This window comes from Pseudomonas sp. 28 E 9, from assembly GCF_900004785.1.
Classification (GTDB): domain Bacteria; phylum Pseudomonadota; class Gammaproteobacteria; order Pseudomonadales; family Pseudomonadaceae; genus Aquipseudomonas; species Aquipseudomonas orientalis_A.
In genome coordinates this window covers 1-54,188 of sequence record NZ_CVTK01000029.1, presented here as the reverse complement: position 1 = coordinate 54,188, position 54,188 = coordinate 1, and the positions used below count along the sequence as shown (strand labels likewise).

The 54,188-nt window shown below is 60.4% G+C and carries 58 protein-coding genes and 2 pseudogenes (1 of these 60 running past the window's edge); 44 read left to right on the top strand and 16 right to left on the bottom strand.

Going from position 1 to position 54,188, the window contains the following annotated elements:
- The 27 genes from BFQ00_RS06060 to BFQ00_RS05930 all read left to right on the top strand — a co-directional run.
- Nucleotides 1-641: the 3' portion of a terminase large subunit domain-containing protein gene (locus BFQ00_RS06060; RefSeq protein ID WP_065932913.1), read on the top strand. 640 nt of this gene lie to the left of the window's left edge; 641 of the gene's 1,281 nt are visible here — the last part of the coding sequence; the start codon falls outside the window, past its left edge; its stop codon occupies nucleotides 639-641.
- The gene (locus tag BFQ00_RS06055) at nucleotides 638-2,443 is read left to right on the top strand and encodes an anti-CBASS protein Acb1 family protein (RefSeq protein WP_065932912.1); all 1,806 of its coding nucleotides are present in this window, start codon (nucleotides 638-640) and stop codon (nucleotides 2,441-2,443) included. The genes BFQ00_RS06060 and BFQ00_RS06055 overlap by 4 nt, the downstream gene beginning before the upstream one ends.
- Complete coding sequence (locus BFQ00_RS06050; RefSeq protein ID WP_065932911.1) at nucleotides 2,440-3,567, top strand: DUF2213 domain-containing protein; 1,128 nt, start codon at nucleotides 2,440-2,442, stop codon at nucleotides 3,565-3,567. The genes BFQ00_RS06055 and BFQ00_RS06050 overlap by 4 nt, the downstream gene beginning before the upstream one ends.
- A 9-nt stretch (nucleotides 3,568-3,576) precedes the next feature.
- Nucleotides 3,577-4,056 carry a structural cement protein Gp24 gene (locus BFQ00_RS06045; protein WP_065932910.1) on the top strand — a complete coding sequence of 160 codons (480 nt, stop codon included), beginning with the start codon at nucleotides 3,577-3,579 and terminating at the stop codon, nucleotides 4,054-4,056.
- Nucleotide 4,057: 1 nt separating this feature from the next.
- Nucleotides 4,058-5,017, top strand: coding sequence for a DUF2184 domain-containing protein (locus BFQ00_RS06040; protein WP_065932909.1), 960 nt, complete (start codon nucleotides 4,058-4,060; stop codon nucleotides 5,015-5,017).
- Between the two features lie 10 nt (nucleotides 5,018-5,027).
- Nucleotides 5,028-5,417, top strand: a complete 390-nt coding sequence (locus BFQ00_RS06035; RefSeq protein WP_065932908.1) for a hypothetical protein — start codon at nucleotides 5,028-5,030, stop codon at nucleotides 5,415-5,417.
- Between the two features lie 50 nt (nucleotides 5,418-5,467).
- Nucleotides 5,468-5,989 carry a DnaT-like ssDNA-binding protein gene (locus tag BFQ00_RS06030; RefSeq protein ID WP_065932907.1) on the top strand — a complete coding sequence of 174 codons (522 nt, stop codon included), beginning with the start codon at nucleotides 5,468-5,470 and terminating at the stop codon, nucleotides 5,987-5,989.
- Nucleotides 5,986-7,041: a hypothetical protein gene (locus BFQ00_RS06025; protein WP_065932906.1), complete on the top strand. Its 1,056-nt coding sequence runs from the start codon at nucleotides 5,986-5,988 to the stop codon at nucleotides 7,039-7,041. Before BFQ00_RS06030 ends, BFQ00_RS06025 begins: the two co-directional genes overlap by 4 nt.
- Nucleotides 7,041-7,427 (top strand): hypothetical protein, encoded by a 387-nt coding sequence (locus BFQ00_RS06020; protein ID WP_065932905.1) that lies wholly within the window; start codon nucleotides 7,041-7,043, stop codon nucleotides 7,425-7,427. The genes BFQ00_RS06025 and BFQ00_RS06020 overlap by 1 nt, the downstream gene beginning before the upstream one ends.
- Nucleotides 7,428-7,438: 11 nt before the next feature.
- Nucleotides 7,439-7,864, top strand: coding sequence for an HK97 gp10 family phage protein (locus tag BFQ00_RS06015; RefSeq protein ID WP_065932977.1), 426 nt, complete (start codon nucleotides 7,439-7,441; stop codon nucleotides 7,862-7,864).
- A complete protein-coding gene (locus BFQ00_RS06010) occupies nucleotides 7,861-8,277 on the top strand; it encodes a phage tail terminator-like protein (protein WP_065932904.1) in 417 nt (138 codons plus the stop codon). The genes BFQ00_RS06015 and BFQ00_RS06010 overlap by 4 nt, the downstream gene beginning before the upstream one ends.
- A 70-nt stretch (nucleotides 8,278-8,347) precedes the next feature.
- Complete coding sequence (locus tag BFQ00_RS06005; protein WP_065932903.1) at nucleotides 8,348-9,004, top strand: phage tail protein; 657 nt, start codon at nucleotides 8,348-8,350, stop codon at nucleotides 9,002-9,004.
- A gap of 3 nt (nucleotides 9,005-9,007) precedes the next feature.
- The gene (locus tag BFQ00_RS06000; RefSeq protein WP_065932902.1) at nucleotides 9,008-9,391 is read left to right on the top strand and encodes a phage tail assembly chaperone; all 384 of its coding nucleotides are present in this window, start codon (nucleotides 9,008-9,010) and stop codon (nucleotides 9,389-9,391) included.
- Between the two features lie 62 nt (nucleotides 9,392-9,453).
- Nucleotides 9,454-9,702, top strand: a complete 249-nt coding sequence (locus BFQ00_RS05995) for a DUF1799 domain-containing protein (RefSeq protein WP_065932901.1) — start codon at nucleotides 9,454-9,456, stop codon at nucleotides 9,700-9,702.
- A gap of 76 nt (nucleotides 9,703-9,778) precedes the next feature.
- Nucleotides 9,779-10,198 carry a superinfection immunity protein gene (locus tag BFQ00_RS05990; protein WP_065932900.1) on the top strand — a complete coding sequence of 140 codons (420 nt, stop codon included), beginning with the start codon at nucleotides 9,779-9,781 and terminating at the stop codon, nucleotides 10,196-10,198.
- 55 nt (nucleotides 10,199-10,253) lie between these two features.
- The gene (locus BFQ00_RS05985; RefSeq protein WP_065932899.1) at nucleotides 10,254-13,400 is read left to right on the top strand and encodes a phage tail tape measure protein; all 3,147 of its coding nucleotides are present in this window, start codon (nucleotides 10,254-10,256) and stop codon (nucleotides 13,398-13,400) included.
- 2 nt (nucleotides 13,401-13,402) lie between these two features.
- Nucleotides 13,403-13,741: a phage tail protein gene (locus BFQ00_RS05980; protein ID WP_065932898.1), complete on the top strand. Its 339-nt coding sequence runs from the start codon at nucleotides 13,403-13,405 to the stop codon at nucleotides 13,739-13,741.
- A gap of 10 nt (nucleotides 13,742-13,751) precedes the next feature.
- Nucleotides 13,752-14,501: a phage minor tail protein L gene (locus tag BFQ00_RS05975; RefSeq protein WP_065932897.1), complete on the top strand. Its 750-nt coding sequence runs from the start codon at nucleotides 13,752-13,754 to the stop codon at nucleotides 14,499-14,501.
- Nucleotides 14,502-14,503: 2 nt separating this feature from the next.
- On the top strand, nucleotides 14,504-15,259 hold the full coding sequence (locus tag BFQ00_RS05970) for a C40 family peptidase (RefSeq protein ID WP_065932896.1): 756 nt from the start codon (nucleotides 14,504-14,506) through the stop codon (nucleotides 15,257-15,259).
- On the top strand, nucleotides 15,256-15,834 hold the full coding sequence (locus BFQ00_RS05965) for a tail assembly protein (protein ID WP_065932895.1): 579 nt from the start codon (nucleotides 15,256-15,258) through the stop codon (nucleotides 15,832-15,834). The genes BFQ00_RS05970 and BFQ00_RS05965 overlap by 4 nt, the downstream gene beginning before the upstream one ends.
- A 57-nt stretch (nucleotides 15,835-15,891) precedes the next feature.
- Complete coding sequence (locus BFQ00_RS05960; RefSeq protein WP_065932894.1) at nucleotides 15,892-19,713, top strand: TipJ family phage tail tip protein; 3,822 nt, start codon at nucleotides 15,892-15,894, stop codon at nucleotides 19,711-19,713.
- A gap of 329 nt (nucleotides 19,714-20,042) precedes the next feature.
- Nucleotides 20,043-20,741, top strand: coding sequence for a hypothetical protein (locus BFQ00_RS05955; protein WP_065932893.1), 699 nt, complete (start codon nucleotides 20,043-20,045; stop codon nucleotides 20,739-20,741).
- An 11-nt stretch (nucleotides 20,742-20,752) separates the two neighbouring features.
- Entirely contained in the window at nucleotides 20,753-21,259 is a 507-nt protein-coding gene (locus tag BFQ00_RS05950) for a hypothetical protein (RefSeq protein WP_065932892.1), read from the top strand.
- Nucleotides 21,260-21,261: 2 nt separating this feature from the next.
- Nucleotides 21,262-21,630: a hypothetical protein gene (locus tag BFQ00_RS05945; RefSeq protein ID WP_065932891.1), complete on the top strand. Its 369-nt coding sequence runs from the start codon at nucleotides 21,262-21,264 to the stop codon at nucleotides 21,628-21,630.
- A 58-nt stretch (nucleotides 21,631-21,688) separates the two neighbouring features.
- Nucleotides 21,689-22,222: a glycoside hydrolase family 19 protein gene (locus BFQ00_RS05940; protein WP_065932890.1), complete on the top strand. Its 534-nt coding sequence runs from the start codon at nucleotides 21,689-21,691 to the stop codon at nucleotides 22,220-22,222.
- Nucleotides 22,219-22,539, top strand: coding sequence for a DUF6527 family protein (locus BFQ00_RS29910; RefSeq protein WP_065932889.1), 321 nt, complete (start codon nucleotides 22,219-22,221; stop codon nucleotides 22,537-22,539). The genes BFQ00_RS05940 and BFQ00_RS29910 overlap by 4 nt, the downstream gene beginning before the upstream one ends.
- On the top strand, nucleotides 22,536-23,066 hold the full coding sequence (locus BFQ00_RS05930) for a lysis system i-spanin subunit Rz (RefSeq protein WP_065932976.1): 531 nt from the start codon (nucleotides 22,536-22,538) through the stop codon (nucleotides 23,064-23,066). Before BFQ00_RS29910 ends, BFQ00_RS05930 begins: the two co-directional genes overlap by 4 nt.
- On the opposite strand, the gene BFQ00_RS05925 is transcribed toward BFQ00_RS05930, so the two are convergent.
- The 3 genes from BFQ00_RS05925 to BFQ00_RS05915 form a co-directional block, all read right to left on the bottom strand.
- Nucleotides 23,047-23,400, bottom strand: coding sequence for a hypothetical protein (locus BFQ00_RS05925; RefSeq protein WP_065932888.1), 354 nt, complete (start codon nucleotides 23,398-23,400; stop codon nucleotides 23,047-23,049). The two genes, BFQ00_RS05930 and BFQ00_RS05925, sit on opposite strands and share 20 nt — an antisense overlap.
- 78 nt (nucleotides 23,401-23,478) lie before the next feature.
- Nucleotides 23,479-24,663 (bottom strand): tyrosine-type recombinase/integrase, encoded by a 1,185-nt coding sequence (locus tag BFQ00_RS05920; RefSeq protein WP_065932887.1) that lies wholly within the window; start codon nucleotides 24,661-24,663, stop codon nucleotides 23,479-23,481.
- A gap of 258 nt (nucleotides 24,664-24,921) precedes the next feature.
- Nucleotides 24,922-26,001: a patatin-like phospholipase family protein gene (locus tag BFQ00_RS05915; RefSeq protein WP_065932886.1), complete on the bottom strand. Its 1,080-nt coding sequence runs from the start codon at nucleotides 25,999-26,001 to the stop codon at nucleotides 24,922-24,924.
- Between the two features lie 138 nt (nucleotides 26,002-26,139).
- Between BFQ00_RS05915 and BFQ00_RS05910 the strand changes: the two genes are divergently transcribed.
- Genes BFQ00_RS05910 through BFQ00_RS05895 form a run of 4 tightly spaced genes read left to right on the top strand, consistent with a single transcriptional unit; the run spans nucleotide 26,140 to nucleotide 28,731 of the window.
- Nucleotides 26,140-26,442 (top strand): PepSY domain-containing protein, encoded by a 303-nt coding sequence (locus BFQ00_RS05910; RefSeq protein WP_065884042.1) that lies wholly within the window; start codon nucleotides 26,140-26,142, stop codon nucleotides 26,440-26,442.
- Nucleotides 26,442-26,753: a PepSY domain-containing protein gene (locus BFQ00_RS05905; RefSeq protein ID WP_065932885.1), complete on the top strand. Its 312-nt coding sequence runs from the start codon at nucleotides 26,442-26,444 to the stop codon at nucleotides 26,751-26,753. Before BFQ00_RS05910 ends, BFQ00_RS05905 begins: the two co-directional genes overlap by 1 nt.
- Nucleotides 26,753-27,421, top strand: a complete 669-nt coding sequence (locus BFQ00_RS05900) for a response regulator transcription factor (RefSeq protein ID WP_065884046.1) — start codon at nucleotides 26,753-26,755, stop codon at nucleotides 27,419-27,421. Before BFQ00_RS05905 ends, BFQ00_RS05900 begins: the two co-directional genes overlap by 1 nt.
- Nucleotides 27,418-28,731: a sensor histidine kinase gene (locus BFQ00_RS05895; RefSeq protein WP_065884048.1), complete on the top strand. Its 1,314-nt coding sequence runs from the start codon at nucleotides 27,418-27,420 to the stop codon at nucleotides 28,729-28,731. Before BFQ00_RS05900 ends, BFQ00_RS05895 begins: the two co-directional genes overlap by 4 nt.
- A 485-nt stretch (nucleotides 28,732-29,216) precedes the next feature.
- On the opposite strand, the gene BFQ00_RS30340 is transcribed toward BFQ00_RS05895, so the two are convergent.
- Together BFQ00_RS30340 and BFQ00_RS30335 are read right to left on the bottom strand one after the other, a co-directional pair.
- On the bottom strand, nucleotides 29,217-29,972 hold the full coding sequence (locus BFQ00_RS30340; RefSeq protein ID WP_370671198.1) for a methyl-accepting chemotaxis protein: 756 nt from the start codon (nucleotides 29,970-29,972) through the stop codon (nucleotides 29,217-29,219).
- 102 nt (nucleotides 29,973-30,074) lie between these two features.
- Nucleotides 30,075-30,221 (bottom strand): annotated as a pseudogene (locus tag BFQ00_RS30335) (HAMP domain-containing protein); the annotation flags it as partial.
- 1,384 nt (nucleotides 30,222-31,605) lie between these two features.
- On the opposite strand from BFQ00_RS30335, the gene BFQ00_RS05885 reads away from it, so the two are divergent.
- The 3 genes and pseudogenes from BFQ00_RS05885 (at nucleotide 31,606) to BFQ00_RS30325 (ending at nucleotide 34,781) form a co-directional block, all read left to right on the top strand.
- On the top strand, nucleotides 31,606-32,925 hold the full coding sequence (locus BFQ00_RS05885; RefSeq protein ID WP_165386136.1) for a Na+/H+ antiporter family protein: 1,320 nt from the start codon (nucleotides 31,606-31,608) through the stop codon (nucleotides 32,923-32,925).
- 176 nt (nucleotides 32,926-33,101) lie between these two features.
- Nucleotides 33,102-33,923, top strand: a pseudogene (locus BFQ00_RS30330) (cache domain-containing protein); the annotation flags it as partial.
- Nucleotides 33,924-33,959: 36 nt separating this feature from the next.
- The gene (locus BFQ00_RS30325; protein ID WP_371914185.1) at nucleotides 33,960-34,781 is read left to right on the top strand and encodes a methyl-accepting chemotaxis protein; all 822 of its coding nucleotides are present in this window, start codon (nucleotides 33,960-33,962) and stop codon (nucleotides 34,779-34,781) included.
- A 66-nt stretch (nucleotides 34,782-34,847) separates the two neighbouring features.
- On the opposite strand, the gene flgE is transcribed toward BFQ00_RS30325, so the two are convergent.
- Entirely contained in the window at nucleotides 34,848-36,158 is a 1,311-nt protein-coding gene (gene flgE / locus BFQ00_RS05875; protein WP_065932881.1) for a flagellar hook protein FlgE, read from the bottom strand.
- A gap of 256 nt (nucleotides 36,159-36,414) precedes the next feature.
- Here flgE and BFQ00_RS05870 point away from each other — a divergent pair, with 256 nt between their 5' ends.
- Nucleotides 36,415-37,482 carry an AI-2E family transporter gene (locus BFQ00_RS05870; RefSeq protein ID WP_065891825.1) on the top strand — a complete coding sequence of 356 codons (1,068 nt, stop codon included), beginning with the start codon at nucleotides 36,415-36,417 and terminating at the stop codon, nucleotides 37,480-37,482.
- Here BFQ00_RS05870 and BFQ00_RS05865 read toward each other — a convergent pair.
- The 3 genes from BFQ00_RS05865 to BFQ00_RS05855 all read right to left on the bottom strand — a co-directional run bounded on the left by BFQ00_RS05865 (nucleotide 37,479) and on the right by BFQ00_RS05855 (nucleotide 38,535).
- A complete protein-coding gene (locus BFQ00_RS05865; protein ID WP_065884060.1) occupies nucleotides 37,479-37,661 on the bottom strand; it encodes a hypothetical protein in 183 nt (60 codons plus the stop codon). The two genes, BFQ00_RS05870 and BFQ00_RS05865, sit on opposite strands and share 4 nt — an antisense overlap.
- Before the next feature lie 91 nt (nucleotides 37,662-37,752).
- The gene (locus tag BFQ00_RS05860; RefSeq protein WP_033899765.1) at nucleotides 37,753-37,947 is read right to left on the bottom strand and encodes a hypothetical protein; all 195 of its coding nucleotides are present in this window, start codon (nucleotides 37,945-37,947) and stop codon (nucleotides 37,753-37,755) included.
- A gap of 234 nt (nucleotides 37,948-38,181) precedes the next feature.
- Entirely contained in the window at nucleotides 38,182-38,535 is a 354-nt protein-coding gene (locus BFQ00_RS05855; RefSeq protein ID WP_065884089.1) for a hypothetical protein, read from the bottom strand.
- A 165-nt stretch (nucleotides 38,536-38,700) separates the two neighbouring features.
- Between BFQ00_RS05855 and BFQ00_RS05850 the strand changes: the two genes are divergently transcribed.
- The gene (locus BFQ00_RS05850) at nucleotides 38,701-39,519 is read left to right on the top strand and encodes a shikimate 5-dehydrogenase (RefSeq protein ID WP_065932880.1); all 819 of its coding nucleotides are present in this window, start codon (nucleotides 38,701-38,703) and stop codon (nucleotides 39,517-39,519) included.
- A 154-nt stretch (nucleotides 39,520-39,673) separates the two neighbouring features.
- Here the strand turns inward: BFQ00_RS05850 and BFQ00_RS05845 are convergent, their stop codons facing one another.
- The gene (locus BFQ00_RS05845; protein ID WP_065884064.1) at nucleotides 39,674-40,324 is read right to left on the bottom strand and encodes a YceH family protein; all 651 of its coding nucleotides are present in this window, start codon (nucleotides 40,322-40,324) and stop codon (nucleotides 39,674-39,676) included.
- A 115-nt stretch (nucleotides 40,325-40,439) separates the two neighbouring features.
- On the opposite strand from BFQ00_RS05845, the gene BFQ00_RS05840 reads away from it, so the two are divergent.
- Complete coding sequence (locus BFQ00_RS05840) at nucleotides 40,440-40,949, top strand: DUF1993 domain-containing protein (RefSeq protein ID WP_057726249.1); 510 nt, start codon at nucleotides 40,440-40,442, stop codon at nucleotides 40,947-40,949.
- Nucleotides 40,950-41,014: 65 nt separating this feature from the next.
- On the opposite strand, the gene sstT is transcribed toward BFQ00_RS05840, so the two are convergent.
- Both sstT and nhaR read right to left on the bottom strand, forming a co-directional pair.
- Complete coding sequence (sstT, locus tag BFQ00_RS05835) at nucleotides 41,015-42,235, bottom strand: serine/threonine transporter SstT (RefSeq protein ID WP_065932879.1); 1,221 nt, start codon at nucleotides 42,233-42,235, stop codon at nucleotides 41,015-41,017.
- Nucleotides 42,236-42,394: 159 nt separating this feature from the next.
- On the bottom strand, nucleotides 42,395-43,297 hold the full coding sequence (gene nhaR, locus BFQ00_RS05830) for a transcriptional activator NhaR (protein ID WP_065884067.1): 903 nt from the start codon (nucleotides 43,295-43,297) through the stop codon (nucleotides 42,395-42,397).
- 134 nt (nucleotides 43,298-43,431) lie between these two features.
- Here nhaR and BFQ00_RS05825 point away from each other — a divergent pair, with 134 nt between their 5' ends.
- From BFQ00_RS05825 to mnmH, 4 genes are all read left to right on the top strand, one after another.
- The gene (locus BFQ00_RS05825) at nucleotides 43,432-43,683 is read left to right on the top strand and encodes a hypothetical protein (protein WP_065891830.1); all 252 of its coding nucleotides are present in this window, start codon (nucleotides 43,432-43,434) and stop codon (nucleotides 43,681-43,683) included.
- Between the two features lie 28 nt (nucleotides 43,684-43,711).
- On the top strand, nucleotides 43,712-44,461 hold the full coding sequence (locus tag BFQ00_RS05820) for a TerC family protein (RefSeq protein ID WP_065884069.1): 750 nt from the start codon (nucleotides 43,712-43,714) through the stop codon (nucleotides 44,459-44,461).
- Between the two features lie 93 nt (nucleotides 44,462-44,554).
- Complete coding sequence (selD, locus tag BFQ00_RS05815) at nucleotides 44,555-45,589, top strand: selenide, water dikinase SelD (RefSeq protein WP_065884071.1); 1,035 nt, start codon at nucleotides 44,555-44,557, stop codon at nucleotides 45,587-45,589.
- Complete coding sequence (mnmH, locus tag BFQ00_RS05810; RefSeq protein WP_065932878.1) at nucleotides 45,589-46,692, top strand: tRNA 2-selenouridine(34) synthase MnmH; 1,104 nt, start codon at nucleotides 45,589-45,591, stop codon at nucleotides 46,690-46,692. Before selD ends, mnmH begins: the two co-directional genes overlap by 1 nt.
- Nucleotides 46,693-47,069: 377 nt before the next feature.
- Here the strand turns inward: mnmH and BFQ00_RS05805 are convergent, their stop codons facing one another.
- Both BFQ00_RS05805 and BFQ00_RS05800 read right to left on the bottom strand, forming a co-directional pair.
- Nucleotides 47,070-48,125, bottom strand: coding sequence for a permease (locus BFQ00_RS05805; RefSeq protein ID WP_065932877.1), 1,056 nt, complete (start codon nucleotides 48,123-48,125; stop codon nucleotides 47,070-47,072).
- 58 nt (nucleotides 48,126-48,183) lie between these two features.
- Entirely contained in the window at nucleotides 48,184-48,885 is a 702-nt protein-coding gene (locus BFQ00_RS05800) for a histidine phosphatase family protein (RefSeq protein ID WP_065884075.1), read from the bottom strand.
- A 250-nt stretch (nucleotides 48,886-49,135) separates the two neighbouring features.
- On the opposite strand from BFQ00_RS05800, the gene BFQ00_RS05795 reads away from it, so the two are divergent.
- From BFQ00_RS05795 to hemB, 3 genes are all read left to right on the top strand, one after another.
- On the top strand, nucleotides 49,136-49,834 hold the full coding sequence (locus BFQ00_RS05795) for a glutathione S-transferase N-terminal domain-containing protein (protein ID WP_065932876.1): 699 nt from the start codon (nucleotides 49,136-49,138) through the stop codon (nucleotides 49,832-49,834).
- Nucleotides 49,835-49,836: 2 nt separating this feature from the next.
- Nucleotides 49,837-50,667: a PhzF family phenazine biosynthesis protein gene (locus BFQ00_RS05790; RefSeq protein WP_065932875.1), complete on the top strand. Its 831-nt coding sequence runs from the start codon at nucleotides 49,837-49,839 to the stop codon at nucleotides 50,665-50,667.
- Between the two features lie 117 nt (nucleotides 50,668-50,784).
- The gene (gene hemB / locus BFQ00_RS05785) at nucleotides 50,785-51,759 is read left to right on the top strand and encodes a porphobilinogen synthase (protein ID WP_065932874.1); all 975 of its coding nucleotides are present in this window, start codon (nucleotides 50,785-50,787) and stop codon (nucleotides 51,757-51,759) included.
- A gap of 91 nt (nucleotides 51,760-51,850) precedes the next feature.
- Here the strand turns inward: hemB and BFQ00_RS05780 are convergent, their stop codons facing one another.
- Both BFQ00_RS05780 and BFQ00_RS05775 read right to left on the bottom strand, forming a co-directional pair.
- Nucleotides 51,851-52,159 carry a contact-dependent growth inhibition system immunity protein gene (locus BFQ00_RS05780; protein ID WP_065932873.1) on the bottom strand — a complete coding sequence of 103 codons (309 nt, stop codon included), beginning with the start codon at nucleotides 52,157-52,159 and terminating at the stop codon, nucleotides 51,851-51,853.
- Nucleotides 52,156-54,188: RNase A-like domain-containing protein (locus BFQ00_RS05775; RefSeq protein ID WP_139114970.1), on the bottom strand; the 2,033-nt coding region annotated here is incomplete at its 5' end. The genes BFQ00_RS05775 and BFQ00_RS05780, both read right to left, overlap by 4 nt.

The window sequence follows — 54,188 nt, the reverse complement described above, 5'->3', positions numbered from 1 at the left end:
ACCCATCCAACTTGGTGGACGCCTACATCGATGGCCTGTTCGTCAACCTGACGTCTGGCAGCGTTTACCCGAGCTTCTGCCGCAAGCAGAACCACACCGACGCGACTATTCGCCCAGGCGAGCAGCTGCACGTCGGCATGGACTTCAACATCAACCGGATGGCCGCGACGATCCATGTCATCCGTGACGGACTGCCCATGCTGTTGGAAGAGGCCACAAGCCTGTTCGACACGCCGGCGATGATCGTCGAGCTGAAGCGCCGCTTCCCCGGGCACAGCATCACGGTCTATCCGGACGCCAGCGGCAAGAACCGCAAGAGCGTCAACGGCAGCGAGTCGGACCACAGCCTGCTCCGCGCCGCCGGCTTCATGGTGATGGTGAACCCATCCAACCCCATGGTGCGCGATCGGGTACTGGCAGTTAACGCCATGTTCCTGAATATCGACCGTAAGCGCCGCTACCTGGTGAACACCGACAATTGCCCAGTAACCACCCAGGTCCTGGAACAACAGGCATACACCGAAAACGGCGAACCCAACAAGGACGGCACTGAAGACCCGGTCGACGCACTCGGCTACTTCATTGTCCAGCGCTTCCCGATTGCGGGCAGCTACACACTCGCAAACGTGAGCAACTCATGAGCGCACTCAGCTACCTGAAAGACAGCCTGCAGAACCTGGTCGCAGGACTGGGTACTGCGCGCGACAAGGCATCCCACTCGCACTACGCCATCCCGGAGATGGACGACCAGCAGCTGCTGAACGCCTTCCGTGGCTCTTGGACTGCGCAGAAGGGCGTGACCATCCCAGCGGTGGACGCGTGCCGCAACTGGCGCAACTGGCAGGCCGACAAGGACCAGATTGAGCAGATCGAGGCCGAAGAGGATCGCCTAAACGTCAAGGGCAAGATCCTTGAGGCCCTACTGAAGGCCCGCCTCTTCGGCGGAGCTGCTGTGTTCATCGGCACCGGCGAGCGTGACACGGCATCCGAGCTGAACCCTGAGCGCGTCAAGCAGGGGGGCGTGAAGTACCTCACTGTCATGACCCGCCGGCAGCTGAGCGCAACCGAGATTGAGCAAGACCCGCAGAGCCCGCGCTTCGGTAAGCCCAAGGCGTACCGGCTGCCGGGCAGCGTGGTCGAGATCCACCCGTCGCGCTTGGTGATCTTCATCGGCGCCGCCCACCCCGACCCTGAGTTGGCGGTGGGCACCGGCTTCGGTTGGGGCGACTCGGTGTTGCTGGCTGCGATGCCCGCCGTGCGTCACTACGACGAGACGGTGGCCAACGTTGTGAGCCTGGTCTACGAGGCCAAGATCGACGTCATCAACATCCCCAACCTGATGTCGAGCATGCAGGACAAGAACTATGAGCGCTTGCTGCTGGAGCGCCTGCGTCTGGCTGCTACCGCCAAGGGTATCAACGGCACACTAATCCTCGACGGCGCCGAGACGCACAGCTCAAAGTCGGCCAGCTTCGGCAATTTGCCTGAGGTGATTGCCAAGACAGAGCAGGGTGTGTCCGGCGCGTTCGATATTCCCGGAACGCGCATGTTCGGCCAGTCCTCCACCGGCCTGGGCGCCAACGGCGAAGAGAACACCCGCAACTACTACGACAACGTCGCCTCGCGCCAGAAGCTGGAGATCAAGCCAGCCATGAGCGTGCTGGATGAGTGCCTGATCCGCTCAGCGCTGGGAAGCCGGCCCAAGGAGATCCACTACGCGTGGGCGCCACTGTGGCAGGCCACGGCCAAAGAGCGAGCCGACATCGGCAAGACCACTGCCGACACCATCAAGGCGCTGAAGGACTCCGGCCTGTTCCCTGATGATGCGCTCTCGGCTGCATCGGTGAACCTTCTGGTCGAGCTGAGCGTGATGCCGGGTTTGGAAGCGGCCATCGACCAGTTCGGCGCCGAGCTTCCGGACGAAGAGGGTGGAGCAGGTGATGACGATCTTCCGGTAAGTGAAGGGGATCTGGTAGCGGACAAGAAAGCCCTTTCAGATGCCGCGCCGCGCACGCTGTACGTGTCCCGCAAGGTCACCAACGGCGCCGACATCATCGCCTGGGCCAAGACGCAGGGCTTTGAATCAACCGTGCCCGCCAATGAGCTGCATGTCACCGTCGCCTACAGCCGCAACCTGGTCGATTGGATGAAGGTCGGCGAGTCATGGTCAGGCGATGGCAAGGGCGAGCTCAAGATAGCGCCGGGCGGGGCAAGGCTGATCGACAAGTTCGGCGAAGGCGCGGTGGTGCTGCTGTTCAACAGTTCCGAGCTGTCCTGGCGGCACGTAACCATTGTCGAAGCCGGTGCCTCATGGGATTGGCCGGACTATCAGCCGCACATCACCTTCACCTACGAACCCGGCAGCGTCGATATCGACAAGGTCGAGCCCTACCGCGGCGCGATCGAGCTGGGTCCTGAGATCTTCGAGGAACTCGACCCATGATCTTTACCGATTCCGTGCCAGTAACGGGAGTGCGGCGCACCGAGGACGGCTATCTAGTGGCCGAGGCCAGGGTCGCACGCACCGGTATCCAGGACTACCTGGGCACCGAGATTGACCCCGACAACGAACACGGCCTGCGCGATAAGCCAATCGTGCGCGTCTACCGGCCAGAAAGCGCGGTGTTCCACGCTGACGCGATGCACTCGTACGCATACCGCCCAATGACGAACGGGCACCCGGGCGGTGACGGCGTCAACTCCAAAAACTGGAAGGACGTCGCGATCGGCCAGACCGGTGGCGAAGTTGTCCGCGACGGGCAGTTCGTCAAGGTGCCGCTGGTACTGATGGATGCGAAGGCCATTGCTGACTACGAGTCAGGCAAGCGCGAGCTGTCCATGGGCTACGGCGCCGAAGTCGTTTTCCAGGATGGCGTAACCGGCGACGGCGAGCAGTACGACTGCTACCTCGGCCCCATGAAAATGAACCACCTCAGCCTTGAGCATCGCGCTCGGGGCGGCATCGATCTTCGCATCGGTGACCACAAACCAGACACCCCCAAAGGAGGCCATGACATGGCTGATGCACTGCGAAAACTCCTTGTCGATGGCATCTCCATTGATGTCACCGAGCAAGGCGCCCAGGCCATCGAGAAGCTGAACACCAAGCTTGCCGATGCTGCCGCCGCCACCAAGACCCTGACCGACGCGCACGCTAATGCGATCGCGCTGAAGGACGGCGAACTGGCGAAGAAAGACGCCGAGATCGACGCCCTCAAGGCCAAGCAGCTCAGCGATGCCGACATCGACAAGCGCGTGACTGCCCGTGCCGACCTGATCAGCAAGGCCAAAGCTATCGCCGATGCCGACTACACCGGCAAGACCGATGCCGATATCCGCAAGGCGGTGGTCATCGCCAAGCTGGGTGATGCGGCCGTGGCCGGTAAGGCGGACGCCTACATCGACGCGCGCTTCGAGATCCTGGTGGAAGACGCCGCGAAAGACCCGGCCGGCGACCCCTTCCGCAAGCACATGATTCAGCAGGACGGCAAGCCAGGCGAAAACCCCGCTGATGTTGCCCGCGCCAAGATGCTGGCCGACTTCAACTCCACTCAGCCAGCCAAGTAAGGAGCCATCATGGCCGCTTATCAAACGATTTACTCTGATCGTCCAGCCAAGGGCCTGCATGGCGCCTCGGCGAACGAAGAGATCAAGAACGACATCAGCCGTACCATCGAAAACGCTGCCGGCGTTCGCTTCGGCGAGCCAGTGATGCGAGGTGCTGGCGACCATGGCGTGATTCCATTTGCTGCCGGCGGCAAGTTTGTCGGTATTGCCAAACTCAACCCGGCTGTTCCAGCCGTGGCGGCTGGCTCGACTCTGGTCGACGGCTACCCGCAGTACTTCACCGCTGCCATCCGTGAGCGCGGCCAGATGTACGTGCAGGTCGGTGCGCCAGTTGTCGACGGCGATCCCGTTTACTACATCACCGCCACCAACAAATACACCAACGCCGCCGGCACCGGCATCGTTGGCCCATTCGCCAATGTTTTCTTCGACACCACTGGTGCTGCTGACGACATCGTCGAAATTTCCATCAAAAACCGGAGCGCATAACATGCCGCAAGCATTCGCGGACGCTCAAGCAGCGTTGCCATTCGTTGTGGCTCAGGGCCGCAACATCGAAACCGCCATCTACGAGGCCCGTTACCCGGAGTACTCGTACCGCGACCTGATGCCTGTCGTCACTGAAGGCAGCCAGTGGGCGATCGGCACCCAGTTCTACAGCATGCAGCTCGCGGGCGAAGCCAAGTTCCTGTCCGGCGCCGCGAACGACATGCCGTTCAACCAGGTTTCCTTCGGTGAAGGCTCGCACGACTACGCCATGATCGGCTCCGGCTGGGAGTGGAACCTGGAAGAAGTCAATCAGGCCGCCCTGTATGGTCGCAACCTGAATGACCTCAAGGCCATGTCCGCAAGCCGCTCCACCGAGCGCCTGCTCTACGACATCGCCACCACCGGTAGCACCGAGAAAAACTGGCGTGGTTTTGTCAACCAGTCGAACGTCCAGACCATCACTGCCGCACCTACTGGCGCCGGCAGTTCCACGCTGTTTGCGGACAAAACCCCGCAACAGATCCTGATCGACCTGAATGGCCTGCTCAAGCTGGTGCCACAGGCTTCGAACAACGTCGAATTGGCCGACACTCTGGCCCTTCCGTTGGAGGTGATGGATTACATTGCCACCGTCTTCGTTGGCACCGAGGCGAACAGCCCAACCATTTTGGAGCGCTTCCGTACCTCCAACGTGTACACCGCACGCACCGGTCGACCGCTGAGCATCACAACTGCCGACTCGCTCTCTCGTGCAGGCGCAGGCGGCGGCGGTCGTATCGTGGCCTACCGCAAGGCGTTGGACGTTATCCGCTTCCACCTGCCAATGCCTCGCATGGTGCTGCCGGTTCATCAGAAGACCATCATGGGCTTCGAGACAGGCATCATCGCGCGTACCGGCGGTGTTGAAGTTCGCTTGCCAGGCGCCATGGCGTACATGGACGGCGTGTCCGAGCCTGCATAAGGGGGTTGTCATGAAAGTGAAAGTCACCAACAGCGGGCTTTGCCCGCGCGGTGTGTGGGCCTTGGGCGCGATCAAGCTGATCGGTATTGGCGCAAGCCGTGAGCTCAGCCTGACCGAGGCTGAACTCGATCAGATCAAGAGCATCGACGCGCTCAGCTTCGAAGTTGTCGAAGCCCCCGCCGGCGATGAAAAAGCCGACCTCATCGCCAAGCTGAAGGCCTTGGGCATCGATGCTGCTGGCAACAGCAGAGTCGAAACCCTGCAGAAGAAGCTGGACGAAGCCCTAGCCGCCTCCGAAAAGCAGAAGATCATGGATGAGCTGACCGCGCTGAATGTCGAGTTCGACAAGGAAGCGAATCTGGAAGCCCTGCAGGCCGCACTGGCCGCCGCCAAGGCGTAACACCCCGCAAAACCGGAGCGCATGACGCTCCACCTATTCGAGATATCCCGATGCCAGACTTTTACGGAACCGTCGCAGCTGCCGACGCCTATCACGCTGCGCGCGCGAATACCGCCTGGGCTGGCGATGACGTGGCGAAGCAGGCCGCGCTGATCCGGGCATCGGTCTACATCGACGGTCGCTACCGGAAGCTTCTGGCTTCTGGCGTGTGGCAGTCATTGTTCCCCGGCGTGAAGACCGAGGGCAGAGGGCAAGCCAGGGAATGGCCGCGGACCGGTGCCTATGACTATGAGGGCAACCCGATCCCAGCTGACCAGGTTCCCGTCGAGGTTGAGCAGGCCGCCTACGAGGCTGCGCTGCGTGAAATCGTAGAGCCTGGCAGCCTCAGCCCTGACTTCGTATCGGCATCTCTGGTCAAGCGAGAGAAGGTCGGCCCGCTGGAAACTGAATTCGCCGTGTCGGTGGGTGCAGACGCTGCCGGATCGGTTCGCCCCGTGATCAGCATCATTGACGAGATGATTGCCCCTGTTCTGGTGGCTCGCTACACGCTGCCTGCGGTGTTTACGGTATGACCCCGGCGCAGATCATCCAGGCCATCGAAGGAATGGAGCCTGCGATGCAGCAGGCCTACCTCAAGCAGGTCAAGACGGCGGTCGGCGCGGCAACGGTTGCAGAAGTCGAGCGCCTGATCGCTGAAGAGGATGAGGATGGCCTGGTTGCGCTGCTCAGCCTGGGCGCACTGTCTGCATTCCTTGAGTTGGCCAGGTCGGTATTCATCGCAGGCGCCAAGTTCGAAGTAAAGGCTATCGTGATTCCTCGCGACATAGGGCGCTTCGAGTTCGATGCCCGCGCGCCAGTCGCTGAAAAGTGGGTTTCTGCCAAGGCTGAAGAGATCCGAGCGAACTCAGCCATTGATGTGCGAGCAGCGATTCGCGAAGTGATGGGCAGTCGCCGCCGCATTGTAGGGTGGCCAAGTGCACAGCCTACTGCTGTTCAGATCGAAGTCAGCGCTACGCCGATGGTGCGCACGCCTCGCCAAGCAGCGCTTGACCTGATCGGCCGCAAGAGCGCACAGACCGGGGCGCGCTCTGGTGGCGTTATCGGTCTTCCCGGCAACTATGCGCAGTTTGTGCTGAATGCCCGTTCGCAGCTGCTTGGCGGCAACCCAGATGAGATGCGCAAGTATTTGCAGCGCACGCGCCGGGACCGACGATTCGACGGGATCGTGAACAGGGCAATCAAGGCCGGCACGCCAGTCGCCCAGACTGACGTGGACAAGATTGCCGGTCGCTACGCCGATCGCCTCATGAAGACCTATGCCGAGATGCTGTCCAAGGCCGAGGCGCTGGAGTCCTTCGGCGCCGGTCGTGACCAGGTGTATGAGCAGCTTATCGCCCAGGGCCTGGATCGCAATTCGGTTGAAAAGGAATGGCGCGACCGACGCGACAACAAGGTACGCCACGCGCACCTAGTGCTAGGCGGTCAGGTTGTGCAGAAGGATCAGCCGTTCCAGAGCCCAACTGGAGCGCTTCTCCGCTACCCAGGTGATTCATCCCTGGGCGCCGGATGGGAAGACCGGGCAGGGTGCCGGTGCACCGCCATCTACAGAATAAGGCGCAAGTGATGCCAGATATCTATGACCGCGCAAAGGCCCTGGCCACACGCATGCTTGCGCCGCGCAGCAAAGGCGGGAAAGGCCTTGAACTGGTCCTGCGCCGCGAAACCCTGGGCGAGTACGACCCAGACGCACCGCCGGCACCCAGCGAACTGGTAGTGAACGGCTCCGGCTTCCGCGAGGAATACGACAACAAGTACATCGACGGCACGCTGATCGTGCGCGGCGACGTCAAGTTGCTGGTGTCTCCGGTGCAGCTCAGCGGGGCGGATATGCCGATCCCATTGAGCAACGACCGAATCGAGTTCGACGGCACCACCTATACGGTGATCGCAGTCGGCCCATGGAGCTATGCCGGCCTGGCGGTTGGCTTCGAACTGCAGGTGCGCAAGTAATGGCCAATCACATGACCAGCCGCTACGGCGGCCAGCAAGGCAGCTTTGCTGAGAGCCTGGCGGCATTCGCCGAGCAGACAAAGGAGGCCATCGACGACGTGTTCCGCGAGGTGGTGATCGAAATCGGCACTTCGGTCATCCGGCTGTCACCGGTGGACACCGGGCGTTTCAAGGGAAACTGGCAGTTCACCGTGGGCGCCCCTTCAAATCAGAGCATCGACACATTCGACAAGGCGGGGCACGAAACCATTGCCACCCTGGTGGCCGAGGTCAGCAAGTTGGAGGCCGGGCAGGTAGCGTACATCGTGAACAACCTGGTGTACGGAGTACCGCTTGAGTATGGGCATTCCGACCAGGCACCCGCCGGCATGGTGCAAATAACGCTCGCTCGCTTCCAACAGATCGTCGAAGAAGCCATCAGGAATAACCAGGTATGAGCCACAACATCATTTCAGCGGCTTTTGAGTCGCGCCTGCTGGCCTGGGCCAAGGCTCGATCCAAGCCACTGAAGGTGGTGGTGGAGAACGAGGCCTACACACCGGCTACCGGCGAGACATACCTGCGGGCTTTCACACTGCCGGCGTTGACAGCGAGCAACACGCTGGGCGGTGACCACCACCTGTACGTCGGCGTGTTCCAGGTCAACATCGTGGCACCCTCCGGCAAGTATCGGACAGAGGCCAGCGGCATCGTGGATGAACTGGCCGCGCTGTTCCCGGTGAACCTGCGCGTCCCGCGCGCCGGACTGGTCGCCATCGTGCTGACTCCGGTCGGGCCAGGACCAGGCATAGCTGACGGCACCACCTACACCGTACCGGCCTCGTTCCAGTACCGAGCCGACACCAACTAATTCGCCCGATGGGCAAACCCAGAACCCGCCACTGAGCGGGTTTTGTCATTTCTGCAAAGAGGAAAAACACATGGGATTCAGATTACCCAACGGCGCGACCCTGCAAATCGCTTCGACCTATGGCCCGGCGATCCCGGTCACGGCGCTGAGCAACGCCAATCCAGCTGTAGCGACCGCCGCGGCCCACGGCCTGACTGATGGCGACATCATCGCCGTGACCTCAGGCTGGACTCGCCTGAATGACCGCGCTGCGCGCGTGGCCAACAGCCTGACCGGCACCTTTGCCCTGGGCAACATCAACACCACCAACCTGCAGCCATACCCGGCCGGCTCTGGCCTGGGCTCGGTGCGCGAAGTCACCGGTTTCGTTGAGATCTCGCAGATCACCGACGTGAACACCAATGGCGGCGATCAGCAGTTCCTGACCTTCGGATTTCTGGCAGACGATGACGACCGGCAGATCCCGACCACCAAGAACCCGATCAGCATGACCTTCACCGTGGCCGATGATCCTGATTTGCCTTACGTGCCCGTGGTCGAAGGCGCTGATGAGGACAAGCAGACCCGAGTTCTTCGCCTTAACTTGCCTGGCGGCAGCAGCATTCTCTATAACGCCTATGTATCCATCACTTCGACGCCTACCTTGGGCCGCAACAGCCTGATGTCTCGCGTCATCACCATCTCTCTCGCCGGCCGCCCAACCCGTTATTCCGCAGTGGTGGCGTAACCCATGGCCAAGATCAAGATCGCCCCAAACCCAACGTTCAAGGCCAAGGTGCAGATCCCCCGCGTGGGCGGTGAAGCGGTGGCCGTGGACTTCGAGTTCAAGTACCTGGACCGCATTGCGCTCTCGGCGTTGTTCGACCGCTGGAACACCGCGCGTGACGCGCACGCCACCAAGGTGCAAGACGAAGGCATGTCCTGGCAGGACGCCACGGCCTCCGAGATCGCGCTGCAGGTCGACCAGCTTAAGGACATCGTTAGCGGTTGGGGCTTCGATGAGAAGCTGTCCGACGAGGCCATGGCTGCTCTGGTCACCACATGCGTGGGTGCGCCCCAGGCAGTGCTTGCCGCGTACCAATCCGCCTATCAGCCGGCCCGCCTGGGAAACTGACCGGCGTCGCCCGCATCCTGTACGAGCAGGGCCCGTCAGAAGCGGACCTGGCGGCCTTCGGCATGACCAAGGCCGATATCCCCGACGAAGAGTACGAGGTCTGGCCAGACAACTGGCCGGCCTTCCTGCTGTTCGAGGCGATGTCCACGCAGTGGCGTGTGGGTATGGGCGGCGCCGTGGGCCTCGACTACAACGCCATCAAGCCGGTGGCCAGCATGATAGGCCTCAAGCGCGCAGAGCTGACGCAGGCTTTCCCCGACCTTCGGATGATGGAGGCGGAAGCGCTGCTGGTCATGAACGAGAGCAAGTGATCAGTGCGCCGAATGGTTGTTGGGCGCTCCCCTTGGATGGTGGTAGATTGCCGCTATCTACCGGAAGGGATTTCATATGTTCGTTTTAAGGCTAATCGTTCTAGCGTTTCTTGCATTCTACAGCTACTCCATGGGGCAGGAGCGCGGAGGCCTGAATGCGTTCGGTGAGTTCGTAGTATTCAGTGGGATCGTATTTATTCCGGCCCTGTATATGCTCCCTACGTTCGAGGCATGGCTGAGAAAACACCCGAACCTCACATCAATCGCACTGTTAAACCTTTTCCTCGGCTGGACGCTGCTGGGCTGGGTAGCGGCTATCGTGTGGGCCTTTAAGAAACAGGAGCCACAGGTTATGGCGAAAGCAGAGCCGGCTTACGTTCCCTTGTTCCCGCCGAAGGAATCGCGTCCGACCAAAGCCTGCCCTTATTGCGCAGAAGAGGTGCTGGTTGCGGCTGTGAAGTGCAAGCACTGCGGGAGCGAAATCCCCGCATCCTGATTAGAAAAATACAGATGACCCGCTTCGGCGGGTTTTTTTATGCCTGGGGAAAAAGATGACCTCCATTTCCGAGCTCGGTATCAAGGTCGATTCGACCGACGCGGTACAGGCTTCAACCGACCTCGATAAGCTGACTGCGGCCGGAGATCGCGCTGAAAAGTCAACGAACGCTCTGGGCGAAACCTCCGATCAGGCAAAGGCTCGCATCCTAGAGCTGGCTAAGGCTGCAGTCGCAGCCCGGGAATCTCAGCAGAATCTATCTAGCGTCGCCACCGGCTTATCTGAAGCCCAGCAAGGTCTGATCACTTCAACGAACGGGTCTGCGCAGGCCCAGGCCCAGGCAGCGGCGGCTCAGCGCGCTACCGTGGTCACTACAGATCGACTCGCAGTATCAAGTGCAAAAGCTAACGCCGTAACTGTCACCCAACAAAACGAGCTTCAACAGCTTCTCGAGCAGATTGATCCAACGACCAAGGCGTTGAATCGCCTCGACGAACAAGAGCGAAAGCTCGCTCAACAGAAGAAGCTTGGGCTTGAGCCTGAGGTGTTCAGCGCTTACCAGGGGAAGATTCAGCAGACGAGAGAGTCGCTGACTCGATTTGATGACTCCCTGACGCGCACCGGAAATACCGCAAAACAAACAGCCGCCGCACTGCGTGGTGTGCCCGCCCAGTTCACGGATATTTTTGTATCGTTGCAGGGCGGACAAGCCCCGCTGACTGTTCTGTTACAGCAGGGTGGCCAACTCAAAGATATGTTCGGGGGTATTGCTCCGGCCGCTAAGGCCTTGGGCGGCTACGTTCTTGGCCTGATAAACCCATTTACGCTGGCAGCCGCCGCTGTAGCCGCTCTGGGTCTTGCCTATTACAAGGGCAGCGAAGAGGCTGACTCCTACAACAAAGCGATAATTTTCACCGGAAACGCTGCCGGGACCAGCGCATCGCAACTGGCCGCTATGGCTCAGCAGGTCAGCTCAACGATCGGCACAACCGGCGCTGCAGCTGAGGTGCTCGCAAAACTGGCAGGTAACGGGAAGATTGCCAGCGGAAGCTTTGAGCAAATCACGGAAGCCGCGCTGCAAATGGAGCGGGCAACTGGTCGATCGATTGATGAGACCGTCGCAGAGTTTGCCAAAATCGCGAAGGACCCAGTCGCTGCGGCGAAAGATCTCAACGAACAATACCATTTCCTTACTGCGTCTGTGTACGCGCAGATCGTAGCCCTCAAGGAGCAGGGTGACACGGTAGGCGCGGCAAATCTGCTGACTGATACCTATGCCAGCACCATAGCCACCAGGGCGGGGCAGATTACCCAAAACCTCGGGTTGATTGAGCGCGGCTGGAACTCCATTCGTGACGCTGCCAAGGCTGCGCTTGACGTGCCGCTTTCGATTGGCCGAGAAAAAGGACTTGCTGATCAACTTGCGGATGAGCGTGCCAAGTTAGCGGATCTGGAAAAGAAATCCGGCGGTAACAGCATCGTTGCGAGCAGTGCGGCGGTTGCCGAGGAGCGAAAGCAACTCCAAGAGTCCATCCGCCTCAAAGAAATCTATATCGAGATCGAAAAGAGGCAGAACAAGTACGTCGGTGATCGCCAAAAGATTCAAGACGAAGGGATCGCGGCCACGGCGCGTGCTGATGCTCGCCATCTTGCAGTCATGTCCAATGCAGAAAAACGCGCACTGGAAATCAAAAAGATCAACGAGGATACCGCGAAGATCCGTGCGGCAAACCCCGATGACAAGCGGGCTGATCCAAAGTACGTTGCCAAACAGATAAAGGACGTAAACGAAAAGTACAAGGACCCGAAAGGCGCGACCACAGCGGTCGACCTAACCTCGTTCAACGACTCGAAAAACCAGCTCAATGCTGTGCTCAGCTACTACAAGAGCGCGGACAAGGAGCTGGAGGCGGCGCAGAAGGCCGGGATCATCTCTCAGGAGAGTTACACGGCCCAGCGCGTTGCACTGCTCCAGCAGCAGGCGTCAGAGGTCAAATCCTCGTATGAGGCCGAGATCGCGGCACTTGAAGACGCGAAGGGAAAGGCCGGGACATCGGCAGCCCAACGCATCCAGCTGGATCAGAAGATCGCGGACGCCCGCGCCAACATGGTCAAGGCTCAGCAGGAATCGGACAGCGAGCTGGCGGTGATAGCGACCAATGAGCAGGGAAGGCTCAAGAAGCAGGAACTGGCCATCAAGTCGTACACCGATGCGCTGGACCAGCAGAACGCAGCACTGCAGCGCGCCGGTAGCCGATCAGCACAAGGCGTGGGCCAGAGCGACCGCCAGAACGCCATTAACGGTGACCTGAACGGTATTTCAGACCGCGCCAATCAGCAGCGCCTGGACCTGGCGCGCGACAAGGCCGACGCCTCGCGCAACATGAGCGCCGAGGAATACCAGGCCAAGCTTGAGGCGATCAACCGCAGCGAGCGCGACCTGACGCAGACCACGCTCAGCAACTATGAGCAGATGTCTGTGGCGCAAAGCGACTGGCGCAACGGCGCGACGTCGGCATTCAGCAATTACCTGGACTCGGCTCGGGACGTTGCCGGGCAAACCCGAAGCCTGTTCACCAACGCCTTCAGCTCCATGGAGGACGCGGTGGCTAGTTTCGCCACCAATGGCAAGTTCTCGTTCTCCGACTTTGCCAAGTCGATCATCGCGGACATGGCGCGAATTGCTGCACGCCAAGCGGCGTCCGGCCTTCTATCCAGCATCGCAGGCACTGCACTGGGCGCATGGCTTGGTGGTGGCGGTGGTGGCGGTACCAGCTTCGGGGCGGACATTGGTGGCGCTATTACCGCCAACGCCAAAGGCGGCGTGTACGACTCTCCAAGCCTGTCGAGTTTCAGCAACCAGGTGCACGACAAGCCGCAGATGTTCGCATTCGCCAAGGGTGCGGGGATATTCGCCGAAGCCGGGCCAGAGGCGATCATGCCGCTGACCAGGACGGCGGGCGGCGAGCTTGGGGTTCGGGCGTTGGGTGGCGGTGGTGGCGGAGCGGGCGGTGGCAACACCTACAACTTCCCCGTCTCGGTGTCTGTGCAGACGGCAGGCAGTGGCGCCAATGCAACGCAGGAAGACACAACGCAGGCCGGACGGAATATCCAGCAGGTAACCAGAGCGGAAGCAGAGGCGGCCATCGCCCGCGGCGTACAGCCTGGCGGGAATATCTGGCGAGCTATCAACGGGAGGTAACCATGGCGATTGAAACGTTCACCTGGGCCACCCAGCACGGGGAGGCGCCCGACATCACGTATCGGGTGCGCACCTCCCAATTCGGGGACGGCTACAAGCAAGAGGCCGGGGACGGCATCAACAACAAAGTCGATGCCTACCCGATCACCCACACCGGCAACACATCCTCAGCCGTGGCGATGATGGCGTTCTTCGACCGTCACAAGGGCGCCAAGGCCTTCTTGTGGACCACGCCACTGGGCCAGATTGGCCTGTTCACCTGCAAGAACCCAACCCCTACGCCCATGGGCGGGGGCGTATTCAAAGTGACAGCGACGTTCGAGCGCGCTTTCCACCCGTAAAGGTCAATCCATGTCGCTGATCAATGCTATCCAGACTCTTGAGCCTGGCAACGAAGTCATGCTGTTTGAATTGGACGGCAGCGATTACGGCGCCGATGTTCTGCGCTTTCATGGTCATGCGATCCCGCACACACCTGCTGAACTGATCGCCGCCGGCGGCAACGCTGACCAGCTGCCAGCGAAGTCGATCTGGTGGAAGGGGGAGGAGTACGGCGCCTGGCCCATGCAGTACGAGGGCAGCGAGGCGAACGGCGACGGCACTGCGGTAAGGCCGAAGCTTTCGGTGGGCAACGTCAACGGGCGCATCACCGCGCTATGCCTGGCATTCGAGGATCTGCTCGAGTTCAAGCTGACAATCCGTAATACGCTGGCCGAGTTTCTCGACGCCGTGAACTTCGAAGGCGGCAACCCCGCGGCCGATCCCACTCAGGAATCGATCGAGGTCTGGTATGTCGACCAGAAGACCAACGAGGACGGCGAAACGGTCAGCTGGGACCTGGCCAGCCCGGGCGACGTCGGCGGCGAGACGATCGGCCGGCAGATGACAACTCTGTGCCACTGGTGCCTCACCGGTGGTTACCGTGGCCCTAACTGCGGTTACACCGGCCCCTACGTGACGAAGGATGGGGTTATTACTGACAACCCTGAATTGGACGTGTGCGACGCCACCTTGGGTAAGGGCTGTATCCCTCGTTTTGGCGAGGGCAACCCCTTGCCATTCGGTGGATTCCCCGCCGTTTCCTTGATCGCTCGGAGCTGAGCATGCGCAAACACATCATTGCGGCCATCCAGGCGCATGCGGCCGCCGAGTACCCGAAAGAGTGCTGCGGGCTGATACTGGCCGTTGGCCGGGCGCAGAAATACTTCCCGTGCCGCAACATCGCCACCGAGCCAAACGAAGAGTTCCGGCTTGAGCCTGAGGACTACGCCGCGGCGGAAGACCTGGGTCAGGTGATCGGCATCGTCCACTCGCATCCGGACGCAACCAGCAGACCGTCGTCGCGAGACCTGGCGATGTGTGAGGCCACGGCTTTGCCCTGGCACATTCTGTCCTGGCCCGAAGGCGACCTGCGCACGATCATTCCAGCCGGCAACACGCCGCTGCTCAAGCGCCCCTTCGTGCATGGTGCCTGGGACTGCTGGCAGGTCTGCGCGGATTGGTATAAACGCGAGTGGGGCCTTGAATTCGAGGCATTCCAGCGCACTGAGGGCTGGTGGGAGAGCGCAGACAGCACCAGCTTGTACGAGGCGAACTATGCCGCTGCCGGCTTCGAGCAAGTCAACAGCCCGCAGCGCGGCGACATGATCGTGATGGAGATCGGTCGCACGGCTCACCCAAACCATGCGGGGATATACCTGGGGGCTGACGCGGCGCTTCCCGGCGAAGATTCAGGCGTGTTCGGCCCCGGGCCCTTCGTTCTGCATCATCTGTATGGCCGGCCGTCCGAGGTGATTGTATACGGCGGCCCTTGGCTCCAGCGCACCCGCTTGATTCTTCGACACAAGGAGGCCCGATGAGCGCCATCGTTTATTCGCCGATGACCACCATCAAACTTTCCGGCTCGCTGGCGCAGAAGTTCGGGCGGATGCATAGGCGCCAGGTTGCATCCGGCGATACCTGGGAGGTGTTCAGGGCGCTGAAGGCCACCATTGAAGGATTCGAAGCCGAGATCCGTCGCCTTGATCGGCTCGGCCTGCGCTTCGCTATCTTCCGCAACCGAAAAAACGTGGGAGCGGACGAGTTCGGCATGGGCGGAGCCAGGGAGATCAGGATTGTTCCTGTGATCGAGGGCAGCAAGCGCGGCGGCATTTTGCAGATTGTGCTGGGCGTGGTGCTGATCGCGGCAAGTTACTTTGGCGCGCCGACGGCGCCCGCAGGTATCGCGCTGCTGGCCGGTGGCGTTATCCAGATGCTCAGCCCGCAGGCGGCAGGCCTCAAGCAGAGCGCATCACCGGAAAACATGCCCAGCTACGCATTCGGCAGCGCAAAGAACACCACAGCCAGCGGCAACCCTGTCCCTATCTGCATCGGGGAGCGCCGTTGGGGCGGGGCGATTATCTCGGCATCGATCTACGCCGAAGACAAGACATAACCACGACGCATCGAGCAAGCCGCCCAAGAGGCGGTTTTTTATTGCCTGGAGGAAAGCATGGGCGCAGCACAGAAGCTGGATATTCACGGTGCCAAAGGTGGCGAGAGCAAGCCAAAGGCACCTGTAGAGGCGCCCGACAGCCTGCGCTCCACCAACGTGGTCAAGATCCTGATCGCCGTAGGCGAGGGCGAATTCGACGGAACGCCAACAGAGCGCGACATCTGCATCGACAACACGCCTATTCAGGATGCCAGGGGCAATTTCAACTTCGCCAACGTGAAGTGGGATTGGCGTCCGGGTTCTGTGGAGCAGACCTACATCCCGGGAATCCCGTCTGTAGACAACGAAACCTCGCTGAACATCGAGCTGCGCAGCGGCACGCCATGGGTTCAGTCGCTGACCAATCTTCAGCTGTCGGCAGCGCGCATCCGCTTGGCCACGCCGCGGCTTGCAAGCCAGGACAGTGAAGGCAACATTAACGGCTACACCATCCAGTACGCGGTGGACGTGGCTACCGATGGCGGCGCCTATCAAGAAGTGCTGGTCGGTGCTATGTCGGGCAAGACCACAACTCGCTACGAGCGCTCCTTGCGCATTGATCTCCCGCCGGCGACCAGCGGCTGGCTGATTCGAGTTCGCCGCATCACCCCAAACCAGAACACCGATAAGATCGCAGACAGCCTTTTCATTGCGGGCTACACCCAGGTGATCGACGCAAAGCTGCGCTACCCAAACACCGCGCTGCTCTTCGTCGAGTTCGACGCCGAGCAGTTCACGAACATTCCGGCCGTGACCGTGAAGTGTAAGGCGCGCCGGTGGCAGGTGCCGAGCAATTACGATCCGGTGGCCCGCACCTACTCCGGCGCCTGGGACGGCACCATGAAAGAGGCCTGGACCAATAACCCGGCCTGGATCACCTACGGCATCTGCACCCAAGACCGTTTTGGTCTGGGTCGTCGCATCAAGCCGTGGATGGTGGACAAGTGGGAGCTGTACCGCATCGCGCAATACTGCGACCAATTGGTATCGAATGGCGTCGACGGCGTTGAGCCACGCTTCCTGTGCGACATGAACCTGCAGGGCAAGGCAGATGCCTGGTCACTGCTGCGCGACATCGCCGGCATCTACCGCGGCATGACGTACTGGGCCCAGGGTCAGTTGGTCATGCAGGCTGATATGCCTCGGTCGCAGGACATCGACTACGTCTTCACCCGGTCCAACGTCATCGACGGCAAAATCTCCTACGGCAGTGCATCGGCGAAGACGCGCTTCACTCGCTGCCTGGTCAGCTACGACAACCCGTTGAACAACTACGACACCGACGTGACGGTCTATTCCGATCTGCCGCTGCAGCGCCGCCTGGGCGACAAACCGACGGAGATCAGCGCCATTGGCTGCACTCGAGCATCCGAGGCCCAGCGCCGCGCTAAATGGCTAGTGCTGAGCAACAACCAGGACCGCACCATCAGTTTCAGGACCGGTATGGAAGGTCGTATCCCGCTGCCTGGCTTCATTATCCCCGTAGCTGATTCGCTTCTGGCGGGGCGGGAGATCGGCGGGCGTATCGCAGCGGCGGCGGGAAAAGTCGTCACGCTGGACCGCGACACACTTGCCAAGGCCGGCGACCGGCTGGTGATCAATCTGCCAAACGGGCGTGCCGAGGGGCGCACTGTGGAAAGCGTGAGCGGCCGAAATGTCACCGTGACCGTCGCATACAGCCAGCCCCCGGCTGCCCAGCTTCAGTGGGCAATCGACGCGGACGACCTGGCAATCCCTCTATATAGGGTGATGAGGACTGCAAGGACACCAGAGGGCGACTACGACATCAGCGCCTTGCAGTACGAGCCAAGCAAGTTCCCCAGCATTGATACCGGGGCACGCTTGGAAGAACGCCCAATCAGCGTGATCCCGATCACTGTGGTTCCGGCACCGGCCAGCGTCACGGTTACATCGAACGTATCGATCGACCAGGGCTTGGCCATTAGCACCATGAACATCTCGTGGCCAGCCGTCGCCGGCGCCGTCGCGTATGACGTGGAGTGGCGCAAGGACAGCGGAAACTGGATCAAGGTGCAGCGCACCAGCTCGACGAGCGTCGACGTAACCGGCATCTATTCGGGGGCCTACTTGGCCCGCGTACGCGCAGTGAGCGCCTTCGACATCTCGTCGGTTTGGAAAAACTCGATCCTGACGAACCTGCAAGGCAAAACTGGTTTGCCGCCGGCGGTGTCGTTCCTGACCACGAAAAGCGAACTGTTCGGGATCAGCATCAAGTGGGGTTTCCCAGCTGGTGCCGAGGATACTCAGCGAACCGAGCTGTGGTATGGCCCGGCGAATAACCTGCAGGCTGCGACGAAGCTGGCCGACCTGGCATATCCGCAGGCCGATTACCGGATGCAGTCGCTGCTGGCAGGCGCAACCCTGTTCTTCTGGGCGCGCCTGGTGGATCGTACCGGCAACATCGGACCGTTCTACCCGGTGGTGAATGGAGTCATGGGCCAGTCCAGTTCGGACGCCGGGGCCATCCTCGAGCAAATCAAAGGTCAGATTGACGAAACCTCCCTGGGGCAGTTGCTCAACGCACGAATCAACCTGATCGACGGCAACGGCCCCGGCTCGGTCAATGGAAGAATCGCAGCGACCAAGGCAGAGCTGGAGCAATTGATCGACCAGGTCGTCGATGCCCTGGAATGGGTTCCGGACAGGGCCTACCTCAAGGGTGACATCGTTCGTCAGGGGCAGAACCTGTACCAGGCAATCGCCCCGGTACCGGCGAACATCCAACCGCCCAGCGCCAACTATTGGTTCAACATGGGCACCATTGCGGAGACAACCCGGGCGATGGCTCTGCAAATCCAGCAGAACAGCGCCAGCATTACCGAAATCGGCGTAGAGGTAACGTCGCAGGCTTCGCAGCTGAGCACCGTCAAGGCCACGGTCAACGATCCAACGACTGGTGTGAATGCTACGGCGACAGGGTTAAGCACGCTCAAGGCGACGGTGACCACGCTCAACGGAAAGGTAACCACGACCGCAGAGCGTGTTGACGGCATTTACCTGCAGGTCAACCCGCCTCTACAAGGCGATGACAGCGCCCTGATGGGATCTGAAGCCAGCTATGTCGGCGTGTGGTCCACTCAGTCCGCCCTGATCGAGGGCGACCTGGTGCAGGGCCAGCGCACCGACTCGGTAGAAGTGAAGGTGGCCAGCAACGCAGCTGCGGTCGTATCGGAGCAGACCGCTCGCATCAACGCTGACGGTGCACTTTCCAGCCGAATCGACACCGTTACTGCGCAGACTTCGGGTAATGCTGCGGCAGTGCAGGCGGAGATCGTTGCAAGAACGAGCGCTGATCAGGCGCTTGGCCAGCGTATCGATACGGTTCAGTCGACAGTGGGCGGTAACACTCTCGCAATCCAGACCAACGCAACGGCAATCCAGACGGTAAACGGCAAGGTGACGGCGAACTGGTCGGTGCGAATGCAGTACGAGACCGCAACCGGGCTTTACAAGTACGCCGGCATCGGCCTTGGGCTGGAGAACGGGCCGGGCGGCCTGCAGACGCAGTTCATTATCGATGCTGACCGTTTCGCTATTGGTCAGGCCGGAACCGTGCCGTTTGCGGTGACGGGCGGACAGACCTTCATCCAGGCCGCTTTCATTCAGGACGGCACGATCACGAACGCGAAGATCGGGGCTTACATCAGCTCGACCAACTATATCGCAGGCCAGCAGGGATGGATTCTCAACAAGGACGGAACTTTCGAGATAAACGGCGTGGTTCCCGGCCAAGGGCGTTCCATCATGACAAACCGGTCGTTGCGGTTCTGGGATGTGAACAACATCAAACGCGTTCAGATTGGAGATCTTAGTGAATGAGTTCTGGTATGCGTGTGTGGGATGGTGCTGGACGGTTACAGCTCGATGAAACTTCATTCACGATGCGGGTTGTTTATACCGCAATTATCTCACCTTCAACTTGGGGTACTGCGAAGTATCTGGATATAGCTGTTGCGGGTATTACGCCTCAGAACGCAGCAGCTTTCCCAACCCCAATTGGGGCGGTGGGGACATTCAATAACGCTCAAGTTGAACCAGAAATTTTGAATGGAGTAGTAAGGGTCTGGAGGACGATTCGCGGAGATCCTTATGGCAACTCCGCGCTTACAAGTTTTCAGCAGCGACTGGTAGTCGTGAGGTTTAAATAGATGGCTGACTCTTACGGCTTACTTTTTACGGCCGGTGACGATAATCGAACGGTTATTGATTCCGAGTTTTCTCGGATGTCAACTTTGTACAAAGGCACCTACGTTACCAATGAGTCAAGTGGCGCATCCTCGCTTACGCTGTTTCCAGCTGTAATAGCGACGCAAGAGCAGCCGTTAGTGTTCATTCGTCCGAACAGCGCAAACGGTGTCATTGGCATGAGCAATCTGGAGATATTAGGCTCTCCTGGGAGCTGGACAGGCTTCAGGGTTCGGCGCTTCAGCGACTACACCATTCAGCCGTCCGGGCGTTGGTTTGTGGCTAATTTCGTGACGCAGCCGCTTGCTACATATGGGGCGCGGTTCTGGAACGCTTCGGGAGCTCCGGTTTTCGATTCCGCATCACCGCCCGCTATTTTTGTTAGGTCTAGCAACACTTGGACTTACACGGGTAGCGGACAGACCGGCCAGGGCCTTTCTATTTCATATTTCAGTGCGCCATTCAACATGGAAGAGGACGAGTACTTCATGATTAATAATTTTATCATGAGTGCGGTAGGTGGCACCTCAGGTAATGGGTATAGACAAATTTCAGCAATGTGGGACTACCCGGCTAAACTCATTAAAATCGGTCTTATAGTAAATGGTGGCAATACTGTTTCGACCGGTTTAACAGTGATGATTGGAAAAACCATTCAGTAAGGAATGTTTTCATGGCAAGGCAAGAGATAAACATTGGTACAGCGCCAACAGGCGTTGGTGGCGACACAACACGCAGCACTGCTGTGAAAATCAATGCAATGACGACGGAGCTTTACGCGCGCAGCGCGCAGCTTGGCACCGCGTCTAACGCAAATATCGGTACAGAGATCGGCAATGTAATGGGTGTTGGAGCTTTCGGGCTTGGAGTTCCCTACACTCCTGGACTTACTTTGCGCACGGATGTGCTTGGCAGCCAGGTTGCACAGACTGGTATTTCTAGATACTCAGCCGACACTGCGGGGCGGCCTCCTTTTGGTTCTGGCTATGGCGTACTTCAGCATTTTGCCGCGTTCAATGATGGGACTTACAACTTCGGTGCGTTGGTTGCCATTGATTATGCAGCTACAGAGATGATGATGTGTCGTCTTACCGGTTCTGCCGGATGGTCACCATGGGCGAAGTTCTACAGCACCGCAAACACCACCCGTGCCGCAGACGGCACTTTGAAGGCGATATGAAAATGACGAGAGCGGCTATCAACGTGCTGGGCGCAACGGGCGCGACATATGACTTCGTCACCCAAGGCAACACCGCCGTGACTTCGGCCCGGGTGTCCAAGGGTATCTATCAAATCACCGGCTCCCTGGGCATGGTCCCATTCCCGCCCATTGACGACGGCTGGGGCTACACAGTCAACCAGGTAGACGGCAAGGCGGATGTGGAGACTGATTTCGCTGATGGCCTGCTGACCGTGACGGTCACCAAGGGTGGCCAGCCCTACGACCTCAAGCACATGATCACCTTGCATATCCTGGTGCCTGACGCGCCGGTGGTGAACCTGCCTCAGTCTCTGTCATCGCCTGACGAGGCCCCACCCGTCGAAGCCTGATCATTGATGATCCGAAGCCGGCCGCCATTGAGCGGTTTTTTTTCGCCTGGAGAAAAGCATGCCTATCACCGAGCAGCAGTTGCTGCAGATACTACCGAACGCCGGCCGCAATGCCGGTGTTTTTGTTCCTGTTCTGAATGCGGCCATGGGCCGGCACGCGATCGTGACCCCGCTGCGCATCGCCGCATTCATCGCCCAGGTCGGGCATGAGTCGGGCCAGTTGCGATATGTGCGGGAGATTTGGGGGCCAACGAAGCAGCAGGTCGGGTACGAAGGTCGTGCCGATCTGGGCAACACCGTGAAGGGAGACGGTTCCAAGTATCGCGGGCGCGGCCTGATCCAGGTCACCGGGCGCGCGAATTATGCCGCGTGCGGCGAAGCCCTGGGCCTGGACCTGGTCAACAAGCCTGAGCTGCTGGAGATGCCGCAGCACGCCGCCATGTCAGCGGCTTGGTTCTGGTCGACCAAAGGACTGAACACGCTGGCGGATCAGGGTCAGTTCGAGAAGATCACCAAGCGCATCAATGGCGGGCTTACCGGACAGGCCGACCGCCAGGCGCTGTACGACAAAGCGCTGAAGGTGCTGGCATGAGCGGCACAGGGTTCACCAGGCTGTCGCGGGTACTGGCTCGGGCCAAAGAGGGGGATCTCTTCTTCGCGTGCCCGGGTTGCGACATGGTGCACGGCATCTCAACTGGAAATGGGCCTGGCCCGCGTTGGGGTTACAACGGCAACGCAGAGGCGCCTACCTTCACGCCGTCGGTACTGGTCCGATACAACTGGTCGGACGGCCCCAGGGTTTGCCACTCATTCGTGAACGACGGCCGCATCCAGTTCCTTGGCGATTGCACGCACGAACTGGCGGGCCAAACTGTTGATCTACCTGACTGGGAGGATGACCAATGCTGACGCCAGTGCAGAAGCTGGTCGGCCTGATCGTGCTGATTTTGGTGCTGATGGCCAGTGCCGCCGGCGTCGCCTGGCAGATTCAGGACTGGCGCCTGGGCAAGCAACTGTCTGAACAGCTATCCGCGCAGAGCGCCGCGAACCAGGGTCAGCTCGACGCCATCACCAACGAGGCCTGGCGTCAGCAGAAGGCCGAGCAGAACAAGCGCCTGGCCATCGAGCAGCAGATCTCGGTACAGGACCAACAACACGCTCAGGAACTATCCAATGCCCAACGCAACCAAGCTGCTCTGCGTGATCGCCTTACCACTGCTGATGTCCGGCTGTCAGTCCTTCTCGACGCCACGGACACAGCCAGTCGCTGCGACGTGCCTGCCGCCCCCGGCGCCGCCGGCGTGGTTCATGCAGCCCGTCGAGCCCAACTTGACCCAGCGCATGCGCAACGAATTGTCGCCATCACCGACGATGGGGATAACGCCATAATTGCTTTGCGCGCGTGCCAGGCGTACGTCAGGGCTGTGGCTCCTTGAGCGAACGTAGCTCCGCCAACAGGCGCTGATTCTCGCGCATGAAAAGATCCCTCTGCCCTGCGACCAGCTTGATGCTGAGTACTCCTGGCTCTGTGAGCGAGCCCTTAAGGTCGTCAAGTTCCGAGCTTACCCGGGCGAACTGCCGATCAGCCTCGGCCTTTCCAGTCATGAGCAGGTCATTCATTTGGACCAGGCCAGCAATGTTCGCCCGGGCCCTGCGCAGCATGCGTTCTGTTTCGACCAGTTCGTCCACTAGGATTGAGCACTGGTGCTGGTACATTTCCAGCGGAGTGGGGCAGCCAAGCCAATCATCTGTGTCCATGTCAACGTTCATAGGTAAGTCTCAAATACTGTATGTGCGTACAGTAATCGAGGTATAAGCCGGATGCGATTTTAGGCGACGAACTGTAGGCTATTCACCAGATGGGCCGGAGGATACGAGGTCTGCCCACTCCTGCATCATTTCGCGGCGCTGCTCGAGGTAGGCCGCATGGTTGTACACATCTCGGATAAAGCTGCTATCGGCGTGGGCGAGTTGCCGTTCAATCCAGTCACGGTTGTAACCGCGCCCGTTCATCTCAGTCGAGAATAGATGCCTGAAGCCGTGGGGCGACTGTTTGCCGGTGAGGCCGCAGAGGTCCATGACGTTGTTGGCGTAGTTCGTGCCGATAGGCATTGTTGGATCGTTACGATTCGTGAAAACGTAGCGAAGGCCGCCAGTGATGGGTAGCATGCTTTTCAGCAGCTCAACGGCCTGTGTCGGCAGCGGCACGGCATGCTCGCGGCGTGCCTTCATCTTCGCCGCCGGCGTTGTCCAGATCGCGGCATCAAGATCGATTTCAGACCATTCGGCGTGCCTGACCTCGCCAGGACGTGATGCCGTGTAAATCATCAGCATGATCGCCGACCGCAACTGGTGGCCTGACACGCATTGTTGAATGGTGGCGATAGTCTTGGGTAGTTCGCTGAATGGCAAGAATGGATGCGGCCGGTTCTGGGCGCCTTTCTCGGTGACGGCGTGCATCTCAGCGGTAGGGTTCGATTCAATCAGTCCGGTGGCGATTGCATAGCTGAACACCTGGCCCATCCTTTGCCGGACCTTTACCGCCGTGACTATAGAGCCGCGCTTTTCGATGCGCCGTATCAGGCCGATTACGTCGGCGCGCTTGATGGCGTCGATCTGCCGCCCGCCAAATGCTGGAAGCACGTCCAGTTCCATCAAGTTGCTGATGATCCGATAGGTGCCCGGCGAAATGCTGCCCTTCCTGAATGCCAGCCACTCATCGTACACGCGGCGAAATGTCCTACCGCCAGCCTCAATCAGCCCCGCCTTCTTCTCTTTCCTCGATTGACGCGGATCTACGCCGCGCGCAATGTCTTCTCGCGCCTCATCTCTACGAGAGCGCGCTTCCTTGAGGCCCGTTTCCGGGTATGTTCCAAAAGAAATCCTTGCCTGCTTTCCAAGCCATGTGAACCGAAAGTGCCAGCTTTTGATTCCACTGTTCGCCACGTAAAGCGAAAGGCCCAGGGAGTCGGGGAGGGTGTATGCCTTTTCCTTTGGCTTGGCCTGTCTGGCCGCTGTGTCCGTGAGTGCCACTAGTACATCCTCTCAAAACCATTTTCAATGTACTGGATGATGTACTAACTAATTGTCATTGGGAAGGTATCGCTTGGTACGGGGCGATACTCAAATGCTTTTGTTTGTTGGGTTGTGCCGAGGGAATTGGGAAGGGGTGGTTTCAGGCGGGAGGCTACCGTGGAATCTTTGAAGATTTCCACGGTATTTTCAGCTCGGTCAGGTATCTGGCAGGCGGCGAGTTTAACAGCTTGACCCGTCGCCGCGCATACCGCTGGGTCAAAGTGCTTGCAAACGCTCGCCCAGGCCACCGTTGTCCGCCAACTGCAGGAACTCATCGCCCAGCCGTCGACTCTCGCTCATTGCCGTCTGCCAGTAGGCGTTGCGGCTCGCGTCGTCGCCCATGAAGCGCTTGAAGTCGCTGCGGTCCGGCAATTTACCGTGGGGCAGGCGGGCCAGGTAGTCCCTTGACGGCGCCAGCAGCAGGACATCCTGCAACCCCTTTGGGTTGCTGCGCCGCCACGGCAGGCCTTTGTCGAACCAGCCCGGAATGATGCGGTCGGTGAAGTGCGGGTACAGCACGATATCGTCGCCGCAGTAGGGCAGGTCGAGGTGGTAGTCCAGCAGGCCGCCGTCGCGGTAGGTGCCAACGCCTGCGCCGGGCAGGTCGCGCACGCCTTGCATCACCATGGGAATCGAGCCGGATGCCAGCAGCGCCTGGCGCAGGTTGCCCATTTGCAGTTCAAGGAAGCGCGACGGGAAATCCTCCAGTGCATGCACCGGAGGCGCCTGGCGGGGATCGTGGATGATCAGGCGTTCGAAATGCCGCGACAGCCGTGCGCGGCCGCGCAGGTTGTCGGCAATCACCGATGACAGGCCAAGGCCCAGCCGGCCTCGATGGTCATCGGCGAGCAGGCCATGGCTTTTCACGACCATGATGTTCAGGCGGTAGTCGGGGTGGTTCAGCACCTGTGCATCGCGGCCGGCCAGCAGGTCGTCGAGCATGCGCCGGCAGCTCTGGCTGACTTCGGCCATGGTCACGCCTTTGGCGAAACGCTGTTCGTTGTACAGGCGGCCCAGGTCGAGCAAGCCTTGCACCGGGTCGGGCAGGCACGCGCTGGCAAACCGCCAAGAACCGATGGACGCACCGATCAGCGCGCGTTCCCGAGGCATGCGTGGCAACCAGTCGCCGAACAGCGCCAGGTCCAGGCCCTGTATACCCAGGGCCTTGGGGCCGCCGGCCGCACCCGGGAGGATGCCAACGTCGGCGGGTGCAAGACCTTGCTCACGAATGCGCGCAAAGGCGCGTTTGCCGGCCCTGAGCGTCAGGGCGGGGAACTTGATGTGAATAGCTGTCATACCGTTCTCTGTCAGAGCGATTGCAGGAACAAAGCTCGCTCCTGCAGAAAATTGCCATGGTGGCAATTCAGTTTCAATTAAGTTGCCGCGCGTACCGTGATCAGGCGTAGGAAAAACATCCTGAAACGGAGACTTATCATGAAGCGCCTCACAGCGCTGGTCGCCGCCGGTATCATTGCGTTCTCGGTCACGCCGGCCTGGGCAATGGACCCCGACAAACCGCTGAAATTGCCCGGCACTGTTACAATTGTCGCCTTCGATCAGCTTGAAGCCGCCGCCCTGGCCTTGCATCCGGGGTCGACCTTGCTGGGCACCGACCTGGACGAGGAATACGGCAAGTACATCTATCAGATCGAACTGGAAGATGCCCACGGCCTTGAATGGGACATTGAATTGGACGCGCTCACCGGGCACGTCCTCAAGAATCATCAGGACACGTAATGACGCTATATCGACGCGCCGGTAGTCTGGTGCTGCTGGCGCTCCTGGCCTTTTGCTCAAGCCTGGCCGCTCGCGACCTCAATCAGGATGAAGCCTTGGCGCTGCGACAGCAAGGCGTGATCCTGCCGCTGGAGCTACTGTTGCACAAGGCAATGTCACGCTACCCAGGTGGCAGGCTGCTGGAGGCGGAGCTGGAGCTCAAGCATGGCCAATACGCCTATGAAGTGGAACTGGTGACCACCGAAGGCGTCGTGCGCGAAATCAAGCTCGACGCCACCGACGGTACCTTGATCAAGGATAAGGAAGACTGATGCGCCTGCTTTTGGTGGAAGACAACGTCCCGCTGGCCGATGAGCTGCTGGCCGGCCTGCAGCGTCAAGGCTATGCGGTCGATTGGCTGGCCGATGGACGCGACGCGGCGTACCAGGGCCGCAGCGAGCCCTATGACCTGATCATCCTCGACCTTGGGCTGCCGGGCTTGCCGGGGCTCGAGGTGCTGGGGCAATGGCGCGCAGCAGGCCTGGCCACGCCGGTGCTGGTGCTGACGGCGCGTGATTCCTGGGCGGAACGCATCGAGGGGCTCAAGGCCGGTGCCGATGATTACCTGAGCAAGCCTTTTCACCCCGAAGAGCTGCACCTGCGCATCCAGGCGTTGTTGCGCCGGGCCCACGGGCATGCCAACCAACCGACCCTGCAGGCCGCCGGCCTGCACCTGGACGAAGGCCGCCAGTGCGTGCTGCGCGACGGTGACGAGATCCAGCTCACGGCCGCCGAGTTCCGTCTGTTGCGCTACTTCATGCTGCACCCCGAACAGATCCTGTCCAAAAGCCATCTGGCCGAGCATCTCTATGATGGCGAGACCGAGCGCGATTCCAACGTGCTGGAAGTCCACGTCAACCATCTGCGCCGCAAACTGGGACGCAGTGTGATCGAAACCCGGCGCGGCCAGGGTTACCGGTTTGGCGCCAGCCCTGCATGAAGTCGATCCAGCGGCGCTTGAGCCTGGGGTTGATCAGCGTGATGGTGATCGTCGGCGTAGTGCTGGCGCAAACCAGCCTGTGGCTGTTCGAGGCCGGATTGCAGCGCTATCTGGAGGCCGGGCTGCGCAATGACAGCGAGAACCTGCTGGTGGCACTGGTGCGTGGACCCAACGGTGTGCAGCTGGACGAGCAGCGCCTGTCACCGGCCTATCAACGGCCATTCTCGGGGCACTATTTCCGCATTGATTTCGCCGACACGCACTGGCGCTCCCGCTCATTGTGGGACCAGGAACTGCCGACGCTTCCCGAGGCCGGTCTCAAGGGCAACCTGCAACTGGGGCCTGAAGGCCAGAAACTGTTGGTATTGCGCTCGGACTACAAACGCTTCGGCCAGTCGATTTCCATCAGCGTGGCGCAGGACTACACGCCGGTGCGGGAAAGTTTCCGCCTGATGCGCCAGATCGGCCTGGTACTTGGGCTGGCAGCCTTGCTGGTGGTGCTGGTATTGCAGCGCATCACCGTACGCCGCGCCCTGCGTCCGCTGGAAACCGCGCGCAATCAGATTGCTCAGTTGCAACAGGGCCAGCGTTCGCAACTGGACACCCAGGTGCCGGCGGAGCTTGAGCCGCTGGTGGCGCAGATCAACCATTTGCTGGCGCACACCGAAGACAGCCTCAAACGCTCGCGCAATGCCCTGGGCAACCTGGGGCACGCGCTGAAGACCCCATTGGCGGTGATGCTGAGTGCCGCATCAAGCGAGGCGCTCAGGGATCAGCCGCAGTTGAGCAAGTTGTTGCGCGATCAGCTTGAACAGGTGCAGCAGCGCCTCAACCGCGAGCTCAATCGCGCGCGCCTGGCCGGTGAAACCTTGCCGGGGGCGTTGTTCGACTGTGAAAAGGAACTGCCGGGGCTATTGGCCACACTGCGCATGATCCACGGCGAACATCTGGACCTCAGCTACCACGTCGCCCCCGGCCTGCAACTGCCCTGGGACCGGGAAGATTTGCTGGAGCTGCTCGGCAACCTGCTGGACAACGCGTGTAAATGGGCGGATGCCGAAGTTCGACTGAGCGTGAGTGAGGCGCCGCACGGCTATCGGTTGGCGGTCGAAGACGATGGCCCGGGCATTCCGGAGATCCAGCGTGAACAGGTGTTCAGCCGTGGCGCACGCCTGGATGAACAGATTGATGGCCACGGCCTGGGGCTGGGCATCGTGCGCGATATTGTCGAAGTGTGGGGCGGGGTGCTGCAGTTGCAGGAAAGTGAATTGGGCGGGCTCAAGGTGCTGATCGAATTGCCCAGGCGGTAGTGCCAATCTAAAACTGTGGGAGGGGTGGTGCGACGATTCGACTTGCCCCCCCTTTGCTACTTGTCAGCCTATGACTATCTTACTGATGCTCCACAATCCAATGTGGGAGGGGGCTTGCCCCCGATGGCGGCCTCTGGGCTGGCCAGTATCTTGGATCAGACCGAGTACATATCCATTATTTAGGTAACGGCCACTTAGGGTTCCGCTTTTACAGCGGCTCACTTTTGAAAAGCGCAAAAGTAAGCAAAACGCTCTTGCCCCACCACTCGGCACCTCGCCTGCGTTCGGCCAGCGTGGTTTAACGGGGCGCCTGAGATCAAGATCAAAAGCGGCTCGCTTCGCATCGTGGTTACGGGTGGGCGCGGCTGCTTTGTGTAGGAGCGAGCTTGCTCGCGAAAAACTTACAGGCACCGCGTTCATTCAGAAAGCACGCGTTATCGTTGACGTTTTTCGCGAGCAAGCCCCTCCACATTGGACCCGCGTCGTTACACCCGGAACTGATCCATCAACCCCTGCTGCTGATTCGCCAGGTTGTTCAACGCCCGGCTCACGCGCGCTGATTCATTGGCCTGTTCCGACAGCGACTCGGTGACGTCGCGAATCGTCGCCACGTTGTTGTTGATCTCCTCGGCCACGGCGCTTTGCTCTTCGGCGGCGCTGGCGATTTGCAGGTTCATGTCGCTGATCACGGTGACGGCGTCACCGATCTGGCGCAGTGCGGTGACCGCCTGGCCGACCTGCTCGACACTGCCTTGAGCCTGACGATAGCTGTTGCCCATGGCACCGACGACTTCCTGGGTGCCGCTTTGCAATTGCTCGATCACCACGCGGGTTTCTTCCACCGATTCCTGGGTGCGCCGTGCCAGGTTGCGCACTTCGTCGGCCACCACGGCAAACCCACGGCCGGCCTCACCGGCGCGGGCGGCCTCGATGGCGGCATTGAGCGCCAGCAGGTTGGTCTGCTCGGCGATGCCACGAATCACTTCCAGCACCGAGCCGATTTTTTCGCTGTTGCTCGCCAGGCCTTCAACCTGGCCCATGGCGGTGCTCATGTCAGCCGCCAGCAGGCCGATGTTGCTGGTGGTCTGATCGATCACGGTCAGGCCGTCGCGGGTGGACTGGTCGGCATCGCGGGCCGCTTGCGCTGCCTGGGCTGCGCTGCGGGCGACGTCCTGGGCGGTGGCGCTCATTTCGTGGGAGGCCGTGGCCACCTGGTCAACCTGACGATACTGCTGCTCCATGCCGGCGCTGGTTTCGCTGGCGATCGCGGCGGATCGGTCGGCGGTGCCACGGGCGTCCTGCACCGATTGTTTGACCTCGGCGATGATCGGCTGCAGCTTGTCGAGGAAACGGTTGAACCAGCCGGCCAGTTGGCCCAGTTCGTCCTGTTTGTCGTAGGCCAGGCGGCGGGTCAGGTCGCCTTCGCCGCTGGCGATGTCCTCGAGCATATGTGCCACGCCGAGGATCGGCCGAGTCACGCTGCGCGCCATCAGCCACACCAGGATCAAACCGATCACGGCGGCCAGCAGGCCCAGGCCAAGTTCGAGCAGGGTGCCCTGGGTATTGTCGGCATCCAACTGGGCCTTGAGCGCCTCGGCCGGCGCCACCAGGACTTTTTTCGGTACGTCCAGCAGCACGCCCCATGGCTTGCCGTCCGGGATGGGTGCAAAGGGCGCCAGCACTTTGAGTTGGTGGTCGGTGCGCAGGCTGCGGATCTGTGTGCCGCTCGCCAGGGCATTGATCAGCTGTGCGCCGCTGTCGGGGTCGACCTGGTCCAGGCGTTGACTGAGTTTGCTGGCGTCCGGGCTGTAGCCGGCGAGCAAGCCGGTGGGGCTCAGGATGCTGACGTGGGCCTGGCCGTCGTAGAGCTTCCGGCTGGCCTGTTGGCTCACGGCCTGCAAGCTGTTGAGATTGATGTCCACCGACAACGAGGCAATGACTTTGCCGTTGACCATCAGCGGGAAGACGATGCTGGTCATCAGCACGTTCTGCCCGTCGATCACATAAAAGTAAGGTTCGATCACGCAGGGCTTGAGGGTGGTGCGCGGGCAGGTGAACCAGGCGTTGGCTTTTTCGCCGCTGGGGCCGATGGACGTGTCGGTCATGTCGCTTTCGGGCAGCGCCATGGAGGTGATTTTGCCGGGCGTCGGCTGCGACCAGTACAGGGCGAAGCGGCCTTTGTCGTTACTGCCCAGCTCCGCCTGGTTGGCGAACAGCTCATCCTTGCCATCCAGCGCATTGGCTTCGAATACCAGGGACAAACCCAGCAGGTCGGGGTTGGCCTGCAGCGCGGCGCGGACCTGGCGAGTCAGGTCTTCGCGGGTGTCGAAGGCATCCAGGAAGCGTTTTTCCGCCTGCTCGCGCAAAAACAGCACCTGGCGGGAAAAACCATGGCCGTACTGGTAGGCATCCATGAACTGCTGGCGAATGCCCAGCGCCTGCACTTCACCTTGAGCCTCGATACGCGCCTGGGCGGCTTCATCGAGCATCTGCGTGCTGGACGCCTTGACCTGCTCGGAACTCTGCGCCATGCGATACAGCGACAGACCCACCAGCAGGGTCACGATCCCCAGCAGGCACAGGCCCGCGAGCAGGGTAATTTTCCATTGAATGGAGAGCTGCCTGAGCGACATCGGGACATCCTTACATGAATACACATAGAGACACCGTTATCGGCTGCGCGCGTTTTTTCTTTATTCAAACAGTCAATTTAAACCTGCCCGGGGTCACAGCTTTTTGACATGGCCGGCCGGCTGCTGCAAAGTGCGGACCCTCTAATAAGACCTCTTTGAGCCCGTACGCCGGCAGCGCCTTCAATGGCCGCTGCGGCGCGGGCATGCCTGTCTTTTATGTTTCTGTCTTGAGGTAACCATGATTAACGCTGTTATCGCCGCGGTCGGCACCATGCTGGTGCTCAGCCTGTCCCGTGTGCATGTGGTCATCGCCATCATTGTGGGCGCCCTGGTAGGCGGCTTGACCGGAGGGCTGGGGATCGACGCCACGCTCAAGGCGTTTAACAGCGGTTTGGGCGGCGGTGCGACAGTGGCTTTGTCCTACGCCTTGCTCGGCGCTTTCGCAGTGGCGATTGCCAAATCCGGCCTGGCACATGCCTTGGCGGACAAAGCGCTGCTGCTGGTCGATCGCCAGGAAGCCAGCGGCGGCAACCACGTCAAATGGCTGCTGATCGGCCTGCTCGGGGCGGTGGCGATTGCTTCACAGAACATCCTGCCCATCCACATCGCGTTCATCCCGCTGCTGGTGCCGCCGCTGTTGTATGTGCTGACCAAGCTGCAACTGGATCGCCGCCTGATCGCTTGCGTCATGACGTTCGGCTTGATCACACCGTACATGTTCCTGCCGGTGGGCTTCGGCAATATCTTCCTCAACCAGATCCTGCTGGCCAACGTGGCCAAGAGCGGTGTGGACGTCAGCCAGGTCAACGTGACCCATGCCATGAGCCTGCCTGCGCTGGGCATGGTGGTCGGGCTGTTGGTGGCGGTGTTTATCAGCTATCGCAAAAAACGCGTGTACGACCTGGAGAAAATCGAGCGTGTCGAGCAGGTGGCGGTGCAGTACAACCCATTGACCCTGCTGGTGGCCGGCCTGGCGATTGCCTCGGCGTTCATCATTCAGCTATGGCTGGACTCGATGATCATCGGCGCCTTGGCCGGGTTCCTGATTTTCTCGGTGTCGGGCATCGTGCGCTGGCGCGAGACCGATGACCTGTTCACCGAAGGCATGAAGATGATGGCGATGATCGGCTTCATCATGATCGCCTCGTCGGGCTTTGCCGAAGTGCTCAAGGCCACCGGTGATGTGCGTTCCCTGGTGGAAACCTCGGCGGCGTTCATCGGCCATAGCCGTGGAGTCGGGGCGTTGTTGATGCTGCTGGTGGGGCTGTTGGTGACCATGGGCATCGGTTCGTCGTTTTCCACGGTGCCGATCCTGGCCGCGATTTTCGTGCCGTTGTGTGTGCAACTGGGCTTCAGCCCGGTGGCGATCGTGTGCATTGTCGGCACCGCCGGCGCGTTGGGCGACGCCGGTTCACCGGCCTCCGATTCCACCCTCGGGCCGACCTCCGGCCTGAATATCGACGGCCAGCACCATCATATCTGGGACACCGTGGTGCCGACTTTCCTGCACTACAACCTGCCGCTGCTGGCGTTTGGCTGGCTGGCGGCGATGACGCTCTGACATCAGCTCCCTCCCTCACTGTAGGAGCGAGCTCGCTCGCGAAAAACGCCCAGTTAACGCGTTCACCCAGAATGCACGCGTTATCGTTGGCGACCTTCGCGAGCAAGCTCGCTCCTACAGAAATGACGCATTTGGCCGCTAACCTCTCAAGTCGCCCCTAATAAGAGAGAAAAGCCATGCGTCTGAGCCTCAAGGCCAAAGTCCTGTCCCTTGCCGTCGTGCCGGTGTTGCTGTTCGCCCTGGTTATCAGCCTGACCACCGTGTGGATGCTGCAGGGCCAGGCGCGCAACGAGGTGGATGAAACCCGCCAGCGCCTGCTCAACGATGCCAAGGCTACCCTGCAGGGTTATGTCGAAGTGGCCATGACCACCATCAAACCGCTCTACGACGCCGCTGCCCCCGGCGATACGGCGGCGCGGGCGCAGGTGGTCAAGTTGCTGTCCAACACCGGCTATGGCAAGGACGGCTACTTCTTCGGCTACGATTCCGAGACCATCCGCCTGTTCAAGGGCAACAGCCCGGACGGCGTGGGCAAGAGCTTCAAGGACAATCGCGACCCCAACGGCGTCTACGTCAACCGCGACCTGGTCAAAGTCGGCAAGGACGGCACCCACTACCTGCAATACAGCTCGACCCAGCCCGGCCAGACCGAGTTGGTGCCCAAGCTCGGTTACACCGAATACCTGCCCAAGTGGGACATGGTCATCGGCACCTCGGTCAACCTGGATGGCATCGAAGCCCAGGTCGCAGTGGTCGAGGCCAAGGTCCACGCGCGCATGGAGGGCGTGCTGTTGAGCATTCTCGGTGTGGCCGCCGTGGTGTTGCTGGTGATCGCCGCTGTCGGCCTGCTGGTGGCCAACACCATTCTGCGCCCACTGAGCCTGATGAAGGCCAACCTGGACGATATCGCCGCCGGCGAAGGTGACCTGACGCGCCGCCTGGCCATTACCAGCCAGGACGAACTCGGCGACTTGGCCGGCGCGTTCAACCGCTTTGTCGACAAGATTCACGGCCTGGTCCGCCAGATCACCGAAATGACCGCGCAACTCACCGGCCTGGTGAGCCAGGTGTCCGAGCAAGCCCAGCGTTCGGAAACCGCCATGGAGCGTCAGCGTCACGAAACCGACCAGGTCGCCACCGCAATCAATCAGATGTCGTCGGCCGCCCATGAAGTGGCGCGCAGTGCCCAGGGCGCCGCCGTTGCCGCGCAGCAGACCGATGCCGAGGGCCAGGCCGCCAAGCGCGTCGTGGACGGCAGCATCGCGCAGATTCATGCGCTGGTGAGCGATATCCGCAGCAGCGGCGTGTCCCTCGACAGCCTGCAGCAGGACGTGTCGTCGATTGTCAGTGTACTCAGTGTGATCCGCTCGATTGCCGAACAAACCAACCTGCTGGCGCTGAACGCGGCGATTGAAGCTGCGCGTGCCGGGGAGGCCGGGCGGGGCTTTGCCGTGGTTGCCGACGAAGTACGCGCCCTGGCCAGCCGCACCCAGACCAGCACCCAGGAAATCCAGGGCATGATCGACCGCCTGCAAAAAGGCACCGAAGCCGCCGTCGACGCCATGCGCCGCTCCAGCGATGCCGGTGACGGCACGTCGGCCCAGGCCAACCAGGCCGGGGCATCGCTGGACACCATGGCGCAGTTGATCGGCACCATCAACGCCATGAACGCGCAGATCGCCAGCGCCGCCGAAGAGCAAACCGCCGTGGCCGAGGAAATCAACCGCAGCGTGCACCAGATTGCCGTGGCGGTGGACAGCGTGGCCGATGAAACCCGACTCGGCGCCCAGACGTCCCGCAGCCTGGCGGATCTGGGTCAACGCCTGGGGCAGTTGGTCGGTCAGTTCAGGATCTGATCACTCCAGGCTTGGCTCCCCCGTTTTTACGCGGCAATGCGTGAGAGGTTCACAGGCTGTACGGCATCAGCTCATTTGAATCAATGTCTTGAGGATGGTGCTTTCAGTCGAGATGGTTTTTGCGTTCGCCTGATAGTTGCTCTGGGCCTTGATCAGGTCGACCAGCTCGTTGGTCAGGTTGACGTTGGAGTTTTCCAGGGCGTTGGCCTTGATCGAACCCAGCGTACCGGTTTGCGGCGCGTCGTAACCGGGTTGGCCCGAAGCGAAGGTCTCTCGCCAGGTTGTACCGCCGCCAGGCTGCAGGCCTTGTTCGTTGTTGAAGCTCGCCAGCGATATCTGGCCGACAGCCTTGCTCTGCTGGTTACTGAACGTGGCGAACAGTACGCCGTTGCCGTCGATTTTGAGGCCGGTGATCTGGCCGGTGGCATAGCCGTCGGTGAACGGCGGGTTGCGATAAGTGGCCGAATTGTATTGGGTGGTGTTGGCAATGTTGACAGCGATCCCGGTCGGATTGGCAGCCGCGCCGTTTGCTTTCCACACACCTCCCGTCACAGTGCCAGGGACCCAGCCGGTAATGGTCAGGATTTTATCGGATACGCCTGCGGTTACCACGCTGGTGAGCCTGCCTGCACCGTCAAAGGTCAACGTCGACGGCACCGGTGGGGTCGATGGCGTGCCGGTTGGCGCCGAACCATCGGGGTTGCGACCGTCAATCAAGGTGTAGGCGTTCCACTTGTTGCCGTCGGTTTTCACCAGGTACTGCACCATCGGGTGCGCGTTGCCCTGGGCGTCGTACAACGTCGTGCTGTATTGAGTGGTAAAGGTGCTGGTGTCGGTCGGGTTGAATGGCTTGGCCGCCTGGTCGATCACCCGTTCCGAGGCGTTCAGGTTACTGGTGGAGTCCACCTTGGTGGAGGCCTTCGGCGGCAGGTTCGACAGGTTCAGTTGCAGGTCGGTCAGGCCACGCTTGATGATCTTGCCATCGACATCCGCCGCGTAGCCTTGCAGGCGCGAGGTGCCCGTGTTGTTGGTGATGTAGCCGTCTTTGTCGGCACGGAAGGCACCGCTGCGGGTGTAGGCCAGTGAACCGTCGCTGCCTTTCTGGACGAAGAAACCACTGCCCTGGATCGCCATGTCGAGGATGCCGCCGCTGCCGTTGACGTCGCCTTGAGTGAACTGCTGAGAAACGGTCGCCAGGTTCACCCCGTTGCCGATGCTGTTCTGGCCGGTACCCAGTTTGGAGGCGGCATAGATGTCGGCGAATTCCGCACGGGAGGACTTGAAGCCTGTGGTCGCAACGTTGGCGATGTTATTGCCCGTCACGTCCATCTGCTTGTTGGCGGCGTGCAGACCGCTAAGGCCAGTATTGAAAGACATATCAACTCCTTGGGGTGCCGTTGCTGTTCAAGGCGGGGAAGGGCTGAGTGTGTACAACGCGCATGGATGTTTGTGGGAGGTTGTGTGGAGAGAGGGTGGAGGCCTGGATTTATTTACCCGGCGCGACGTCAGAGGTCGCGCATCAGCACGATTGATCTGCGTCTACCCTTGCAACAAAGATGGCACTCGCAGCGCTGGCAGCGGACTAAGCAGCAGGGCGCACATGCGCGCTCTGCTTTTCTGACATGGATCGGACATGAATCAAACCAATCTGCAATTCAAAACCTTGTTGTTACTGCTGGCCCTGGTCACGGTCGCCTTTATCTGGATATTGCTGCCGTTCTACGGCGCGGTGTTCTGGGCGGTGATCCTCGGCATCATCTTTGCGCCCATGCAGCGCCGCCTGCAGCAGCGCTTTGGCTGGAACCGCAACCTGACGTCCCTGACCACCTTGCTGGTGTGCCTGGTGATCGCGATTTTGCCGGTGATCATTACCAGCGCCTTGCTGGTGCAAGAGGGCGCCACGCTCTATAAAAACGTCGAAAGCGGCAAGTTGGATGTGGCCGGTTATATCGAGCAGTTCAAGCATTTCCTGCCGCCGTATTTCCAGCACCTGCTGGACCGTTTCGGCATGGGCAACCTGGAAGGCCTGCGCGAGAAGGTGGTCAAGGGCGCGATGCAGGGCAGCCAGTTCTTCGCCTCCCAGGCATTCAGCTTCGGCCAGGGCACGTTCGATTTCCTGGTGAGCTTCTTCATCATGCTGTACCTGCTGTTTTTCCTGCTGCGCGACGGCCCGGAGCTGGTACGCAAGGTGCGCACGGCGGTGCCGCTGGCCGAGCCGCAAAAGCGTCGCCTGCAGCTCAAGTTCAATCGGGTGGTGCGGGCTACGGTCAAGGGCAACGTGCTGGTGGCTGTCACCCAGGGTGCGCTGGGGGGCTTGATCTTCTGGTTTCTGGATATTCCCAGCGCGTTGCTCTGGGCGGTATTGATGGCGTTTCTGTCCCTGCTGCCTGCGGTGGGCGCCGGGATTGTCTGGGGACCGGTGGCCGCGTACTTCCTGTTGAGCGGTTCGATCTGGCAGGGCGTTGTGCTGGCCTTGTTCGGCGTGTTCGTGATCGGCCTGGTGGACAATGTGCTGCGCCCGATCCTGGTGGGCAAGGACACCAAGATGCCGGATTACCTGATCCTGATCTCGACCCTGGGCGGGCTTTCGGTGTTTGGCCTCAATGGTTTCGTGATCGGGCCGTTGGTCGCGGCGCTGTTCATATCCTGCTGGGCGTTGTTTGTCGAAACCAAGCCACGCGTCAAGCTGCCGTTGCCCTAGGCTTCAAGCCTGTAGCCGGCTGCCAGCTGGCGTTGCATCTGGGCGTCGGATAACGAGGTGAGCGGGCCGCTGATGGGCTCGCCATCGCTTACCACGTACCAGCAGGCGAGCAGGCCCCGCTTGCGAAGAGGGGCGGGAACGGCGCTGCCGATGACGGACATGATCTGAACAGTGGGCATAAGTACCTCCAAACGTTATGGAGGTCACCTTACGGTGCGCCGGCGCCAAGGAAAAATCACCTGGCTCGATAGTCGACATCAATGCCAGGCGTCAGTCCACCACCTGATCGAGCATGTGCACCACTTCCTGTTCGCTGAGCAAGCCTTTGCGCACCAGGTTTTCGGCCAGCAATGCCAGGAACTTTGCGCTGCGGTGGCCTTCCAGGTGCTTGAGTTCGGTCAAGGCGCTGTAGACCTTGCTGGACGTGCAGAGGCCAGCGGTGCGGTGCGGATTTTGCGTGGGCATGGTCCATCGTCCTTAATTGTTATTGAGTGGACAGAATCAATACTGAGACGGCTTGGTGACACAAACATGACAGCGTTTGTATGAGTCGATCAAGAGGCGATCCCAACCTGATGATGTGGGATCGGCGCTCAAGCATTGTCCTCACAACGACCTTGGCAGCATAAATCCAGACTTTGCCGCAAAAAAAAGGCCCCGCGTGTGGGCGAGGCCTGTGGCGTGTGCACTGATCGGCGGTTACCAGCCGTGGCGATAGTAGCCGTGGGGCGGGCCATAGTAGCCATAACCCCGTGGCGGCCCGTAATAGACGGGCGCCGGACGGTAATAGACCTGTTGCTGCACGTACACCGGCGGTGGCGGCGCGTAGTAGACCGGCGGCGGAGCGGCATACACCGGCTGCGGCTGCACGTACACCGGTTGTTGCTGTACATAGACCTCACGAGGCTGGCTGGCAACCACGGAGCCGACGACGGCTGCACCGACAATCGCACCCAACACGGCCGGGCCGCCCCACCCACCACCGTGAGCGGAAGCTTGGCCTGCCATAGCGAGTGCGCCAATAAGCAAAGCAATCCTGGGGACTTTACGCATCATGATCTTTCCTCGGTTAGCCCCTGCGCTTGTGGTCTGCAATCAATAGACTCAAGGATTGTCGCGGGGATACTTTTAAGACAACGTATTTCTAAAAAACAGCACAGCCAATAGGTAAAGGTTGTGTAAGGTCTGTACCGATTTGCTTACCTCAAGGAGTTACCCATGCAGATGCACCCCAACAAGGACACCCGGCTGTGCATGTCACTGTCGGCACGTCCCGGAAATTTCGGCCTGCGTTTCCATAACCATCTGTATGAGCAACTGGGCCTGAATTTCTACTATAAAGCCTTCAGCAGCCAGGACTTGCCTGGCGCGATCGGCGGCATACGAGCGCTGGGCATTCGCGGCTGTGGTGTGTCCATGCCGTTCAAGGAAGCTGCCATCGCTTTAGTGGACGAACTTGACGACTCGGTTCAAGCCATCGATTCGCTGAACACCATCGTCAACACCGATGGCCGTCTCAAGGCCTACAACACCGATTACATTGCCGTCGAGCAGCTGCTGAAAAAGCACCAGGTGCCCAAAGATTCGAGCTTCGCCCTGCGCGGCAGCGGCGGCATGGCCAAGGCCGTGGCCAGCGCCTTGCGCGATGGCGGTTACGTCAAGGGTGTGATCGTGGCGCGCAACGAAGCGGCGGGCAGGGCCCTGGCGCAGAACCTGGGATACGCATGGCAGGCTGAGTTGGGCGAGTTACGCCCGCAGCTGCTGGTGAATGTGACACCGATCGGCATGAGCGGCGGGGCGGAAGCGGATCAGCTGGCATTTGCGGCCGAGGCCGTGGATAACGCCGAGACGGTGTTCGATGTCGTCGCGATCCCTGCTGAAACACCCTTGATCGTGCATGCGCGGGCCAAGGGCAAGCGGGTGATTACCGGGCTTGAAGTGATTGCGATCCAGGCGCTGGAGCAGTTTGTGCTGTATACCGGCGTGCGCCCTACGCAGGAGCAGTTCCAGGCGGCGGTGGCCTTCGCCCGGAGCTGACGCCTTGTAGGAGCGAGCTTGCTCGCGAAAGACTCACTGGCACCGCGTTCATTCAGAAAACACGCGTTATCGTTGACGTTTTTCGCGAGAAAACTCGCTCCTACAGACGGTGTGTACGCTTACCTGACTGGCATTAGCGCAAGATTGAATCTCGTCACGCCTGTTCCAACTGTGTCAGGCGTTCTTCCAGGGCGGCAATCCGCGCTTCCAGCTCTTCAATGCGCTCGGCGCCGACGGCCGCGCCGCCACGCTCCACTGGGTTCCCGCGCGCGGCAATAATCGCTTCGATATCCGCCGGGTCGCCGAGCGCATGGGTATACCGATCTTCGCGCTGCCCCGCCTGGCGCGGCACCAACACCGCCAGGCCGCGGGCAATCAGGCGTTCCAGCTGATGCACCACTTGCTCGGCGTCCTCAAAGTCATGCATGCGCCCGCTGCGCGTCAGCAACTCGTTGACGGTCTGCGGCCCGCGCAGGAACAACAGCCCGATCAGGATGACCTGCGCCGGTACCAGTTCCAGCGCCTTGTCGACGCGGTGTTCCCAGCGGTCGGCGCGGCTGCCCATGACCAGCCGGGTAAAACCCTGGCCTTCCAGTACGCGCAGGCTTTGGCCAACCTGGCCCTGGCTGAGGTTGGTCACCGGTTCGCGGCTGGTCTTCTGGTTACAGGCCAGCACCAGGGCGTTAAGGGTCAGGGGGTAGGTTTCCGGGTTGGTCGCCTGCTTCTCGATCAGGCAGCCCAGGACTCGGATTTCCGTGCTGTTCAGGCGCGGCTCAGAAGTGTCGGTGTCGTGCTCGGCGGTCATCGCGCGTTCCCTATGCAGTGAATCCACTAGCCTAAGCCGGAAAAAATAAAAGACAAGCGGCAGGCATGGCTATAATCGCCGCTGGTTCCACTCCTGCCATTACCGTGAGACTGACATGACTATTTCCCTGTATGCCGCTTCCATCCCAGTCTTCAAGCAAATGCTCAACGCCCTGAGCGATGTACTGAACAAGGCCGAAGCCCACGCCAGCGCCAAAAACATCGAGCCGAACGCCTTGCTGCAGGCGCGCCTGTTCCCGGACATGTTCCAGCTGGTGCGCCAGGTACAGATTGCTGTCGACTTCGCCAAAGGTGTCAGTGCACGCCTGGCCGAGATTGAAGTGCCCAAGTACGAAGACAGCGAAGTCACCTTCGCCGACCTGCAAGCGTTGATCGCCAAAGTGCTGGCCTTTGTCGACACCATCAAGCCTGAGCAAATCGACGGCAAGGAAGGCATCGAGATCGTCACCCGTCCGGGCACCCCGAAAGAGAAGCGCTTCAGCGGCCAGTCCTACCTGCTGACCTACGGCCTGCCGCAGTTCTTCTTCCACGTCACCACCGCTTACGCCTTGTTGCGTCACAACGGCGTGGAAGTGGGCAAGCGTGACTACATGGGCGCTTTCTAAGCCCCCACAAAAAAGCCCGGGAGCGTTCTTCAATGAACGGTCCCGGGCTTTTTTATGGCTGATGTTCAAGCCGGCTGTGCATCCTTGTCCAAACACGCCGCTGCGGTGAACAACACATCGGTGGACGAGTTGAGCGCGGTTTCCGCCGAATCCTGCAATACGCCGATGATGAAGCCGACAGCCACCACCTGCATGGCGATCTCGCTCGGAATGCCGAACAGACTGCACGCCAGCGGAATCAGCAACAGCGAGCCACCGGCCACCCCCGATGCCCCGCAGGCACAGATGGCCGCGACCACGCTGAGCAGTACGGCGGTAGGCAGGTCCACGGCGATGCCCAGCGTATGCACGGCTGCCAGCGTCAGTACAGTGATGGTGATTGCCGCACCGGCCATGTTGATCGTGGCACCCAGGGGGATCGACACCGAATACGTGTCTTCATGCAGGCCCAGGCGTTTGCTCAACGCCAGGTTTACCGGAATATTCGCCGCCGAGCTGCGGGTAAAGAACGCGGTGATACCGCTTTCGCGCAGGCACAGCAGCACCAGCGGATAAGGGTTGCGACGCAGTTTCCAGAATACGATGGCCGGGTTGATCACCAGCGCCACAAACAGCATGCAGCCGATCAATACCACCAGCAGATGGGCATAGCCGAGCAGGGCGCCGAAGCCGGAGGTGGCCAGGGTCGAGGCGACCAGGCCGAAGATCCCCAGCGGGGCGAAGCGGATCACCATCCGTACGATCAGCGTTACGCCATTGGACAGGTCGTCGAGCACGGTGCGGGTGGTGTCGCCTGCATGGCGAATGGCAATGCCCATGCCGATGGCCCAGGCCAGGATGCCAATGAAGTTGGCATTCATCAGCGCGCTGACCGGGTTATCCACCACGCTGAGCAGCAGGCTTTGCAGCACCTCGCCGATACCGCCGGGGGCGCTGACGGTGGCATCATGGGTAGCCAGGACCAGGGAAGACGGGAACATCATGCTGGCAACCACCGCGACCACCGCAGCGGCAAAGGTACCCAGCAAATACAGAAACAGGATCGGTCGGATATGGGTTTGCTGGCCGTGTTTATGATTGGCGATGGACGCCATCACCAGCACGAACACCAGGATCGGCGCGACGGCCTTAAGGGCCGCGACGAACACTTTGCCGATAAAGCCGGTGGCCTTGGCGGCCTCTGGCAGCAACAGGGCCAGCAGAATGCCGGCGATCAGGCCGATGATGATTTGGGTGACCAGGCTGACGCGCATTAAACGTTGCAGCAGAGAAGGGGCAGCAGTCATAAACGGTTGTCTCTAGTTTTTTTAGTGGGCACAGCATTGCAGGGAGAAAGTACTGTAGGAAGCAGGCGCAAAGTCTAGCATGCTGTAGGACGAGTCCCGTTTGCTGCGTCATTGCGTCACCGCCACCGTCGGATTTGCCAAATCGCGCCCGCAGTGTGGTCAGGGCAGGGCGGTAAACAGTTCGCGCCGGGCGCCTTCGGTAATCGCCACGATGCCCGGGTGCTTGACCTTGCGCTCCACCGAGATGGCGTAAAACGATTCGGTCACCGCGTCGGTCTGGCCGATCAGTGCCACGCCGTACTGGCGCACCACTTCATCGGCGATCACGCTGGGGGCGATAAAGATGCCGCTGCCGGATTGCCCGAATGCCTGCATCAAGGCGCTGTCGTCGAACTCGCCGATGATCCTGGGTTGGATCTGCTGATCGGCGAACCAGCGCTGCAAACGGCTGCGCACCACGGTCTCCGCGCCGGGGATCAACAACGGTGCGCCGTGCAAACACGCCGGGAACGCGCCGCCATGTTGCTCGGCCAACGCGTGGGTGGCAAAAAAGCTGATGCCGCATTCCCCCAGCTTCTGGCTGTAGCCCTTGATGTCCAGGTGAGTAGGCATCGGGCTGTCGGAAATCACCAGGTCCAGGCGCTGGATCGCCAGGTCGGCCAATAATCGTTCGAGTTTGTCTTCACGGCACGTGATGCGGATCGGTTCGCTCAGCTCCATGGTGGGCGCGATCAGGCGGTACACGATGGACTTGGGCACCACGTCCGCCACCCCGACGCGAAACACAATCTGCTGCTCATTGGGCTGCGCGCGCAGCATCGCCTCCAATTCATTGCCGGTCTGGAACATCTGCTCGGCGTAGGGCAGGGCCTGGCGCCCGGCTTCGGTCAGCTCCAGCTGGCGCCCTACGCGCTGGAACAGGGCGATGCCAAAGGTCTGTTCCAACAGGCTGATCTGCCCGCTGATGGTTTGGGGCGTGAGGTTCAGTTGTTCGCAGGCGCGCACGATGCTGCCCGTCTTCGCCACCACCCAGAAGTAATGCAACTGTCGATAATTGAGCATCACCGTCTACACTTCGTAAAAACCGAAGTATACCTGAGAAAAATACGAATTTTTCTGAACTGTTCATCTGCATAGAATGCCTCGCTATCGCGGGGCCACTATTTGGCCCCAGGGGTTCTAACGAGGAATACATCATGAAACTCAATTCCCTGGGCGCGGCGTCGCTGCTTGCGCTTTCATTGGTGATGATCAGCGGTTGTGATCAGGTCGAGAAAAGCGCGCAGCAGGTGCTGGGCAAGGCCACCGAATCGGCCAAGCAAGCCATCGATGACACCCAGAAGGCCGCCGAACAGGCATTGAGTGAAGCGACCCAAGGCTTGATCAGTCCGCAGAAAAAGGATGACCCGGCAGAAAAAGACGCTGAATCGAACACCCAAGAAACCTAATTTCCCAGCACAACGTCAGGACTGACCTATGGATTATCTTTTACAACTGGCCGCCAGCCCCACCGCGTGGATCGCGCTGGCCACCTTGATCGTCATGGAAATCGTGCTGGGCATCGATAACCTGATCTTCATCTCGATCCTCACCAACAAACTGCCCGAGCAGCATCGGGCCAAGGCGCGGCGCATTGGCATCAGCATGGCGCTGATATTGCGCCTGGGCTTGCTGAGCACCATTGCCTTTATCGTGCAGTTGACGGCGCCGGTGTTCGAAGTGTTCGGCCAGGCCTTTTCGTGGAAGGACATGATCCTGATCGCCGGTGGCCTGTTCCTGGTATGGAAGGCAACCACCGAGATCCACCACAGCATGGACCCGGCGCCCGAAGAGAAAGCCAGCGTTGGCAATACCGTGGCCATCGGCTTTGCTGCCGCCATCGGGCAGATCCTGCTGCTCGATCTGGTGTTCTCCATCGACAGCATCATCACGGCGGTGGGCATGACCGAACACTTACCGATCATGATCATTGCCGTGGTGACCTCGGTCATCGTGATGCTGGTGGCGGCCGAACCCTTGGCCAAGTTCATCAACGACAACCCGACCGTGGTGATGCTGGCCCTGGGTTTCCTGATCATGATCGGCATGACGCTGATCGCCGAAGGCTTCGGCGCCCATGTACCAAAAGGCTACGTGTACGCGGCCATGGCGTTCTCGGCGGCAATCGAATGCCTGAACATTGCCCGACGTAACCGGCACGCGCGTTTGCTGGCTGCCCGGCAGTAACGCTTGACCTGAAAAGCCGGCCGCGTTCATTAGAGCGCGGTTGGCTTTTGGCTATCTGGTAGAATTTTCCTACACGATAGTCAGAGGTTTCCCATGAGCGAGCAGATTCGACTTACGCAGTACAGCCATGGTGCGGGTTGCGGTTGCAAGATCTCGCCTCAGGTGCTGGAGGTGATTCTGGCCGGCAGTGGCGCACAAAACCTCGATCCCAACCTCTGGGTGGGCAACGCTTCACGCGATGATGCGGCGGTGTACGCCATCGACGACGAACGCGGCGTGGTATCCACCACGGACTTTTTCATGCCGATTGTCGACGATCCCTTCGACTTCGGGCGCATTGCCGCCACTAACGCCATCAGCGACATCTACGCCATGGGCGGCGACCCGTTGATGGCTATTGCCATTCTTGGCTGGCCGGTGAATGTGCTGGCGCCGGAGATCGCCCGCGAAGTGATCCGCGGTGGCCGTGCGGTGTGCGACGCTGCGGGCATTCCGCTGGCGGGTGGGCATTCCATTGACGCGCCGGAACCGATCTTCGGCCTGGCCGTGACCGGCATCGTGCAAAAACGCCATATGAAGCGCAACGACACCGCCACCGCAGGGTGCAAGCTGTACCTGACCAAACCCTTGGGCATCGGCATCCTTACTACCGCCGAAAAGAAGGGCAAGTTGCGCGAGGCCGACATCGGCCTGGCCCGCGACTGGATGTGTACCCTCAACAAACCCGGTAGCCGCTTCGGCAAGCTGGCCGGGGTGACTGCGATGACCGATGTCACCGGTTTCGGCCTGTTGGGCCATCTGGTGGAAATGGCCGACGGCAGCGACCTCACGGCCCGCATCGAATATGCAAAAGTCCCACGCTTGCCAGGCGTCGAGTACTACCTGGACCAGGGCTGCGTACCCGGTGGCACCTTGCGCAACTTCGACAGCTACGCCAGCAAGGTCGGGCGTGTGCAGGAACTGCACAAGCGCGTGCTGTGCGATCCGCAAACCAGCGGTGGCTTGCTGATCGCCGTCACGCCCGAAGGCGACGCCGAGTTCCACGCGGTGGCCGCTGAACTGGGCCTGGTCCTCGAGTCCATTGGCGAACTGCTTGAGCGACAGACCAACGCGGTAGAGGTGATTTGATGGCGACTGATATCACCGATTACCGCGACATTTTCCTCAACGACCGGCCGATGATGGATACCCGCGCGCCGGTCGAGTTCACCAAGGGCGCGTTTCCCGGCGGGGTCAACCTGCCGCTGATGACCGACGAAGAGCGCCAGCGGGTCGGCACCTGCTATAAGCAGCAAGGCCAGCAAGCTGCAATTGTCTTGGGCCACGAGCTGGTGTCGGGGACGGTCAAGGCCGTGCGTATCGAGCAATGGGCACAGTTCGCCCAGGCCAATCCACAGGGCTACCTGTACTGCTTTCGCGGCGGGTTGCGCTCGCAGATTGTGCAGCAATGGCTGAAAACCGAAGGGGGTATCGAGTATCCGCGTGTCGGTGGTGGCTACAAGGCCATGCGTAATTTCCTACTGGATACGCTGGACCAGGCGACTGCTCAATGTGATTTTGTGCTGCTCGGCGGCATGACCGGCACCGGCAAGACCGAAGTGCTCGGTCAGTTACGCAACGCCCTGGACCTGGAAGGCCATGCCAACCATCGCGGCTCCAGCTTCGGCAAGCGCGCCACGGCGCAGCCTTCCACTATCGACTTCGAAAACCGCCTCGCGGTGGACGTGCTCAAAAAACGCGCGGCGGGCATCGAACAGTTCGTGGTCGAGGACGAGAGCCGCATGATCGGCAGCTGCGCGCTGCCGCTGCCGTTGCACAAAGGTATGCAGACATTCCCGATGGTGTGGCTCGAAGACAGCGTTGAAGGTCGCGTCGAGCGCATCCTGCGCGATTATGTGGTCGACCTGTGCGCCGAGTTTATTGAGGTATTGGGTGAAAATGGCCAGGCACTGTATGCCGAACGTCTGACTCAAAGCCTTGCCAATATCCATAAGCGCCTGGGCGGCGAACGCTTTCAGCGGCTGCAGGCGATTTTGCAGGACGCCCTGGCGGAACAGGCACGCAGCGGGGCAGTGGACCTGCACCGCGTGTGGATCGAAGGCTTGTTGCGCGAGTATTACGACCCGATGTATGCGTTTCAGCGTGAAAAGAAAGGCGCGCGGATCGAGTTCGCCGGGGAGCAGGGGGCGGTGGTGGAATACTTGCGTGAGCGTGGTGTTCGGCGCAGTTGATTGGCAGGTTTCGAAGGCCCCTTCGCGGGCAAGCCTTAAGGATTTTTTGTAGGGGCGGCTACCGCCAGCGCACCTACGCCAGCAAAGCCTGGCTGCTACCGGTGGCGAGCAAGGTGCAGGCGCGTTCGCAGCTGTCGCGGTAATATGCCGGGTGCAAGGATGAGTTGGGGCGAGGGCTCTGGAGGCGGTTCTGGCATTGGTTGTAAAGCACTGCGCTGGATGCATGCAAATCAAAATGTGGGAGGGGGCTTGCCCCCGATGGCGGAGTGTCAGCCACTGATGTTGCGACTGATGTACCGCTATCGGGGGCAAGCCCCCTCCCACAGTAGATGGCGGTACGGCGACGGCCGCGAAAAGGCCGTCAGCCCACTTGAAATCTAAAGAATCACCGCCCCGATCAGCCCGCACACCACTCCCATCAGCATGGTCAGCCCGGCCACCGTCACCAGCACCCGCGCATCGAAATCCTTGCGCAGCATCAGCAGCGACGGCAGGCTTATGCTCGGCAGGGTCATCAGCAAGGCGACGGCCGGGCCGGTGCCCATGCCCAGGGTCATCATGGTTTGTACGATGGGAATCTCGGCCGCCGTAGGAATCACGAATAACGTGCCGACTATCGCCAGCGGAACCAGCCACACAAGGCTGTCGGCCATCGCCCCGTCGACATGGGGGAACAGCCAGACCCGTGCCGCGCCGAGGATCAGCACCGCGAGGATATACACCGGGATGGTGCTCCAGAACAGCTGCCACAACGTCCGTAACCAGCGCGTCAGGAAGGGTTCGGACTCAGCAGTGCTGACCTCGGCCACGGCCTCCAGTGCCGCTTCCGGCACTTGGTCCGGGCGTGCAATACGCTGCGCGATCAATGACACACCCACCACCAGCACAATCCCCGCCACCAGCCGCAACGCGGTAAAGCCCCAACCCAGCACAAAGCCCATGAACACCAGCGTGGCCGGGTTCAATACCGGGTTGGCAATCCAGAACGCCAGCGCCGCGCCCACCGACACCTGCTGACGGCGCATGCCCGCCGCCACCGGCGCCGCGCAGCAACTGCACATCATCCCCGGTAAGGCGAACAGCCCGCCACGCAGGGTCGAGCCCAGGCCGGCGCGGCCAAACAGGCGCAGCAGCCAGTCGCGCGGGATCAGCACTTGCAGCAGCGAACCGAGGATCACCGCCAGCACGGCGGCTTTCCAGATCGCCAGGAAATACACCTGGGCATAGGCCAGCGCCGCCGCGAGGGGCGAGCTTTGCTGGTCATTGAGAATCGAGGCACCGATGCTGTGGTTGTCAGCCGCGACAAAGGCCTTGAAGTAGTAGGGCGACCATTTCACGTAGTAGAGGCCGACGCAGGCCACCAGGAGAAACAGCGCAGGTTTGCACCAGAACGACCAGCCCCGGTTGGGCTGGGCAGAAGGGAGGTTGGACATGAAGATGTTCCGCCGATGAGTCAATAGCGCAGCATCATACGCGCCTGACGCTCAACCTTCAGATATCTGCGCTGACCTGGGTTGGATCCGGGCAGGTTTGCACACCATTATCGAGCCCCTGCTTGTAGTTGCGGCTGAGCAGGGAGGCCTTGCCGTTATGCCAGGTGAGTGTCAGCACGTACAGCGAGTCATAGTCGTTACCGGACCAGTCTTCGGTGATGGTGTGCTTTTCGCCCGCCGCTTCACTGGCGACTTTGTTGATCAACTCCGGCAGGTAACCGTGGGACCAGGCGGTGTAGATCGTGGCGTTGTGGTACTTGTCTTCGACCAGTTCATCGGCCAGGGCGCTGGTGTCGTTTGCCGAGAACTTGATGTTGACCGGCAGGCCCAGCTTGATTGCGCTGGGGCTGATGGTCATCAGCGGGCGAATGTAGCTGTAGGAGTTGTCGTGCTCACCTTCCTCGACATTGCGCGTCGGGTTGGCGGCGAACACGAAATCGGCCTTGCCGAATTTTTCCGGCAATACGCTGGCCAGGTTCATCGCACGGTTCAGGCCCTGGCAATTGAGTTGGCCCAGGCCTCCGGCAGGTTTTTCGCCGTGGCGCAGAAATACCAGGGTTTGCACGCCGTCCACCGGTTGCGCGCGGCTTTCACGGGCATCCAGTGCCGTGACAATACCCGCCGTGACCAGCAGCAGCGGTAACATGATGTATGAATAACGTTTGATGTGTTGCACAAGGCGCAGAGGCTTGATCTTCATTTAGGTTCGAGTCTTCTTGCGTCGGGTTAAGGCTGACAGGCCCGGCCCAGCGGCGCGGTGCGCGTCCGAGGGTGTTCCATGTCGGTATAGCCAGGTGCCTCCATTCACCGAATAAGCGCACTTATGAGTGCATTCGGGCATTTTGGTTCGCCCACGGGGATTCTAGCCAGGCAATGTTGCTCGATGATGACGCATGCACGACGCCGGGCAGATGACTATCATGGGGATTTTCCGCTCAGGAACTTCCTCGATGAACGCACTCGCCGCTTTCCCGATCAACAGCAAATGGCCCGCGCAGCACCCGGAGCGCCTGCAACTGTACTCGCTGCCTACGCCCAACGGTGTAAAAGTCTCGATCATGCTCGAAGAGCTGGGCCTGCCTTATGAGGCGCACAAGGTCAGCTTCGACACCCAGGACCAATTATCCCCCGAGTTCCTGTCGCTGAACCCCAATAACAAGATCCCCGCAATCATCGACCCCAATGGCCCCAGCGGGCAGCCGCTGGCGCTGTTCGAGTCCGGCGCGATCCTGATTTACCTGGCGGAAAAGACCAGCCAGTTGCTCGCCGAAGACCCGGCCACTCGCTACGAAACCCTCCAGTGGCTGATGTACCAGATGGGCGGGATCGGCCCGATGTTCGGCCAGTTGGGGTTCTTCAACAAGTTCGCCGGCAAGGCCTATGAAGACAAGCGCCCGCGCGACCGTTATGCCGCCGAATCGCGACGCTTGCTTCAGGTACTGGAAAAACGCCTGCTGGGCCGCACCTGGATCATGGGTGACGATTACAGCATTGCCGACATCGCCACCTTCCCCTGGATTCGCAACCTGATCGGTTTCTACGAATCGGGCGACCTCGTAGGCATCGCCGATTTCCCTAACGTACTGCGCGCGCTGGACGGTTTTGTCGCACGCCCAGCGGTGATTCGTGGCCTGAATATTCCGAGCTGAGCATGCCGATTTTCGATTTCAAACAACTGGATGTCTTCAGCCGTGTGCCGCTCAAAGGCAACCCGCTTGCCGTGGTGCTCGGGGCCGACAGCCTGACGGACCAGCAGATGGCCGACTTCGCCAAGTGGACAAACCTCAGCGAAACCACGTTTTTGCTGACGCCCCGTGACCCACGAGCCGACTACCGGGTAAGAATTTTCACAACGTTGCAGGAACTGCCGTTTGCCGGGCATCCGACTTTGGGCAGTTGCCACGCGTGGTTGCAGGCAGGCGGTGTTGCGCGTGGGCAAGAGATCATTCAGGAGTGCGAAATCGGCCTGGTACGCATTCGACGCGAAGGCGACGAGCTGGCGTTCATCGCGCCACCGCTGTTGCGTTCCGGCGTTGTCGAGGCATCGCTGCTGGAGCGTGTGCGCGTGGGGCTGGGCCTGGCGCCCGGCGCTATTGTGCGTAGCCAGTGGGTGGATAACGGCGCGGGTTGGCTGGCGGTGATGCTGGCTGATCGACAGGCTGTGCTGGCGCTGCGGCCTGACTACTCGCAGTTGCTCGGGCTGGCGGTTGGTGTCATCGCGCCCGGCACTGGGGACGACGCACAGTTTGAGGTGCGCGCCTTCATCGCCGGCGACGGTGCTCAGGAAGACCCGGCCACCGGCAGCTTGAACGCCGGGCTTGCCCAATGGCTGCTCGGCGAGGGCCTGGCGCCGGAGCGCTACGTGGTCAGCCAAGGCACCGCCATCGGGCGAGCGGGGCGTATTCGCATCGAGCGCCAGGGCAGTGAAATCTGGGTGGGCGGCGCCGTTGCCGTCTGCATCGAAGGGCATTTACAGCTCTAGATCAATGCAATTGTTACGTGCTGCGCAATACACTGTTGGCCCCTCGGCATTTGTGCCGCCGGGGCTTGGGGCATAAGCTTTGGCCCCAAAGATTTCAGCCATTTTTTCAGGAAAGCCATGACCAGCCAGTTCCCCCAAGCCCGCCCCCGTCGCCTGCGCCGCTCTTCGGAGCTGCGTGGCCTGTTCCAGGAAAGCGAATTCACGCTCAACGACCTGGTGCTGCCGATTTTCGTCGAAGAAGAAATCGACGATTTCGTGCCGATCACCAGCATGCCGGGCGTGTTGCGTATCCCTGAGAAAAAGCTGGCCGGCGAGATCGAGCGCTATGCCCGTGCCGGCATCAAGTCTGTGATGACCTTTGGCGTTTCCCACCACCTGGACGCCAGCGGCAGCGACACGTGGAAGGAGCGCGGCCTGGTCTCGCGCATGTCGTCGATCATCAAGGACGCCGTGCCGGAAATGATCGTGATGTCCGACACCTGCTTCTGCGAATACACCGACCATGGCCACTGCGGCGTGATGCACGGCGCCCACGTCGACAATGACGCGACCCTGGTCAACCTCGGCAAACAAGCCGTGGCCGCCGCCCGCGCCGGTGCCGACGTCATCGCGCCCTCGGCGGCGATGGACGGCCAGGTCCAGGCCATCCGCCGCGCCCTGGACGATGCCGGTTTCACCCACATCCCGATCATGGCCTACTCCACCAAATTCGCCTCGGCCCTCTACGGCCCGTTCCGCGAAGCCGGCGGCAGCGCCCTCAAGGGCGACCGCAAAAGCTACCAGATGAACCCGATGAACCGCCGCGAGGCCGTACGCGAATCGCTGCTCGACGAGCAGGAGGGCGCCGATGCGCTGATGGTCAAACCGGCCGGCGCCTACCTCGACATCATCCGCGACATCCGCGAAGCCTCACGCCTGCCGGTGGCGGCTTATCAGGTGAGCGGCGAGTACGCGATGATCAAGTTTGGCGCCCAGGCCGGGGCGATTGACGAGGATCGCGTGGTGCGCGAGACCCTGGGCTCGATCAAGCGGGCGGGGGCGGATTTGATATTTACGTATTTTGCGATGGATTTGGCGTTGGCGGGGATTTAAGGGCGCTGAATTAATCTGCGTGTGGCGAGCGAGCTTGCTCGCGTGGGGCTGCGTAGCAGCCCCTTAACTCAGTATGGCGTTGATTTATCCCTTATCGCAGATCTCTCACCTTTTTTAATGCTGAGGCGACATGGCTTAACCAAGTTCTGCCGTCACTCCATTCATTAGGGTAATAGTAGTAGCACCCGATGTCATAGAGTAAATAGTCTTGAAGCTCTTGCTCGGTTTTTTCGGTGGCAATCAATTTATCCAGTTCAAGTAGTACTATGTTTATCGTCTCTATCGAAGACTCGGAGATGAAAACATCAATTACCTCGTTTGCGGTTTTGTAGTCATCAACCCAATCTTGATTGAAGTATCCAGCAAAAAATTGCTGTAGTTCAGGATAGTCTTGGTTCATGGGTTTGGAAATCCTGTATGAATTCGGTAACCGTTGTGCATGTTTTTGTCTCTGCGGATAATAAGGTAAATTTCTTTTCCCGGAACTGGTATTGTCGTATTCTTTTTGAAACTGATGCCTATTGGCTCTTCAGTTTTTTGAGTGATGACTATTTGGCTGTTTTTCCCTTTGAGAAAATTTTTGATTTTGGTTTTGTTATCATCTAGTACATTTGCTACTGCGAGTTCTGCTGTTGCGCGATCTTTGAAAGTAGAGGCTGCTGGAATATGTGGTTCTTGCTTCAAGCGTTCAAGCAATTGTTCGTGAGTTCTACCGACATGCTTTTCTATAAGATGCCCTCCTGCCGCCTCATGTGCGGCTAAACCACCCCCTGGGACTATCACGCTATACGGTCCTGCAGAGCAGTTCGTTTTTTTACAAATCTGCCCCAGCGGATCCACCCACCCCGTTGGGTTGGGCACGTACTGGTAGGCATTGATCCCACCCGCCAGCTTCACCGGATCTGGCGTCAGGTAACGACCGATATTTGGGTGGTAGTAGCGATGCCGGTTGTAGTGCAGGCCGCTTTCCTGGTCGTAGTACTGGCCTTGGAAACGTAGAGGGTTGTCGATTTTGCCGACGTCGAGTCGGCTGATTTCGCCGTAAGCGCGGTAGTGCGCGGACCAGGCGATTTCGCCTTCGGGGGTGGTGAGTTCCTGCGGTGTGCCGAGGTGGTCGAGTTGGTAGTGGTAGGGCTTGGTCTCTTCCGGCCCGAAGCCTTCCAGCAGTGCCACCGGGCGGAAGCTGTCGGGTTCGTAGAGGTAGCTGCGATGTTGATCGGCATGGTGTTCGGCGATCAGCTTGTCGCCTTGCCAGAAGAACTCCGTGGTTTTCTCTTCGAGGGTTTTGCTGATGCGCCGACCAAACGGGTCATAGCGATAGCTCGTGGTTTGGCCGTTGGGCTTGCTGACTTCGGTCAGCCGGTGCTGGCAGTCGTAGCGGTACTCGGTGACGAGTGAATGACCTTTGCCGCGCCGTTCTCTTATTAGATTTCCAAAAGCGTCATAGTCGTAATGGTGATCGCCTTGGATCATCAGGCGATTGCCCGCCAAGATGTCCGGCCCCGGCCTGTCTTGCATAAGCAAATTGCCGGCGGGGTTGTGGCCGAAACGCTCCTGTACGTCTTGCGAGTGATCGGCGCGGGTCAGGCGGTTTAGCGGGTCGTAGCGGTAGTCATGCTGGCCTTTGCGGGTGTCGATCAGGCGGGCGAGGTTGCCGGCTTTGTCGTAGTCGTATTGGCGTTGGTAAAGGTGGTTTCCTTGCTGGGTAACGGCGTGGGCGTGCAGGCGGTTTTGGTCGTCGTAGTGGTAGTGGCTGAGCAGTTGGCCTTGTTGGCGTTGGTGTTCGCGACCGGCGTTGAATAGATGCGAGGTGAGCACGTCACCGTTGAGTTCGACGGTGGCGAGGTGGCCGCCCTTGTCGTGGTTGAAGGTGACGCGGTTATTGTCCGGCAGGCGCAGATTTTTCAGCTGACCGCAGGCATCGTAGCCATAGCGCAAGGTGCCCCAGCCCTGATGTTCAGCAGTGAGACGGTTTTGTTTGTCGTACTCGTAGGCCAGCGCCCATTGGCCGTCTTCGACGCTGAGGAGGTTGCCTTGGCGGTCGTAGATGTAGTCGACCGTGTTGCCATCGGGCAAGGTTTTTCTTACAAGACGACCGGCATGATCGCGCTCGTAACGGGTAACAAGCTGACTGCCATCGTCGCCGTGTTCTGTCTTTTCCAGCAGGTTGCCGTTGAGGTCGTAGGCGTAGGCGGTGCGTTGGCCGTCGAAGCCGGTTTCCTGTCGGATCAGGCCGTTGGGGTGGTAGTCCAGTTGATAGGTTTCGCCAACTTCGTTTTCGATTTCAGTTAGCAAAAGGCGGGCATTGTCGTAGCGGTACTTGACCTGAGTACCGTCGGCGTTGATGCGGCGGCTGATCAGGTGCAGGCCGTCGGCGTATTCGTAGCGGGTGACGTGGCCGAGTTCATCGCGTTCGGCGATGATTTTTC

Excerpts from the sequence above, each read along its gene's own strand:
- BFQ00_RS06055 (WP_065932912.1), top strand. The coding sequence starts at position 638 with ATGAGCGCACTCAGCTACCTGAAAGACAGCCTGCAGAACCTGGTCGCA.
- BFQ00_RS06050 (WP_065932911.1), top strand. The coding sequence starts at position 2,440 with ATGATCTTTACCGATTCCGTGCCAGTAACGGGAGTGCGGCGCACCGAG.
- BFQ00_RS06045 (WP_065932910.1), top strand. The coding sequence starts at position 3,577 with ATGGCCGCTTATCAAACGATTTACTCTGATCGTCCAGCCAAGGGCCTG.
- BFQ00_RS06040 (WP_065932909.1), top strand. The coding sequence starts at position 4,058 with ATGCCGCAAGCATTCGCGGACGCTCAAGCAGCGTTGCCATTCGTTGTG.
- BFQ00_RS06035 (WP_065932908.1), top strand. The coding sequence starts at position 5,028 with ATGAAAGTGAAAGTCACCAACAGCGGGCTTTGCCCGCGCGGTGTGTGG.
- BFQ00_RS06030 (WP_065932907.1), top strand. The coding sequence starts at position 5,468 with ATGCCAGACTTTTACGGAACCGTCGCAGCTGCCGACGCCTATCACGCT.
- BFQ00_RS06025 (WP_065932906.1), top strand. The coding sequence starts at position 5,986 with ATGACCCCGGCGCAGATCATCCAGGCCATCGAAGGAATGGAGCCTGCG.
- BFQ00_RS06020 (WP_065932905.1), top strand. The coding sequence starts at position 7,041 with ATGCCAGATATCTATGACCGCGCAAAGGCCCTGGCCACACGCATGCTT.
- BFQ00_RS06015 (WP_065932977.1), top strand. The coding sequence starts at position 7,439 with ATGACCAGCCGCTACGGCGGCCAGCAAGGCAGCTTTGCTGAGAGCCTG.
- BFQ00_RS06010 (WP_065932904.1), top strand. The coding sequence starts at position 7,861 with ATGAGCCACAACATCATTTCAGCGGCTTTTGAGTCGCGCCTGCTGGCC.
- BFQ00_RS06005 (WP_065932903.1), top strand. The coding sequence starts at position 8,348 with ATGGGATTCAGATTACCCAACGGCGCGACCCTGCAAATCGCTTCGACC.
- BFQ00_RS06000 (WP_065932902.1), top strand. The coding sequence starts at position 9,008 with ATGGCCAAGATCAAGATCGCCCCAAACCCAACGTTCAAGGCCAAGGTG.
- BFQ00_RS05995 (WP_065932901.1), top strand. The coding sequence starts at position 9,454 with ATGACCAAGGCCGATATCCCCGACGAAGAGTACGAGGTCTGGCCAGAC.
- BFQ00_RS05990 (WP_065932900.1), top strand. The coding sequence starts at position 9,779 with ATGTTCGTTTTAAGGCTAATCGTTCTAGCGTTTCTTGCATTCTACAGC.
- BFQ00_RS05985 (WP_065932899.1), top strand. The coding sequence starts at position 10,254 with ATGACCTCCATTTCCGAGCTCGGTATCAAGGTCGATTCGACCGACGCG.
- BFQ00_RS05980 (WP_065932898.1), top strand. The coding sequence starts at position 13,403 with ATGGCGATTGAAACGTTCACCTGGGCCACCCAGCACGGGGAGGCGCCC.
- BFQ00_RS05975 (WP_065932897.1), top strand. The coding sequence starts at position 13,752 with ATGTCGCTGATCAATGCTATCCAGACTCTTGAGCCTGGCAACGAAGTC.
- BFQ00_RS05970 (WP_065932896.1), top strand. The coding sequence starts at position 14,504 with ATGCGCAAACACATCATTGCGGCCATCCAGGCGCATGCGGCCGCCGAG.
- BFQ00_RS05965 (WP_065932895.1), top strand. The coding sequence starts at position 15,256 with ATGAGCGCCATCGTTTATTCGCCGATGACCACCATCAAACTTTCCGGC.
- BFQ00_RS05960 (WP_065932894.1), top strand. The coding sequence starts at position 15,892 with ATGGGCGCAGCACAGAAGCTGGATATTCACGGTGCCAAAGGTGGCGAG.
- BFQ00_RS05955 (WP_065932893.1), top strand. The coding sequence starts at position 20,043 with ATGGCTGACTCTTACGGCTTACTTTTTACGGCCGGTGACGATAATCGA.
- BFQ00_RS05950 (WP_065932892.1), top strand. The coding sequence starts at position 20,753 with ATGGCAAGGCAAGAGATAAACATTGGTACAGCGCCAACAGGCGTTGGT.
- BFQ00_RS05945 (WP_065932891.1), top strand. The coding sequence starts at position 21,262 with ATGACGAGAGCGGCTATCAACGTGCTGGGCGCAACGGGCGCGACATAT.
- BFQ00_RS05940 (WP_065932890.1), top strand. The coding sequence starts at position 21,689 with ATGCCTATCACCGAGCAGCAGTTGCTGCAGATACTACCGAACGCCGGC.
- BFQ00_RS29910 (WP_065932889.1), top strand. The coding sequence starts at position 22,219 with ATGAGCGGCACAGGGTTCACCAGGCTGTCGCGGGTACTGGCTCGGGCC.
- BFQ00_RS05925 (WP_065932888.1), bottom strand. The coding sequence starts at position 23,400 with ATGAACGTTGACATGGACACAGATGATTGGCTTGGCTGCCCCACTCCG.
- BFQ00_RS05915 (WP_065932886.1), bottom strand. The coding sequence starts at position 26,001 with ATGACAGCTATTCACATCAAGTTCCCCGCCCTGACGCTCAGGGCCGGC.
- BFQ00_RS05910 (WP_065884042.1), top strand. The coding sequence starts at position 26,140 with ATGAAGCGCCTCACAGCGCTGGTCGCCGCCGGTATCATTGCGTTCTCG.
- BFQ00_RS05905 (WP_065932885.1), top strand. The coding sequence starts at position 26,442 with ATGACGCTATATCGACGCGCCGGTAGTCTGGTGCTGCTGGCGCTCCTG.
- BFQ00_RS05900 (WP_065884046.1), top strand. The coding sequence starts at position 26,753 with ATGCGCCTGCTTTTGGTGGAAGACAACGTCCCGCTGGCCGATGAGCTG.
- BFQ00_RS05895 (WP_065884048.1), top strand. The coding sequence starts at position 27,418 with ATGAAGTCGATCCAGCGGCGCTTGAGCCTGGGGTTGATCAGCGTGATG.
- BFQ00_RS30340 (WP_370671198.1), bottom strand. The coding sequence starts at position 29,972 with ATGGAGCAGCAGTATCGTCAGGTTGACCAGGTGGCCACGGCCTCCCAC.
- BFQ00_RS30325 (WP_371914185.1), top strand. The coding sequence starts at position 33,960 with ATGACCGCGCAACTCACCGGCCTGGTGAGCCAGGTGTCCGAGCAAGCC.
- flgE (WP_065932881.1), bottom strand. The coding sequence starts at position 36,158 with ATGTCTTTCAATACTGGCCTTAGCGGTCTGCACGCCGCCAACAAGCAG.
- BFQ00_RS05870 (WP_065891825.1), top strand. The coding sequence starts at position 36,415 with ATGAATCAAACCAATCTGCAATTCAAAACCTTGTTGTTACTGCTGGCC.
- BFQ00_RS05865 (WP_065884060.1), bottom strand. The coding sequence starts at position 37,661 with ATGCCCACTGTTCAGATCATGTCCGTCATCGGCAGCGCCGTTCCCGCC.
- BFQ00_RS05860 (WP_033899765.1), bottom strand. The coding sequence starts at position 37,947 with ATGCCCACGCAAAATCCGCACCGCACCGCTGGCCTCTGCACGTCCAGC.
- BFQ00_RS05855 (WP_065884089.1), bottom strand. The coding sequence starts at position 38,535 with ATGCGTAAAGTCCCCAGGATTGCTTTGCTTATTGGCGCACTCGCTATG.
- BFQ00_RS05850 (WP_065932880.1), top strand. The coding sequence starts at position 38,701 with ATGCAGATGCACCCCAACAAGGACACCCGGCTGTGCATGTCACTGTCG.
- BFQ00_RS05845 (WP_065884064.1), bottom strand. The coding sequence starts at position 40,324 with ATGACCGCCGAGCACGACACCGACACTTCTGAGCCGCGCCTGAACAGC.
- BFQ00_RS05840 (WP_057726249.1), top strand. The coding sequence starts at position 40,440 with ATGACTATTTCCCTGTATGCCGCTTCCATCCCAGTCTTCAAGCAAATG.
- sstT (WP_065932879.1), bottom strand. The coding sequence starts at position 42,235 with ATGACTGCTGCCCCTTCTCTGCTGCAACGTTTAATGCGCGTCAGCCTG.
- nhaR (WP_065884067.1), bottom strand. The coding sequence starts at position 43,297 with ATGCTCAATTATCGACAGTTGCATTACTTCTGGGTGGTGGCGAAGACG.
- BFQ00_RS05825 (WP_065891830.1), top strand. The coding sequence starts at position 43,432 with ATGAAACTCAATTCCCTGGGCGCGGCGTCGCTGCTTGCGCTTTCATTG.
- BFQ00_RS05820 (WP_065884069.1), top strand. The coding sequence starts at position 43,712 with ATGGATTATCTTTTACAACTGGCCGCCAGCCCCACCGCGTGGATCGCG.
- selD (WP_065884071.1), top strand. The coding sequence starts at position 44,555 with ATGAGCGAGCAGATTCGACTTACGCAGTACAGCCATGGTGCGGGTTGC.
- mnmH (WP_065932878.1), top strand. The coding sequence starts at position 45,589 with ATGGCGACTGATATCACCGATTACCGCGACATTTTCCTCAACGACCGG.
- BFQ00_RS05805 (WP_065932877.1), bottom strand. The coding sequence starts at position 48,125 with ATGTCCAACCTCCCTTCTGCCCAGCCCAACCGGGGCTGGTCGTTCTGG.
- BFQ00_RS05800 (WP_065884075.1), bottom strand. The coding sequence starts at position 48,885 with ATGAAGATCAAGCCTCTGCGCCTTGTGCAACACATCAAACGTTATTCA.
- BFQ00_RS05795 (WP_065932876.1), top strand. The coding sequence starts at position 49,136 with ATGAACGCACTCGCCGCTTTCCCGATCAACAGCAAATGGCCCGCGCAG.
- BFQ00_RS05790 (WP_065932875.1), top strand. The coding sequence starts at position 49,837 with ATGCCGATTTTCGATTTCAAACAACTGGATGTCTTCAGCCGTGTGCCG.
- hemB (WP_065932874.1), top strand. The coding sequence starts at position 50,785 with ATGACCAGCCAGTTCCCCCAAGCCCGCCCCCGTCGCCTGCGCCGCTCT.
- BFQ00_RS05780 (WP_065932873.1), bottom strand. The coding sequence starts at position 52,159 with ATGAACCAAGACTATCCTGAACTACAGCAATTTTTTGCTGGATACTTC.